The sequence below is a fragment of the Polaromonas vacuolata genome (genome assembly GCF_012584515.1).
Classification (GTDB): Bacteria; Pseudomonadota; Gammaproteobacteria; order Burkholderiales; family Burkholderiaceae_C; genus Polaromonas; species Polaromonas vacuolata.
Genome location: NZ_CP051461.1, coordinates 3793348 through 3837686 on the forward strand (window position 1 = coordinate 3793348; position 44339 = coordinate 3837686).

Annotated in this window: 39 protein-coding genes and 1 pseudogene (1 of these 40 running past the window's edge); 18 read left to right on the top strand and 22 right to left on the bottom strand. The window is 54.0% G+C overall.

The annotated features are described in order from the left end of the window. The 6 genes from HC248_RS17250 to HC248_RS17275 all read left to right on the top strand — a co-directional run. Window positions 1-426 carry the 3' portion of an SET domain-containing protein gene (locus HC248_RS17250; RefSeq protein ID WP_168923921.1) on the top strand. It extends 114 nt beyond the left edge of the window, so the window shows 426 of its 540 coding nt (coding positions 115-540); its start codon lies off the left edge, out of view; the stop codon is at window positions 424-426. 3 nt (window positions 427-429) lie between these two features. Further along, window positions 430-1308: a biotin--[acetyl-CoA-carboxylase] ligase gene (locus HC248_RS17255; RefSeq protein ID WP_168923560.1), complete on the top strand. Its 879-nt coding sequence runs from the start codon at window positions 430-432 to the stop codon at window positions 1306-1308. Further along, window positions 1302-1958, top strand: a complete 657-nt coding sequence (locus HC248_RS17260; protein ID WP_168923561.1) for an SPOR domain-containing protein — start codon at window positions 1302-1304, stop codon at window positions 1956-1958. The genes HC248_RS17255 and HC248_RS17260 overlap by 7 nt, the downstream gene beginning before the upstream one ends. 75 nt (window positions 1959-2033) lie before the next feature. Further along, the gene (locus HC248_RS17265) at window positions 2034-2510 is read left to right on the top strand and encodes an FKBP-type peptidyl-prolyl cis-trans isomerase (protein ID WP_168923562.1); all 477 of its coding nucleotides are present in this window, start codon (window positions 2034-2036) and stop codon (window positions 2508-2510) included. Between the two features lie 57 nt (window positions 2511-2567). Then, complete coding sequence (locus HC248_RS17270; protein WP_168923922.1) at window positions 2568-3758, top strand: MFS transporter; 1191 nt, start codon at window positions 2568-2570, stop codon at window positions 3756-3758. A gap of 70 nt (window positions 3759-3828) precedes the next feature. Then, window positions 3829-4902, top strand: a complete 1074-nt coding sequence (locus tag HC248_RS17275) for a pirin family protein (protein ID WP_168923923.1) — start codon at window positions 3829-3831, stop codon at window positions 4900-4902. 100 nt (window positions 4903-5002) lie between these two features. Here HC248_RS17275 and HC248_RS17280 read toward each other — a convergent pair whose 3' ends face one another. Next, window positions 5003-6211, bottom strand: a complete 1209-nt coding sequence (locus tag HC248_RS17280; protein ID WP_168923563.1) for an MFS transporter — start codon at window positions 6209-6211, stop codon at window positions 5003-5005. 304 nt (window positions 6212-6515) lie between these two features. Between HC248_RS17280 and HC248_RS18045 the strand changes: the two are divergent. After that, window positions 6516-6602, top strand: a pseudogene (locus HC248_RS18045) (transglutaminase family protein); the annotation flags it as partial. A 5-nt stretch (window positions 6603-6607) separates the two neighbouring features. Here HC248_RS18045 and HC248_RS17910 read toward each other — a convergent pair. Next, window positions 6608-6961: a hypothetical protein gene (locus HC248_RS17910; RefSeq protein ID WP_337778955.1), complete on the bottom strand. Its 354-nt coding sequence runs from the start codon at window positions 6959-6961 to the stop codon at window positions 6608-6610. Between the two features lie 250 nt (window positions 6962-7211). Between HC248_RS17910 and HC248_RS17290 the strand changes: the two genes are divergently transcribed. After that, window positions 7212-8009: a transglutaminase-like domain-containing protein gene (locus HC248_RS17290; RefSeq protein WP_168923565.1), complete on the top strand. Its 798-nt coding sequence runs from the start codon at window positions 7212-7214 to the stop codon at window positions 8007-8009. A 7-nt stretch (window positions 8010-8016) separates the two neighbouring features. On the opposite strand, the gene HC248_RS17295 is transcribed toward HC248_RS17290, so the two are convergent. The 3 genes from HC248_RS17295 to tkt form a co-directional block, all read right to left on the bottom strand. After that, entirely contained in the window at window positions 8017-9333 is a 1317-nt protein-coding gene (locus HC248_RS17295) for an Nramp family divalent metal transporter (RefSeq protein ID WP_168923566.1), read from the bottom strand. A gap of 141 nt (window positions 9334-9474) precedes the next feature. Then, the gene (gap, locus tag HC248_RS17300) at window positions 9475-10473 is read right to left on the bottom strand and encodes a type I glyceraldehyde-3-phosphate dehydrogenase (protein WP_168923567.1); all 999 of its coding nucleotides are present in this window, start codon (window positions 10471-10473) and stop codon (window positions 9475-9477) included. Window positions 10474-10536: 63 nt separating this feature from the next. Continuing rightward, window positions 10537-12597 carry a transketolase gene (tkt, locus tag HC248_RS17305; RefSeq protein WP_238342670.1) on the bottom strand — a complete coding sequence of 687 codons (2061 nt, stop codon included), beginning with the start codon at window positions 12595-12597 and terminating at the stop codon, window positions 10537-10539. Between the two features lie 236 nt (window positions 12598-12833). On the opposite strand from tkt, the gene HC248_RS17310 reads away from it, so the two are divergent. From HC248_RS17310 to HC248_RS17330, 5 genes are all read left to right on the top strand, one after another. Then, window positions 12834-13517 carry a nucleotidyltransferase family protein gene (locus HC248_RS17310; RefSeq protein WP_168923924.1) on the top strand — a complete coding sequence of 228 codons (684 nt, stop codon included), beginning with the start codon at window positions 12834-12836 and terminating at the stop codon, window positions 13515-13517. 18 nt (window positions 13518-13535) lie between these two features. Next, window positions 13536-14963 carry an aminopeptidase P N-terminal domain-containing protein gene (locus HC248_RS17315; protein ID WP_168923569.1) on the top strand — a complete coding sequence of 476 codons (1428 nt, stop codon included), beginning with the start codon at window positions 13536-13538 and terminating at the stop codon, window positions 14961-14963. A 170-nt stretch (window positions 14964-15133) separates the two neighbouring features. Next, on the top strand, window positions 15134-17452 hold the full coding sequence (locus tag HC248_RS17320; protein ID WP_168923570.1) for an NADP-dependent malic enzyme: 2319 nt from the start codon (window positions 15134-15136) through the stop codon (window positions 17450-17452). Window positions 17453-17748: 296 nt separating this feature from the next. Further along, a complete protein-coding gene (locus HC248_RS17325; protein WP_168923571.1) occupies window positions 17749-18144 on the top strand; it encodes a guanyl-specific ribonuclease in 396 nt (131 codons plus the stop codon). Between the two features lie 54 nt (window positions 18145-18198). Beyond that, window positions 18199-18645, top strand: a complete 447-nt coding sequence (locus HC248_RS17330) for a barstar family protein (protein WP_168923572.1) — start codon at window positions 18199-18201, stop codon at window positions 18643-18645. Between the two features lie 270 nt (window positions 18646-18915). Here HC248_RS17330 and rsmA read toward each other — a convergent pair whose 3' ends face one another. From rsmA to HC248_RS17345, 3 genes are read right to left on the bottom strand one after another with little or no spacing between them, the layout of a single operon-like run. Next, window positions 18916-19722: a 16S rRNA (adenine(1518)-N(6)/adenine(1519)-N(6))-dimethyltransferase RsmA gene (gene rsmA / locus HC248_RS17335; protein ID WP_168923573.1), complete on the bottom strand. Its 807-nt coding sequence runs from the start codon at window positions 19720-19722 to the stop codon at window positions 18916-18918. A 9-nt stretch (window positions 19723-19731) separates the two neighbouring features. Next, window positions 19732-21150: a peptidylprolyl isomerase gene (locus tag HC248_RS17340; RefSeq protein WP_168923574.1), complete on the bottom strand. Its 1419-nt coding sequence runs from the start codon at window positions 21148-21150 to the stop codon at window positions 19732-19734. After that, a complete protein-coding gene (locus HC248_RS17345) occupies window positions 21143-23623 on the bottom strand; it encodes an LPS-assembly protein LptD (RefSeq protein WP_202882398.1) in 2481 nt (826 codons plus the stop codon). Before HC248_RS17345 ends, HC248_RS17340 begins: the two co-directional genes overlap by 8 nt. A gap of 191 nt (window positions 23624-23814) precedes the next feature. Here HC248_RS17345 and HC248_RS17350 point away from each other — a divergent pair, with 191 nt between their 5' ends. From HC248_RS17350 to HC248_RS17360, 3 genes are all read left to right on the top strand, one after another. Beyond that, entirely contained in the window at window positions 23815-24954 is a 1140-nt protein-coding gene (locus HC248_RS17350; protein ID WP_168923575.1) for an aminoglycoside phosphotransferase family protein, read from the top strand. A gap of 91 nt (window positions 24955-25045) precedes the next feature. Further along, window positions 25046-25780 carry a 16S rRNA (uracil(1498)-N(3))-methyltransferase gene (locus tag HC248_RS17355; RefSeq protein ID WP_168923576.1) on the top strand — a complete coding sequence of 245 codons (735 nt, stop codon included), beginning with the start codon at window positions 25046-25048 and terminating at the stop codon, window positions 25778-25780. Between the two features lie 35 nt (window positions 25781-25815). Continuing rightward, window positions 25816-26994 (top strand): MFS transporter, encoded by a 1179-nt coding sequence (locus tag HC248_RS17360; RefSeq protein ID WP_168923577.1) that lies wholly within the window; start codon window positions 25816-25818, stop codon window positions 26992-26994. A gap of 62 nt (window positions 26995-27056) precedes the next feature. Here HC248_RS17360 and HC248_RS17365 read toward each other — a convergent pair whose 3' ends face one another. The 5 genes from HC248_RS17365 to metX form a co-directional block, all read right to left on the bottom strand. After that, on the bottom strand, window positions 27057-28532 hold the full coding sequence (locus HC248_RS17365; protein WP_168923578.1) for a M20 family metallopeptidase: 1476 nt from the start codon (window positions 28530-28532) through the stop codon (window positions 27057-27059). A 139-nt stretch (window positions 28533-28671) separates the two neighbouring features. Continuing rightward, entirely contained in the window at window positions 28672-29520 is an 849-nt protein-coding gene (gene asd / locus HC248_RS17370; protein ID WP_168923579.1) for an archaetidylserine decarboxylase, read from the bottom strand. A gap of 68 nt (window positions 29521-29588) precedes the next feature. Further along, on the bottom strand, window positions 29589-31433 hold the full coding sequence (locus HC248_RS17375) for a SulP family inorganic anion transporter (protein WP_168923580.1): 1845 nt from the start codon (window positions 31431-31433) through the stop codon (window positions 29589-29591). A 58-nt stretch (window positions 31434-31491) separates the two neighbouring features. After that, the gene (metW, locus tag HC248_RS17380; protein ID WP_168923581.1) at window positions 31492-32121 is read right to left on the bottom strand and encodes a methionine biosynthesis protein MetW; all 630 of its coding nucleotides are present in this window, start codon (window positions 32119-32121) and stop codon (window positions 31492-31494) included. Further along, window positions 32118-33281 (bottom strand): homoserine O-succinyltransferase MetX, encoded by a 1164-nt coding sequence (metX, locus tag HC248_RS17385; protein ID WP_272953627.1) that lies wholly within the window; start codon window positions 33279-33281, stop codon window positions 32118-32120. Before metX ends, metW begins: the two co-directional genes overlap by 4 nt. Window positions 33282-33742: 461 nt before the next feature. On the opposite strand from metX, the gene HC248_RS17390 reads away from it, so the two are divergent. After that, window positions 33743-34237 carry an RNA recognition motif domain-containing protein gene (locus HC248_RS17390; protein ID WP_168923582.1) on the top strand — a complete coding sequence of 165 codons (495 nt, stop codon included), beginning with the start codon at window positions 33743-33745 and terminating at the stop codon, window positions 34235-34237. 269 nt (window positions 34238-34506) lie between these two features. On the opposite strand, the gene HC248_RS17395 is transcribed toward HC248_RS17390, so the two are convergent. The 4 genes from HC248_RS17395 to HC248_RS17410 form a co-directional block, all read right to left on the bottom strand. Continuing rightward, complete coding sequence (locus HC248_RS17395; RefSeq protein WP_168923583.1) at window positions 34507-35286, bottom strand: SDR family oxidoreductase; 780 nt, start codon at window positions 35284-35286, stop codon at window positions 34507-34509. Between the two features lie 66 nt (window positions 35287-35352). Then, complete coding sequence (gene lptC, locus HC248_RS17400) at window positions 35353-36009, bottom strand: LPS export ABC transporter periplasmic protein LptC (protein ID WP_238342672.1); 657 nt, start codon at window positions 36007-36009, stop codon at window positions 35353-35355. After that, window positions 36006-36575 carry a KdsC family phosphatase gene (locus HC248_RS17405; RefSeq protein WP_168923584.1) on the bottom strand — a complete coding sequence of 190 codons (570 nt, stop codon included), beginning with the start codon at window positions 36573-36575 and terminating at the stop codon, window positions 36006-36008. Before HC248_RS17405 ends, lptC begins: the two co-directional genes overlap by 4 nt. Further along, window positions 36572-37570, bottom strand: a complete 999-nt coding sequence (locus tag HC248_RS17410; RefSeq protein WP_168923585.1) for a KpsF/GutQ family sugar-phosphate isomerase — start codon at window positions 37568-37570, stop codon at window positions 36572-36574. The genes HC248_RS17405 and HC248_RS17410 overlap by 4 nt, the downstream gene beginning before the upstream one ends. A 143-nt stretch (window positions 37571-37713) precedes the next feature. Here HC248_RS17410 and HC248_RS17415 point away from each other — a divergent pair, with 143 nt between their 5' ends. Next, complete coding sequence (locus HC248_RS17415) at window positions 37714-39720, top strand: monovalent cation:proton antiporter family protein (RefSeq protein ID WP_168923586.1); 2007 nt, start codon at window positions 37714-37716, stop codon at window positions 39718-39720. Window positions 39721-39738: 18 nt separating this feature from the next. Here the strand turns inward: HC248_RS17415 and mnmE are convergent, their stop codons facing one another. The 5 genes from mnmE to rpmH form a co-directional block, all read right to left on the bottom strand. Beyond that, on the bottom strand, window positions 39739-41175 hold the full coding sequence (gene mnmE / locus HC248_RS17420) for a tRNA uridine-5-carboxymethylaminomethyl(34) synthesis GTPase MnmE (protein WP_168923587.1): 1437 nt from the start codon (window positions 41173-41175) through the stop codon (window positions 39739-39741). An 88-nt stretch (window positions 41176-41263) separates the two neighbouring features. Beyond that, window positions 41264-42982: a membrane protein insertase YidC gene (gene yidC, locus HC248_RS17425; RefSeq protein ID WP_168923588.1), complete on the bottom strand. Its 1719-nt coding sequence runs from the start codon at window positions 42980-42982 to the stop codon at window positions 41264-41266. Further along, window positions 42979-43338, bottom strand: a complete 360-nt coding sequence (yidD, locus tag HC248_RS17430) for a membrane protein insertion efficiency factor YidD (protein WP_168923589.1) — start codon at window positions 43336-43338, stop codon at window positions 42979-42981. The genes yidC and yidD overlap by 4 nt, the downstream gene beginning before the upstream one ends. A gap of 14 nt (window positions 43339-43352) precedes the next feature. After that, a complete protein-coding gene (locus HC248_RS17435; protein WP_168923590.1) occupies window positions 43353-43763 on the bottom strand; it encodes a ribonuclease P protein component in 411 nt (136 codons plus the stop codon). Window positions 43764-43858: 95 nt separating this feature from the next. Further along, window positions 43859-43993, bottom strand: coding sequence for a 50S ribosomal protein L34 (gene rpmH / locus HC248_RS17440; protein WP_007862708.1), 135 nt, complete (start codon window positions 43991-43993; stop codon window positions 43859-43861). Window positions 43994-44339 lie beyond the last annotated feature (346 nt).

Here is a 44339-nt window from a genome sequence, read left to right on the forward strand (position 1 = left end):
GCCGAAGGCGAGCGCCTGATTGAGTATTTGGGCGAAGTCATCAGTTGGTCCGAAGCACTCGAGCGCCATCCGCATGACCCCAAAAATCCCAATCACACGTTTTACTTTCATGTCGATGAGCTCCATGTCATCGACGGTAAACAAGGCGGTAACTCCTCACGCTGGATTAACCACAGCTGCGATCCCAACTGCGAAGCCGATGAACAAAAAGGCCGCATTTTCATCAAAGCCTTGCGCAATATCAGCGCCGGTGACGAGCTTTTCTACGACTACGGTTTGGTCATAGATGCCCGCTACACGCCAAAACTGTTGGCCGACTACCCCTGCTGGTGCGGCGCACAAAACTGCCGCGGTACATTGCTCGCCCCCAAGAGCAAGCGCAGAACGCTGGCCACACCAAAATCCAACGGCATAGCCAAGGCCTAGCCCATGATACAAGAGCTACTAAAGCCGATTCGCTGGCCCGCCGAAAGCATTTGGCAAGCGGTCTACCCCAGCTTGCCGGACTTCACCGTCGAAGTGCTGCCGCAAATAGATTCCACCAATAGCGAATTGATGCGGCGTTTTCGCGGCGGGCCTGGCCTTGCACCACGGCCAGAAGCGACGCTGCTTGTGGCCGAGCAGCAAAGCGCTGGCCGCGGCCGACTCGGGCGCAGCTGGCAAAGCCGGCGCGGCGATACCCTGACTTTCTCGCTAGGACTGCTTTTGCAACCGGTGAGTTGGTCTGGCTTGTCCTTAGCCGTTGGCGTCAGTCTGGCCGACAGCTTAGAGCCTTTGCAAGGCCTGCAGCCGCCGCGCATACAGCTGAAGTGGCCGAATGATTTGTGGCTAAACGCGGGCGCGACCAAGCCGCCAAGCAAACTTGCCGGCATCTTGATAGAGACCACTAGCGTGGAGAACTTGCGCTATGTCGTGATCGGCGTGGGCATCAATATTCGGGCCTTAGAACTGGTGCCTGCCGACGCCCAGCCGGGTCAGCCATCAGCCTTAAAGCCGGGCGCGCTACAAAGCGTGTTTCCAGAGCTCGATGCGCCCCAGACTTTGCTGCGCGTGCTCGCGCCGCTGGTTCAAGCGGTGCAGGCTTTTGAGCAATTTGGTTTTGCGCCGTTTCAATCACGCTTTGCGCGGCGTGATGCGCTCAATGGTCTTGCGGTACAACTGTTTGAAGGTCAGCAAATCACTGAGGGCACGGCTCACGGCGTGACCGACAGCGGCGCGCTGCTGCTGCACAGCGCCACGGGCATGCGCGAGATCAGCAGCGCCGAGGTCAGCATAAGACCGCTGAGTACCCCGGGCCAGCCATGCTAAGGCCTTTGCTACTCCTGCTGGTGTTGGCCAATTTGGTTTTTTATGCGTGGCGCTCAGGCTCTCTAGCAGATATCAGCTTTGCGCCTGTGGTTGAATCCGAACCGCAACGGCTAAGCCAACAAATCGATCCCGACACTTTGCACATTCTCCTGCCCGCCGAAGCAGCGCAACTACTGCAGAACGTCGCTCATTCAAACGCCAGCCAGTGCTTAGAAGCGGGCGTGTTTAGCGAGGCCGAAGCCGGCGTCCTGCGCGCCAGTCTGAACGCCGGCGTGGCGCCTGAACGCTGGCTTATTGAGCCCAGCACAGAGCCAGCGCGCTGGATCATCTACATGGGCAAATACGACAGCGCGCAAACCGTGGCAAAGAAAAGAACCGAGCTGCGTCGGCTCAACATTAAAGCGGAATCCGTGAGTAATGCGCAGTTAGAACCCGGCCTCTCACTGGGCAGCTTTGACTCCCAAGCCAGTGCCGAGGCCGATCTACAGCGCATCTCCAAACGCGGCGTCAATACCGCTAAAGTAATACTGGCTCAGCCTGAACGCAGCGGTCAAAAACTGAAACTCGCTGCGGTAGACGCCCAGCTACAAGCCCAACTAGATACACTCAAACTCCCACTGGCCGGCAAAACGCTAAAGGCTTGCCGTTAGGCCAGCCAGCACGCCAACAGCCTTGCTAAGATCAAAGATTCGCGCTTGAGAGCGCCGCACCCGGAAACACACCGCATGAAAATTGAAAAAAACACCGCCGTTACCTTGCAGTTTAGAGTCGCCGACAGCAACGGCAAACTGATAGAAGAAAGCGACGGCCCTATGGTTTACCTGCACGGCGGCTACGGCAATACATTGCCAAAAATTGAAGAAGCCCTGGACGGTCAAATCGCAGGTTACGCAGTCACCCTGCAACTCAAAGCCGAAGACGCCTTTGGCCTGCGCGACGAAGGTCTGCTGCGCAGCCTGCCAAAAACCCAGTTTCCACCCGGCGTCAAAGTCGGTGGTCAGCTAGAAGGTCACAGTGAAGACGGCCGCATGCAGGTGTTTCATGTCATGAAGATCAAGGGCGACACCGTGCTGCTAGACGGCAATCACCCGCTGGCTGGCAAAGAATTGCGCTTTATCCTCAAGGTTACCGATGTGCGCTTGGCCTCTGAGGAAGAAATCTCCCACCAGCATGTGCACGGCGTGCACGGCCATCATCACTAAAACTCGGCCACACCCTTGAGCACCACGCCAGCCCGCCACAGCCAAGCCGTCTGGCCCATGCTGTTAGCGCTGGCGACTGCGTTTGCGCTAAGCCAAGCTTGGCGCACGGTCGCGGCCATCATGGCCACACCACTGGCCGCTGAATTCAAATTAAGCGCCCACTCACTTGGTCTGTTTGCTGGCACTTTTCACTTTGCGTTTGGTGCTATGCAACTGTTTATGGGTATAGGCATAGATCTGCATGGTGTGCGGCGCACCGTGCTGCTGGCTTTTCCGATCGCCATAGCCGGCTCATTGCTCTCAGCCCTTGCTAGCAGCTATAGCGCGCTAATCTGGGGCCAAGTTTTGATTGGGATTGGCTGCGCGCCAGCCTTTTTGGTCTGCACGGTTTTCATCGCCCGACACTTCCCAGCCGGCCGTTTCGCAGCCATCTCTGGCATCACGCTGGGTCTGGGCGGCACCGGCATGCTGCTGACGGGCACGCCGCTGGCGTGGCTGGTGCAGGTCAGCTCTTGGCGACTCGGCTTTGTGCTGCTGGCGCTGCTGGCAACCCTGTCTTGGCTACTGATTTGGTGGCTGGTGCATGAGCCTGAAGACGACAATCCAGCAATGCGTCAGCCTGCACGGGAAACACTAGGTCAGGCTTTGCGCGGCTTTGGCGCTTTATTCTTAATTCCTCACACGTGGGGGATTGTGATGTTGGCGAGCGTGAGCTACGCCGCTTTCATTACCTTGCGCGGCCTCTGGCTGGGGCCAATGCTAATTGAGCGGCTTGACTTTTCACTGGTGCAAAGCGGTCATGTAGCGTTGGTGATGTCGCTCGCGTCACTGCTTGGCTCACCGCTGTTTGGCTGGTTAGACCCCGGCGCAGGCCGACGTCGGCGTTGGATACTGGGCTTTAGTTTGCTAGTTTCCATACTCTTTGCGCTAATCGCTGTGACGCAAAATCTACTCGTCGGTATATTGGTGCCGGTTGTCATTGGCTTACTCTCCGGTTTTATCGTGCTGCAATACGCCGATGTGCGCAGCGCCTATTCGTCAGCCATTACCGGCCGCGCTATGGCCATGCTCACCATGGCCATGTTTTTAGGCGTAGCGGTCATGCAGTGGCTCACGGGCGCGATTGCCTCGCTAGCCATCAGCCAAAACGTCGAACCCTATATCGCTGTACTGGCCAGCATTGCCGCATTACTCGCCGTAGGTGCTCTGGGCTTTGCGCTGCTACCCAAGCCCATAGACAAAACTTGAAAAACCGCGGCTTTGGCGTCAGGTAAGAATGATCTTGAACCAACAACCCAGCCAAACAGAAAGCCCCGCCATGCTAGATAGCCAGACCAACCCAGTCATTTCACGCCAGTCACTGGGCCCCACTTGGCCAACCATGGACCCATTTTTGTTTTGCGCCTACCACGACGATGCCTATCCAGCCGGCAATGCCGAGATGGGCCCAGATGCCTCGCTAGCCGGCCGCAATATCGGCCAAGACTTTAGTCGCAAAGACGGCTGGAGCATGTACCACGGCCAAAAAGTAGCCGGCTTTCCGCCGCACCCGCACCGCGGGTTTGAGACCGTCACACTGGTGCGCAAGGGCTTGATAGACCACAGCGATTCGCTGGGCGCTATTGCACGCTTTGGTCAGGGCGATGTGCAGTGGCTAACGGCCGGCAGCGGCATCGTGCATGCGGAGATGTTTCCCCTGCTGGAGACAACCCAGCCAAACCCACTCGAGCTGTTTCAAGTCTGGCTCAATCTGCCCGCGAAAAACAAAATGGCCAAGCCGCACTTCACCATGCTCTGGTCGCAGCAAATCCCGCGCTTGATTGCCAAGGACGCACACGGGCGAGTCACCGAAGTAGTCGTCGTAGCCGGCAAACTGCAAGCGGTAGGCAATCCAACAGCAGCAGAAAAAAGTGTGCATCCGCTGCCACCACCGCCTGATTCGTGGGCCGCAGAAGTTGACTCAGACTTGGCTATCTGGACCCTCAAAATGGCGCCCGGCGCCAGTTGGACACTGCCCGCTGCAAGTGCTAAAGACACAGTGCGTAATCTATATTTCTTCAAAGGTCAGAGCGTTAGCCTAAACGGACAACCAGAGCGAGAGCACGCGGCAATCGAGCTGCAGGCTGACCAAGACGTGATGCTAGAGAACACAGGATCCGACGAAGCCGAATTTTTACTCCTGCAAGGCCAGCCAATCGCCGAGCCAGTAGTGCAACACGGCCCATTTGTGATGAACACGCAGGCCGAGATAGTGCAGACCTTGAGTGACTACCGCCGCACACAGTTTGGTGGCTGGGCGTTTGACCCCTATGCGCCAGTGCATGGTCGCGAAGCAACACGCTTTGCGCGGCATCCGGATGGGCGCGAGGAAAAACCCAGTGCGCAAGAATAAAGCGCAGTCTTTTTCATAGGGTTGGCGAAAAGTTGCGCACGCCTTGAAGGCTTGCTTAGGCTCTGATTATTGGCATGAAGGCAAGAAATCTTTCGCCGCATTACTTGCCACGCGCTAACCCCACTGGCCAAAGCCGCACAGCCAAGCCACCCAACGCAGCCAGCATTGCCAGCACACATACTCCGCGCCAGCCGGCTTGAGCCAGCACCACACTGCCTAGCCAAGCGCCGCCAGACATACCGCTAAACATGCCGACGAACAGCACGGCGTTAAGCCGACTGCGTGCGGCAGGGTCTATGCCGTAAATAATGCTTTGATGCGCAATCAAAGCGGCTTGAATACCTAAATCAAACAGCACAGCGCCGAGCGCAATTAGCCACAACTGGCTACCGCCAACGGCCATCGCCGCAAAAGCAATCGCCACCAGTACTGCGCCTAGGCGCGTCACCAATTCTGGCCCCTTGCGGTCCGCTAAACGCCCAGCCAACGGCGCGGCCAAAGCACCAGCAGCACCGGCCAAACCAAAAGCGCCAGCAGCGCTGCTGCCCAGATGAAACGGCGCGCTGTGCAACATCACTGCTAGAGTTGACCAAAAAGCACTAAAAGACAAGCTGAGTAAACCTTGGGCCACGGTCGCGCGGCGCAGCGTCGGATGCAGCCGCCAGAGATGTAGCAAAGAGGCCAGCAAAGCGCCGTAACCAAGACTGGTAGTAGGCGCAAAAGCCGGCAAACGCCGCCACAGTACCAAGCCCAACAGCGCAATACTGACTGCCGCCGCCACAAACATGCTGCGCCAGCCTAGGTGCTCGGCCCAGAGACCGCTGATCACGCGGGACAGCAGTATGCCCAGCAGCAAGCCAGTCATCACCGTGCCCACCATCTTGCCGCGCTCTGCCGGCGCAGCAAGTGATGCGGCCGCCGGCACTATGTCTTGTGCCAGCGTTGCCGCTAAACCAATGGCCAGACTGGCCAATAGCAACACCAGCAAAGATTGCGCCGTAGCCGCCAGTAGCAGCGCCGCACACAGCGCCACGGCCTTGCCCAAAATAATACGGCGCCTGTCATAACGGTCACCCAGAGGGGCAAAAAATAATATGCCTAGCGCGTAACCCAGCGTGGTCAACGTAGGCACCAAGCCAATCGCCGATGGCGAGACATTGAACTGCGCGCCCAGCTCGCCCAACATAGGCTGGCTGTAATAAAGACAGGCGGCGGACAAGCCAGCGCCAATAGCTAACAGCAGTAGCAGCGCGAAAGGAATACCGGCGGCCTGAGCCGAGCGGTCAGGCGCTGTGGCGCTGGAATGCATTGAAAACCTTTAAACAAAATCGCAGCTTATAGTAGCTAGGCCCACAGCGCTGACACGCCTTTAAGCGAGCCCGTGAGCGACGGGCTATTCGCCGCATCGGTGAAACGCCAGCTAAAAGCGACTAAAGCAACTAAAGCAACACAAGCCGCTAAATTCTCTGAAGCCACGCAAGCACAAACGCTGGTTTTGTTTTCTTCTTCTTTTTATTTGTTTGACCCAAACCTCGAAACCACAAAGCCAGATGAAGTTGATCGCCCACTGCACCTTAATGCTCAGCGCTGCCGCAGACTGCCCAGTCGTCGTCATGCTCAGACCGCGCGGCGGAAACGCCCAGTGGTTAATTAGCGAGCACCTCGAACTGCTGCCCTGGGTACCGTCAACAGAATACATAGACAGTTATGGCAATCTGTGCCAACGCTTAGTCGTGCCGCAAGGGCAAATGCGCATCAGCACCAAAGTATTGATGCAAACCGATGCACAAATCGCGGTGGACTTCAGCGCCATGCGTATGCCAATCGACCAGTTGCCCGACGATATGCCTAGCGCGTAACCCAGCGTGGTCAACGTAGGCACCAAGCCAATCGCCGATGGCGAGACATTGAACTGCGCGCCCAACTCGCCCAACATAGGTTGACTGTAATAAAGACAGGCGGCGGACAAGCCAGCGCCAATAGCTAACAGCAGTAGCAGCGCGAAAGGAATACCGGCGGCCTGAGCCGAGCGGTCAGGCGCTGTGGCGCTGGAATGCATTGAAAACCTTTGAACAAAAACGCAGCTTATAGTAGCTAGGCCCACAGCGCTGACACGCCTTTAAGCGAGCCCGTGAGCGACGGGCTATTCGCCGCATCGGTGAAACGCCAGCTAAAAGCGGCTAATGCAACTGAAGCGAATGAAGCAACACAAGCCGCTAAATTCTCTGAAGCCACGCAACCACAAACGCTGGTTTTGTTTTCTTCTTCTTTTTATTTGTTTGACCCAAACCTCGAAACCACAAAGCCAGATGAAGTTGATCGCCCACTGCACCTTAATGCTCAGCGCTGCCGCAGACTGCCCTGTCGTCGTCATGCTCAGACCGCGCGGCGGAAACGCCCAATGGTTAATTAGCGAGCACCTCGAACTGCTGCCCTGGGTACCGTCAACAGAATACATAGACAGTTATGGCAATCTGTGCCAACGCTTAGTCGTGCCGCAAGGGCAAATGCGCATCAGCACCAAAGTGTTGATGCAAACCGATGCGCAAATCGCGGTGGACTTCAGCGCCATGCGCATGCCAATCGACCAGTTGCCAGACGAAGTGCTGCTTTATTTGCTGCAAAGCCGCCACTGCCCCTCAGACAAAATGGCCGAGCGAGCGCAATCCATAGTCGGTTTGGCGCAGCCGGGTTACGCCCAAGTAGACAGCATCTGCACTTGGATACACCACAACTTAGCCTACTGCTACGGCGTGAGTGGCGGCAGCACTGATGCGCTAGACACCTTGGCCCAAGGCGCTGGCGTATGCCGGGACTTTGCCCATGTGGGAATCGCACTATGCCGCAGTTTGGGCATTGCAGCGCGCCTAGTAGTGGGCTATTTGCACGAATTGCAGCCTATGGATTTGCACGCGTGGTTTGAAGCTTTTATTGGCGGGCGCTGGTATACCTTTGACGCCACGCAGCCCAACCCACGCGGCGGCCGAATTGTTTTAGCCTATGGACGCGACGCAGCAGACGTCGCCTTTCTATCCGACTACGGTCCGCTACCGCTAACACTCACCGAGATGCAGGTGAGTGTGCAAAGCCAAGACGAAAACTTCTAAGGCGGGCTTAAAACACAAAGGTGTAAATCAGCCAAAAATTGGCCGCCGTGATCACACCAAACAAAGACCAAGCCGCCAACTTAGTCACAGGTCCATTCACAAACTTGCCCATCATGGCCTTGTTGCTGGTGAACTGAATCAAGGGCCACATCGCAAACGGCAGCTGAAAACTCAGCACCACTTGACTCAGCACCAGCATCTTGCTTATGCCGTTGTCACCGAACCAAAGCACACCAAAATAAGCCGGAATCAAGGCCAGCGCGCGCGTGATCACGCGGCGTTGCCAGCAGGGAATCTTCAGATCCAGAAAACCTTCCAGCACGATTTGACCGGCGATAGTGCCGGTAAAAGTCGAGCTCTGACCAGAGGCTAAAAGCGCGATCGCAAACAAGCTTGCGGCCAGCGCGCTGCCGACAATCGGTTCGATCAAGCGATGTGCGTCAGCGATGTCGCTGACTTCGCGGTAGCCGCTGCTATTAAAAGCACTAGCGGCCAAAATCATAATTGCCGCATTGACCATAAAAGCCAATGTCAGGCAGACCATGGTGTCTAGCGTTGCAAAGCGCAGCGCTTCGCGCCGGCCCGCATCGGTAGGATGAACTTGACGCGTCTGCACAATCGATGAGTGCAGATAAAGGTTGTGTGGCATCACAGTGGCGCCCACTACAGCAATCGCCAGATAAAGCGCACCCGGCTGCTGTAGCCGCTCAAGGCTAGGCACCAGACCCATCGCCACGCCTAACCAGTTAGGCTCAGACATAGCCAGCTGCACCACGAAGCAACCCGCAATTGTCACGATTAGGCCTAGCATGATGGCTTCTACACGGCGAAAACCTGCGCCCTGCAGACCGAGCACCAAGATTGTGTCAAATGCCGTGATGGCTATTCCAACGGGGATAGACACGCCAAATAAAAGATGTAGCGCCAACGCGCTGCCCAGTACTTCAGCAAGGTCGGTGGCAATAATGCTGATCTCCGCACCCAACCATAAAAAACGGTTCACGCGCGGCGAGTAATGATCGCGGCAAGCACGCGCCAAATCTTTTTGCACAATCAGACCAAGACGCACGCAGAGTGTTTGCAGCAGCATGGCCGCAATACTTGCCAGCAACACAACAAATAGCAGGCCGTAGCCGAACCGCGAACCGGCCTCGATATCAGTGGCCCAATTGCCCGGGTCCATATAACCCACCGAGACCAGCAAGCCAGGGCCGGCAAAACGCAGTAGCTTTTTGTGCAGCGGCAGACCGGGGTCAAGCTTGATACTACCCTTGACTTCAGAGGGACAAAACGGAGCTGTGGCGGTGCGGGGCAACTTATACATGGTGGCCAAGTGTAGTCGTGTGAAAGACTTGTAAAGACTCGTTTTGGCTATGCCCTCGATAGTCGACGCTAGAGATGAACTGAGAGCGTAAAGGCGAAAAAAAAACGCGCCCAGTGGACGCGTTTTACTAGCTAAAAAATATTACTTTGAAACGACGCGAACCATCTCAAGACACTTGTTGGAGTAACCCCATTCGTTGTCATACCAAGCGACGATTTTCACAAACGTGCTGTCCAGTGCAATGCTGGCATCGGCATCAAAAATCGAGGTCCGCGTGTCACCCCGGAAATCTGTTGCCACGACTTTGTCTTCGGTATAACCGAGCACACCTTTGAGCGCGCCCTGGCTTTGCGCTTTCATCTCGGCGCGGATTTCATCCATGCTGGCTTCGCTGTTTAGCTCGCAAGTCAAATCGACGACTGACACATCAGAAGTCGGCACACGGAAAGACATGCCCGTGAGTTTTTTGTTCAACGCAGGAATCACAATGCCGACCGCTTTAGCAGCGCCCGTTGACGATGGAATAATATTTTCCAAAATACCGCGACCGCCGCGCCAGTCTTTGTTGCTAGGGCCGTCAACAGTTTTTTGCGTCGCAGTTGCCGCATGCACCGTTGTCATCAGGCCGCGCTTAATGCCCCATTTGTCATTGAGCACCTTGGCCACTGGCGCTAAGCAGTTGGTGGTGCAGCTGGCGTTGGAGATGATGGCTTCACCTTTGTAGGTCTGGTCATTCACACCGAACACAAACATCGGCGTATCGTCTTTGGACGGTGCAGAAATAATGACTTTTTTCGCACCTGCTGTGAGGTGTTTTTCGGCACCGGCTTTGTCCAAAAATAAACCGGTTGATTCAATCACGACATCCGCGCCAACTTCATTCCATTTCAAGTTTGCAGGGTCACGCTCTTGCGTCAAACGGATTTTTTTACCGTTCACGATCAAGGTGTTGCCTTCTACAGAAACCTCACCTTTAAAACGGCCATGGACTGAATCGTATTGCAGCATGTAGGCCAGGTATTCGGGCTCGAGCAAGTCGTTGATACCAACGATTTCAATGTCTTCAAAGCTAGCAATAGCCGAGCGAAAAACATTGCGGCCTATGCGACCAAATCCATTGATGCCTACTTTGATTGTCATTTTTTTCTCTCCAGAAAAGTTACTACTCAAAAATACCTGGTGCGGTTTTATCCGCCCACTGGCTTACTTTTTCAACACCTTGCGCACCGTGTCGGCGACGTTTTCAGGTGTGAATCCAAAATGTTTAAACAGCACCGGTGCGGGCGCTGACTCGCCATAACTGTCTATACCGACAACAGCGGCGCAGCGGTATTTCCACCAGCCGTCAGTCACACCCATCTCGACGGCAATGCGCGGCAAACCTTCTGGCAACACCAGCGATTTATAGGCGGTTTTTTGTTTATCAAAGGTCGTGGTGCTGGGCATGGAAACCACACGTACGGCGATTTTGTAAGTGGCGAGCAACTCCTGCGCCTTGAGCGCGAGCTGCACTTCAGAGCCAGTCGCAATAATCACGGCTTGGGCTTTTTTAGTTAAACCCACCTCTTCTGGCTCGGCCAGAATGTAAGCGCCTTTGCTGATTTCACCGAGATTGGTTTTGGGCGCATACGGCAGGTTTTGGCGGCTTAGCAGCAAAGCCGTTGGCTTGTCCTTGTTCTGTAATGCAACCGCCCATGCGACTGCTGTTTCAGCCGTGTCGCCCGGACGCCAGACGTCGAGGTTGGGGATTAAACGCAGACTGGCCGCATGCTCGATTGACTGGTGCGTAGGGCCGTCTTCGCCCAAACCGATGGAGTCATGTGTGAACACATGAATCACGCGCAACTTCATGATCGCAGCCATGCGAATGGCGTTGCGGCTGTAGTCGCTAAAAGTCAAGAACGTGCCGCCGTAGGGAATATAGCCGCCATGCAGGGCCGCGCCATTCATGATGGCCGCCATGCCGAATTCACGCACGCCGTAATTAATGTGGCGACCGCCGATTTCTTTGCCATCAGCGCCGGCTGTGAGCACGACTTTGCCGTCGGCGTCAAAACGCAAGTTAGGCGTGGACTTGGTATTCGTCAGGTTTGAACCCGTCAAGTCAGCCGAGCCGCCGAGCAGCTCAGGCATGCCGGCGGTGAAGGCTTCGAGCGCGAGCTGCGAGGCTTTGCGCGACGCCACGGTTTCAGCTTTGGTGTGAGCCGCCACCACAGTGTCTACGGCTAGCTGAGAGAAGCTCTTAGGCAGCTCGCCCAGCATGCGGCGGGAAAGTTCTGCGGCGAGTTCTGGATAGGCCGTTTTATACGCCGCAAAGCGTGCATCCCAATCGGCTTCTAGCGCCAATCCTTTGACCTTGGCATCCCAAGCGGCGTAGCTTTCCTGCGGAATTTCAAACGGCGCGTGCGGCCAGTTAATGGCTTCGCGGGTGAGCTTGATTTCTTCGGCGCCGAGTGGCTCGCCGTGGGCTTTGGAAGTATTGGCGCGGTTCGGTGAGCCCTTACCAATATGCGTCTTGCAAATGATTAGGCTGGGCTTGTTATCTGTGCTTTGTTTTGCGCTGGCGATGGCGGCATCGACTTGGTCTGCATCGTGGCCGTCGACCGGGCCTATGACGTTCCAGCCGTAAGCGGCAAAACGCTGCGCAGTATTGTCTATAAACCAAGGCGCGACTTGGCCATCAATCGAGATGCCGTTGTCGTCATACAGCGCAATCAGTTTGCCGAGTCGCCATGCGCCTGCCAGTGCGGCGGCTTCGTGGCTAATGCCTTCCATTAAGCAGCCGTCACCCATAAAGACATAGGTGTTGTGCGCCACTACGTTATGGCCGTCACGGTTAAATTCCTGCGCCAGCAGCTTTTCAGCCAGCGCCATGCCGACGGCATTGGTCAAGCCTTGGCCAAGCGGGCCAGTGGTGGTTTCAACGCCTGGGGTGTAGCCAACTTCCGGGTGACCCGGAGTTTTGCTGTGCAGCTGGCGGAAGTTCTTGAGCTCTTTAATTGGCAGCGCATAGCCCGTCAGGTGCAGCACGGCATACAGCAACATAGAGCCGTGGCCGTTAGACAGCACGAAGCGGTCGCGGTCAAACCAATGGGGATTGTGTGGGCTGTGCTTGAGATGTCGGCCCCAGAGTGCCACTGCCATATCCGCCATGCCCATGGGCGCGCCGGGATGGCCGGAATTGGCTTGTTGCACCGCATCCATGGCAAGCGCCCGGATAGAAGCGGCCATGAGGGAGGCGCTGTGGTCTGCAGTAAGAGTCATTGGCTTGGTATCCATTAGGTAGACGCAAGGTCTGGGTGTGGGTAAATACAGCGGCGCCCGTTGGCACGGGGAAACCCGGATTTTACGGGATGAAGCATGACAAGCTGGCGAAGCGGACTTGAGTCAGTCTGTTTTCGCTATGGAATCAATAGCTGCCTAAGACGGTTTAAAGGGCATTACAGACAGGTTTCATTGACAAAAGGGCCATAATCCAAAGTTGTATGACGATAAAAGCAATGATTCTTGCCGCTGGTCGCGGCGAACGCATGCGGCCGCTGACCGATGTGTATCCCAAGCCGCTGCTGCAGGTACGCGGCAAGGCTTTGCTCGACTGGCAGGTTGAAGCACTGGCGCGGGGAGGCTTCGCGCAGCTGGTCATCAACACCGATTGGTTGGGCCATCAAATCGAGCAGCATTTTTCAGACCAGCCCGATATTGTTTTTTCGCACGAAGGCCAAGACTTTGGCGCTGCGCTAGAAACCGCTGGCGGAATAGCCCGCGCTCTGCCATTGCTAGGCGATATGTTTTGGGTTTTAGCCGGCGATGTTTTTATGCCGGGCTTTGAATTTTCTCAATCAGCGGTAGACCACTTTGCCGCCAGCGACAAGCTCGCCCACCTCTGGCTAGTACCCAATCCAGCGCACAACCTATCGGGTGACTTTGGCCTATCGGATACGGGGCTGGCGCTTAACCTGGATGCTGCATCCAGCGAGCCACGCCACACCTTCAGCACGGTGGCGCTTTATCGCCGCGCATTTTTTGACAGTCTGCCCGCCGGCAATCCACAAGGACAACGGGCGGCATTAGCACCACTGCTGCGCCTGGCCATGGCGCGCCAACAAGTTAGCGCCCAGCTATACCAAGGCGCTTGGACCGATGTCGGCACACCGGCGCGATTAGCCGAACTAAACCAAACATGATTTGAAAAGGGAAAACCTATGAGCCTTAACTCCGTTTACCAAAAACGCCGCGCATTAGTCGCCAAAGCCTTAAAGGCTGCCGGCGGCGGTGTCGCCTTGCTGCCAACCGCACCAGAGCACCCGCGTAACCGCGACAGCGACTTTCCCTATCGGCACGACAGCTACTTTTACTATCTGACCGGCTTTAGCGAGCCAGACAGCTGGCTGGTGATTGAAGCCAGCGGCAAGAGCACACTGTTTTGCCGACCGAAAGACACCGAACGTGAAATCTGGGATGGCTTGCGCTTGGGTCCAGACTCTGCACCAGCCGGCTTGGCACTAGATCAAGCCTTTGGCGTTGACAGCTTGGACGAGAAAATGCCAGCACTACTGGCCAATCAGCCGGCAGTCTGGTTTCCGTTTGCGACCCACAAAGGCTTGGAGACGCAAGTTGACGGCTGGCTAGACAAGGTCAGAGCGCGCGTGCGCTTGGGCGCCCAGTGTCCGCGAAGCCTGCACGACTTATGCCAACTGCTAGACGAGATGCGTTTGATTAAGGACGCGCATGAAATAGCCATCCTGCGGCGCGCAGGGAAGATTTCGGCAGGCGCCCATGTGCGGGCGATGCAAACTTCAGCCGCAATGCTGCGCGCCAACGTTAAAACCACCAAGGCATCAAAGTCAGCCAGCGCCGCCAAAGACAGTTTGCGCGAATACCATTTAGAAGCTGAATTACTGCACGAATTTCGTCGCCACGGCGCGCAGTTTCCGGCCTACACCAGCATTGTTGCGGCCGGAGCGAACGCCTGCATACTGCACTACCGAGCCGACACGGCCGAAGTCAAAAATGGTGACTTGTGCCTGATAGACGCCGGCTGCGAGCTCGATGGCTATGCCAGCGATATCACCCGCACATTCCCGGCAAATGGCAAATTCACACCGGCCCAACGCACGCTCTACGACATCGTTTTGGCCGCGCAGCAAGCGGCCATCAAGGTCAGCAAACCCGGCAAACGTTTTACCGATCCGCACGACGCCGCTACCCGTGTGCTGGCCCAAGGCATGCTGGACACCGGCCTGCTAGACGCCAAACAACACGGCACGGTTGACGATGTGATTGCCTCTGGCGCCTACCGCCAGTTTTACATGCACCGCACCGGCCACTGGATGGGCATGGATGTGCATGACTGCGGCGACTACACCGAGCCCAATGGGAAACCCAAATTAGAAAAAGACGGGCTTGGCCAAATGGTGATGAAAAAACCGCCACGCATTTTGCGCGCCGGTATGGTGCTGACGATTGAGCCCGGGATTTACGTGCGACCCGCCAAAGGCGTGCCGAAAGAATTCTGGAATATTGGCATACGTATAGAAGACGACGCCTTGATCACGGCCAAAGGCTGCGAGTTGCTTACACGTGGCGTGCCAGTAGACGCCGACGAAATCGAGGCGCTGATGCAAGCCTAAACGGCTAAAGCGTTGCGCTTTCAGCGATCCGCCTTCAAACCAAGACTCGATTCATCTCAGTATTGTCAGGGCTACCCAAACCCTGATACTGCTACCCATCGGCCTACAATCGCAGACCGAAGAAGCCATTCCACAAGCTTATAACCAGCTAATTCCGGAGACATTTTTTCATGCCTACAAATATTTCGACAGCGTCTGACAATAGCGACGAAAAACGCGCGGAACTGCGCCGTGCAGCGCTCGAATACCACGAATTTCCAAGCCCAGGAAAACTCTCCATCGCGGCAACCAAACAACTGGTGAATCAGCGCGACTTGGCATTGGCCTACTCGCCCGGCGTTGCCGCGCCCTGCGAAGAAATTGTTAAAGACCCAAACAACGCTTACCGCTACACCAGCCGCGGGAACTTGGTAGCCGTGATCACCAATGGCACTGCAGTGTTGGGTCTGGGCAATATCGGCCCATTGGCGTCCAAGCCGGTGATGGAAGGCAAGGCAGTACTGTTTAAAAAGTTCGCTGGCGTTGATGTGTTCGACCTAGAAATTGACGAGACCGACCCCGCCAAACTTGTCGACATCATTGCCTCTTTAGAGCCCACCTTTGGGGCTATCAATCTTGAAGACATCAGGGCCCCTGACTGCTTTTATGTCGAGCGCGAACTGCGCAAGCGCATGAAAATTCCCGTCTTTCACGACGACCAGCACGGTACGGCAATCACTGTAGCGGCGGCAATGCTCAACGCCTTAAAGGTAGTTGGTAAAAATCCCGGCGACGTCAAACTGGTCACATCTGGTGCCGGCGCTGCGGCATTGGCTTGCCTCAAACTGCTGTTAAAAGTCGGTATTAAGCGCGAAAACGTTTACGCCACTGACTTAGCTGGTGTGGTTTACGTGGGCCGCACCGAGCTGATGGACGAGGACAAGATTGAGTTCGCGCAAGAAACGTCAGCCCGCACGCTAGCTGAGATTATTGACGGCGCCGACATCTTCTTGGGCCTGTCCGCTGGCGGTGTTCTAAAGCCTGACATGGTGCGCAAGATGGCGGCCCGGCCAATTATTTTCGCCTTGGCCAACCCCAATCCCGAGATCAACCCTGACGAAGTCAAAGCCGTGCGCGACGATGCAGTGATTGCCACCGGTCGCTCGGATTACCCGAATCAGGTCAACAACGTCCTGTGTTTCCCCTATATTTTTCGCGGAGCGCTCGACGCTGGCGCATCGACCATCACACTAGAGATGGAAATCGCGGCCGTGCATGCGATTGCTAACTTAGCGCAAGCCGAGCAAAGCGAAGTCGTGGCCGCCGTTTATGTCGGCGAGAAAATGGCGTTTGGTCCCGAATATGTCATTCCTAAGCCGTTCGATCCGCGGCTGATGATTAAGATCGCACCAGCTGTGGCGCAAGCCGCCGCAGACAGCGGCGTAGCACTTCGTCCGATACAGGACATGGATGCTTACCGCGAACGCCTGCAAAGCTTTGTCTATGCCTCAGGCACCGTGATGAAGCCGATATTTGCCGCCGCCAAGGCAGCGACTCGCAAGCGCATTGCTTATGCCGAGGGTGAAGAAGAACGTGTGCTGCGTGCCTGCCAAATCGTGGTTGATGAGGGCCTAGCCCGGCCGACGCTGATTGGCCGTCCCGCCATCATCGCTAAGCGCATCGAAGAATTTGGTCTGCGTTTGAAAGAAGAGCTTGATTACGACATCGTCAATGTAGAGGACGATCTGCGCTACCGTGACTTCTGGCAAACCTATTACAACATGATGGAAAGACGCGGCGTCACAGTGCAAATCGCCAAGATAGAGATGCGTAGACGCCTGACGCTGATTGCCGGCATGCTGCTGCACAAAGGCGATGTAGACGGCTTGATCTGCGGCACTTGGGGCAATACTGCACATCATCTGGACTACTTGGACCAAGTCATCGGCAAGCGCGAAGGCGTCAATACCTATGCCTGCATGAACGCGTTGTTGCTGCCAGGTCGTCAAGTATTTTTGCTCGATACCCATGTCAACTTAGATCCAACCGCCGAACAGCTCGCCGAAATCACCATGATGGCGGCAGAAGAGATGTTGCGGTTTGGCATCAAGCCCAAAGCAGCGCTGTTGTCGCATTCGAACTTTGGTTCGTCCAATACGCCTAGCAGCATCAAAATGCGCCGTACGCTCGAATTGCTGCGCGAGAAAGCACCATGGCTAGAAGTCGATGGCGAAATGCACGGCGATCTAGCGCTTGACGCCGATGCTCGCCGGCTGATCATGCCCAACAGCACGCTGACTGGCGAGGCCAATCTGTTGGTCATGCCCAATATTGATGCGGCGAATATTTCTTACAACCTGCTCAAGACCGCCGCCGGCGGCAATATCGCTATTGGCCCTGTTCTTTTAGGCGCCAACAAACCGATGCACATTCTGACCGCCACCGCGACTGTACGCAGGATTGTCAATATGACAGCTTTGACAGTTGCGGACGCCAACGCGAGCCGATAAAAATCGGCGAAACAGCAAGCACTAACTTACGGACGCCTTTACGGGCACCGTAAGTGCTTAAATTTTCAGCAGACGCTTGCGTTTTTCACGCACATGCGTCAAACTACACGACTTGAAATTTGAGGGTTAACCCGGGAAACTTGGTAAGCATTTTGGCGTCGCCGTCATGCTAAAAAATAGAGCCTGACTTCAGTAAAGGCGTTTAAATGTTTAAAAGCGTGTGGCGCTCAAGAAGCTTAAAAAGCTCGAAATCAGAGAAAACCCAAAGCAAGCAATGGATTAAAGCTACGGCTGCAATGCGCTTGTTTTTCTCGGTCGCCGTGATCGGTGTGGCAGGTCTAGTAAGTTTGAGTTTTAGCGTAGTTCACGCCAGAACACTTTCAGATGCTCAGACCCAAAAGCTGGACATGGTTTCAGTTTCTCGCTTACCCGCACAAGCTCAGGACATGTTGACGCTTATTTATCAAGGCGGACCATTCAGGTACGACAAAGATGGAGTGGTTTTTGGTAACCGGGAACGAATTCTCCCTGCTAAAGACCGAGGATTTTATCGGGAATATACCGTCAGGACGCCAACAGAGCGCAGTCGGGGAGCCCGGCGCATAGTTTGCGGTGGCTTAAAACCTGCTGCGCCCGATGCGTGTTTTTACACCGATGACCACTACGCGAGTTTTCGCAAAATCGTTCAGTAATTTGAACTGTGGTTGTTTTTTTGTATGGTCAACTAAAGAGAAAGAGAAACGGAGATGGATACACCACTTCGTCGAGACAGCGAGACGCCAACCGGCACGACTGAAATCCCGCTTAAGGGAATCAGGCCAAATCTCGTTCAGTCTATACGTGCGTTTCGGGTACCGGAACTTCAAGATGCAGCCACTCAGTTGGAACAGCACTTTTTGTATGCCAACTTGGGTAACGCCCAGAGCAAACAAGATGTGTTGGACATGATTGCTGCTCAGTACACCTTTCCCGCGCACTACGGCAAGAACTTTGATGCTCTGTACGACTGCATGACGGACTTGGTACATAAATCAGGCCCACAGCCAGGTTTTGTCGTCGTGCTGGAACAAATTCCTGCGAATGCAAAATTTGACAAAGAAGCACGCGAACAGCTTTTAGACATTTTCAGAGATGCAGCGGACTACTGGGCGGATCGCAAGATACCGTTTAGATGTTTCTATTCTTTTCTGTAGCCCGCTCCCCAGACATAGGCCAAGGGGATCGGGCTAGTGAGGCCCAAAACGCAGAAGGTGCAGAAGTTATGCCGACCGATAAACTGGTCGATATCTCACCACTCGCATTACGCATGAGTAGTCCGTTTAACGCGGGATACTGGCTAACAGCGGCTTAAACCCGCCGTTATCCACCCACAAAAAAGCCCGCTTAGAGCAATCAAAGCAGGCTTTTTTTATGTCAGTAATGAACTAGGCTGTAGCCCAAAGTTTGGCACCAGCCAAATCACTTTAGGCAGGCTGTGTAATGGCTTTAGTCGTGGCTTGCTGCGCTAAATCAGCGGCGACCTGAAGCGCCAAAGCAATGTATTCATCAACGGCTACTTCCTCAGCGCGGCGCTGCACACTAAAGACACCGGTAAAAGCTTTCTCTTCCAGCCAGCGGCCTAGCGTGTGGCGCAGCAGTTTGCGGCGCTGACTAAAGGCTACGCGAACCAATTCACTGAACAGCGCAACATTGACCGCCGCAGGCTCTGCACGCGGCAGCATACGTACGATGGCACTGTTAACACGTGGTGGTGGATCAAAGCTTTCGGGCGGTACAAACAAAACGTTTTCCATGGCATAACGCCATTGCAGCATTACGCTAAGCCGGCCGTACTCGCCGCCCTTGGGTGTGGCGACCATACGGTCTATGACTTCTTTTTGCAGCATGAAGTGCTGGTCTTCAATCACATCAGCGGCGTCGAGCAGGTGGAACAAAATCGGGGTCGAGATGTTGTAAGGCAGATTGCCAACAACACGTATCTTGGTGCCGGCCGCCGTAGCCAATGCACGAAAATCTACTCTGAGCACATCGGACTCTATCACCGTCAAATTTTTGTGCCCGCGCAGCTGAACCGCAAGATCGCGGTCCAACTCAATGACGGTTAAGTGGCCAAGTCGCTCGGCCAGTGGCCGGGTCATGGCGGCTAGGCCAGGGCCGATCTCAACCATGGACTGACCAGGTTGCGGCGCAATCGCTTCAACAATTTCTTGAATTACGCTGCGGTCGGTTAAAAAGTGTTGTCCAAAACGCTTGCGGGGAATATGTTTCATGTTTTCGTATTACTTAGGCGAATCGCGGTACTCGACATAAGCCCTTCCGCGCACTTCTTGAGCCCACAGGGCGTAGGCTTCTTCCTGCTTTTTATCACGCAGCACATTGCGGGCCGTCTCGCGCAACTCACGCGCCGTGAGCTTGGCCTCACGCCTCTCAAGCACTTGGATCAAGTGGACACCAAAGCGAGACACCAGCGGCTCTGAAATCTGGTTCAGGGCCAAGCCATTCATGGCTTGCTCAAACTCAGGCACGAACATGCCGGGGCTGGCCCAGCCTAAATCGCCGCCGTCTTTTGCCGAGGCATCCTCACTATTGTCGCGCGCCAATTGCGCAAAGTCAGACTGACCGGAGAGCACACGGCGCTTGTAGTCAGCCAGCTTGGCCTGGGCCATCGCTTCGGTGAACTGGGGCGTCAAGCGCAACAAGATATGGCGCGCATGGGTTTGCGTGACATTCACAGCGGCAGCATTACCTTGTTTTTTCTCAATGAGCTTGAGCACATGAAAGCCAGCGCCGCTTCGGATCGGACCGGCGATGCCACCCACCGCCAAACGTTGTGTGGCGTCTACAAACAAGCTGGGATAGCGGTCCGCACTCCGCAGGCCTATCTGACCGCCATTGTTAGCGGTTTGAGCATCAGAATACTGGCCGACCAGCGCTGCAAAATTGGCACCAGCACGCGCGCTATCGGCAGCGCTCTGGGCCTTGGCTTGAAAGGCTGCGACTTGCGTAGGAGTGGCGTTCTCAGGAACAGACACGAGAATTTGTGCGAGATTTATCTCAAGACTTCCACTCAATGCTTGGTCGCGCAGGTATTGGTCAATATCTTGATCAGCAATCACAGCGCGCGAGTCGACCTCGCGTTGACGCAGCCGGCTAACCAGCACCTCGTCACGCAACTCATTACGAAACTGGCTGTAGGCAATTCCATCGACCTCAAGCCGGCGACGCAACTCGTCAACGCTGATCTGGTTTTGCCGAGCCACTGACTCTACGGCGTTCTCGACCGCGTTCTCATCGACTTTCAAGCCCGACAAGCGTGCCAACTGAAGTTGCGCTTTGTCACTGATTAAGCGTTCCAGCACTTGCGGCAGTAATTCGCTGCGCGGCGGTATAGGCGCTCCTTGTTGGCTTAACTGCTGCTCGGCGCGCAGCAGCTTGATGCGCACCTCGGTATTGGTAATCGGTTCTGAGTTGACAACTGCAACAATGAAGTCAGCACTGCGCTGAACATTGGCCGCAGGCCCAGACACCACTGGAGAGCTGCCGAACTGCTGCGACAGCTTGAGTCCTTGAGCCTGGACCGCCACGCCTGCAAGGCTCAGACCAGCCAAGATCAGCGCCGAAACCAGCACGCTACGATTGGCCAAAGCGCTGGTAGAGGAAAGACGAGGTAAAAGGGATGAAAAATAAAATTTAGTCATAGTTGGTAAAGCGGCTTGGAGCGGCGACCTTATCGCGCAATAGCTGGTAACGGGGAATATTGGTTTTCAATGCTTCCAACGGATTAGAGCCGATGCGGGAAAAGCCAACCAGTTCGAGTTGAAAAAGGATTCGGCTATTCGATGTAGCCAGGCTGCTTTGTGATCGCTGGAATACGACTCGGCCTATCCAGCAGCAACCGTCATACTCTACACCCAAGACCAAATCGACAAACTTTTTGTCTGGCACGCTGTAGTTCATACGGCCCACACTGTAGTAACGGCCTTCGCCTTGGCCACGGCCAGCACCCAGGTCTTTTCCCTTGTCGCCCCACAAGTCATTGATGGGCCACTGCCAACCCACATCGACCAAATTACTTTGGGCCGCCAGATTATTTTGATCAACCTGGCGCCTTAGTGCGGCACTGACCACGCGGTAATCGCCTGGCGAGTAACGCAAACCAAAGGTCGAGCGCTCAGACTTTTTGGTTTTGGGGTTGTACTGCACCGTGCTGTCAAAAGTCCATTGCGGCGTCCAGTTGATAGTGGTGCCAACCAACAAATCGCTGATGCGGTCGGTGATCGGTAAAAAGCCAGGCAAAGTCACCAGTTGGTCTTCAAAGCGCAGGCGCTGAGCTACGCCAAAGCGGGCCGTCTCTGCACCCGTATCCGGATCTAACAGCCTTGTAGTTGCACCCAAAGTCAGCAAGTTCGCGTCCGAAATGCGGTCATTGCCAGAAAATGCATTCTCGGTAAACACCGTCGCAAAATTAAAGTCGTTCGCACCCGAGTCATAGTTGGGCAACACACTCTGATTGCGAAACGGCGTGCGCACATAAAACGCGCGTGGCTCCAGAGTCTGAGTAAAACTGCGGCCAAAGAAATTAGCGGGACGCTCAAATTGCAAACCGCTGTCTAAGCTAAAGGTCGGCAGCACGCGTGACTCCGAGCTGTTTCCAGTGGTTGGGAAAGGCGAGTCGTAGCGGTAGCTGGTGGCATGCAGCTGCAGCTTAGGCGTGATGAAAGCACCTGGCGAAATCCAAGGCCGGCTGACCTGCGCAGAAAGCAGGCCGCGCTCACCATTAGGCTGGCCATTGGGCGGAGAAAACAGTGATCGGTCGATTGAAAAGTGTGAATACTGGGCAGTGGTAGACCAGTCAAAACCACTCATGCCAGCAATCGGCACATTCACACGGGTGTAAGTAGCAGTAGCTTGCGGCAACAAGTCATACGGCGGCGTGATGGGTGAAGCCAGATCTTGCAGCGTTTGCCATTTGAGGACACGTATGCTGGTCGATAAAAAGCCTTTGCCCCAACTCAAGCTCGCATCATTGGCCAGTAAACGTCGGGTTAATGTATCCCCGTTACGAGTGAAATCGCGCCAATATTCGTTATCACTGACACGGTTTAAATTCAGGTTTAAACCAAAATTACCGACGCCGGGTATGTCGCTGCGCAGTGTCTGTGCATGCTGCAGCGAGTATGACCAGCGATTAGTACCGCGCAGCTTGTCGCTGGGCAAATAGTTGCCCGCAATCTTGCCGTTGAAGTCATGTTCAAGATAGCGATATTCACCGCCTAAGTCGATGCCGCGCTTACTTAAAACGGTTGGCGAGAAGGTCGCGTCGCGGTTCGGTGCGATGTTGAAATAATAAGGCTGGGTTATTTGTAAGCCACTGATGCTGTCCACGCCGATAGTGGGCGGTAACAGGCCAGATTTACGCTTGTCACTGAGTGGAAAGCTGACCGTCGGAAAAGCCAGAATGGGCACATCTTTAAAACGCAGCACTGCGCCTGTGGCCTCGCCGGTTTCGGCTTCCATGTCAAACTTAAAACTGTCAGCGGTCAATATCCAAGCCGGCTTCCAAGACGCCTCATCGGTGCGCTCACAGGTGGTGTAGGTCGCTTGGATGGCGACCAAGCGCTGGTCATCAATAAAGTTAATTCTGTCGGCACGACCATTGCCAGCATTGCTCAAAAAGCGATACGTGGTGTTACTAAAAAACCCCTCGAAAGTATCGAGCTTGATCTGCAACTCTGAGCCGTAGTACTGGTTGCCAGCATTGCTAACATGCACATTGCCTAAAGTTTTGACGCTGTCATCGGGCTGGAAATACTCAATACGGTCAGCCCGCACAGCGGTTGGGCCGCGGCGTAATTCGGCGTTGCCCTCAATCACGGTCTCCAAGTCTGCTCGACCAGAAATATTGTCGCCAAAGACAAATGTCGGCACTTCGTTACCAGGGCCTTGCGGTGGCTTTTCGGCCAGCATGGGACTACTTTTAAGTCCCGTTTGTGAGACGGAAGCAGGCACGACAAGCAAGTCGGCCACTGGCAGCTCCTGTATTCGTCCTTGCGACCAAGAGGCGGGCGCGTAGCCCAGCCCCAGCATAGCCACGGACGTTAGCGCAGCAAGACGCAGGACGGCGCAGGACACCGGGGAGAAAGTAAAAGGCTGGGGGGATGCGGTTCGCATCTTAAATATTGGGTGAGACCGTTGGTTAAAACAAAGCTGATTATCCATGACGCCTACTGACTCTTAATCCCCTTTGAATGACAAGCAGTTCTGAGCCCACAGAGGCTCACAACGAGATACTTTTCAGCCTACCGTGGATTAATCCAGCGGCTCCAATAAGTACCCCTTCAAGAGCCACGATACTACTGGCTATGAACGCTACCAACGACGACCCTTTCGCCAGCCCCATCATTTGGACCGACAGCGCCCGCGCCAGTGCTTTTTCTAATTGGCTACAAGGCCTGCAAGTAAAGCATGGACTCGTACCCAACAGCTTGCGGCCAGCTTCAGCCGATGCCAGTTTCAGGCGCTACTTCAGAATCGACAGCAGTAACCAGCGCAGCTTCATCATCATGGATGCACCGCCAGCGCAGGAAGACAGTCAGTCATTTGTCAAAGTCGCGCAGCTCATGCGTGACGCCAAATTGAATGTGCCTGAAGTGCTGGATTGGGAGCAGTCCCTAGGCTTTATGTTGCTCAGCGATCTGGGCGATAAGACCATGATGGATGGGATGCAAACGCCGCCCGAACTTCTCTGCACACAACCCGCTAGCTTGGCCATGCCAGCGGCACCCTCGCCCGCCCAATACGCACTTTACATGCAGGCCGTCGATGCGCTAATTGTTTGGCAATTGGCTTCCAAGCCCGGCGTTTTGCCCGAGTACGACGACGCTTTGCTATCGCGCGAGCTGGCGCTTTTCCCCGACTGGTATGTTGCCAAACACCGTGGTTTTGTCATGGATGCGGAACAAACCGAGACTCTCAAGCTAGCGTTTGAGCAGATCAAGACTAACTGTCTGACGTCTCTAGGCGGCGCCAGAGTTTATGTACACCGCGACTTCATGCCGCGCAACCTAATGCCCGCACCAGCTGGTCTGGTTATAGAACTAGGCTTGGGCGTATTAGACTTTCAAGATGCGGTTTACGGCCCGATTAGCTACGACATCGCCAGCTTGATGCGGGACGCATTTTTAAGCTGGGAAGAAGATGTCGTGCTCGACATCACCGTGCGTTACTGGCAAAAAGCACGCAAAGCTGGCTTGCCGGTGGGCGACGATTTTGGTGAGTTTTTTCGTGCAGTGGAATGGATGGGCTTGCAGCGCCACCTCAAAATTCTGGGTATTTTTGCGCGCCTGACGCTGCGGGATGGCAAACCCAAATACCTAGCCGATACGCCGCGCTTTATGCGTTATGCGCGCGCCACCTGCGCGCGTTATCGCCAACTTGGCCCATTCATGGTGCTGCTCGACGCTATCGAGGGCAACGAAACCCGCATAGGCTACACCTTTTAATGACTCAAACATTTGCCACTTCTAGCCATCGTGCGCGCGCAGCGATGGGTGTTTCGGACTGTTCCCCCTCAACCCCGGCTGCGACACAAATATGAGCGCGCGCTTTTTTGTGGATTTGCCGCTTCTACCAGGCAGCAGCATCAGCCTGCCTGAGTACGCCGCCCGTCATGTGCAGGTACTGCGTCTGCAGCCCGGCGGCATGATCACGCTTTTCAACAGCATGGGGCCAGAAGAGGGTGAGTTTTTAGCCACTGTCGATCGCATGGGTCGCAGTGATGTTGACGTCACGATAGGCCAATGGACGGCTACACAACGCGAAGCACCCCGTGCAGTCCACCTAATCATGGGCATGCCGGCCAACGATCGCATGGATTGGCTGGTCGAGAAAGCCACTGAACTTGGCGTTGCCAGTATTCAGCCCTTGATAACCGAGCGCAGCGTACTTCGCCTGAGTGGCGAGCGCGCCAGCAAAAAACTCTTACATTGGCGCGGCGTTGCGGCTGCAGCTTGCGAGCAATCTGGCCGCAACCGCGTGCCGGTCATTCATGCCGTCGCTAGCCTGAGCGACTGGCTCAAGCAAAATCCTGATCAGGGCGACTCTCAGCGCCTGCTGCTGTCTCTGCAAACCGGTACCCAGCCGCTGGTGCAACAAGTCGCCGGCAGCGCTGCTGTGCGCTTTTTAAGCGGTCCTGAAGGCGGCCTAGGACCGAGCGAAGAAACGGCCGCTATGCGCAGTGGGTTTTTACCCGTCACGCTAGGGCCACGCGTGCTGCGCGCAGAAACCGCTCCGCTAGCCTGTCTGGCGTTGCTTGGCCTAATGTCTTAGACCCAAAATCTATTTGCCCTAACTGTGAAAACGCCATGAACCGCAACCTTTGGCTTTTAGCCATTTGTCAGGGCTTGTTCCTGACCAATAACGTGACCTTTATCGCAATCAATGGTTTGGTTGGTTTAAACCTTGCACCATTGGGTTGGATGGCGACTTTGCCGGTCATGGGTTATGTGGTGGGCGGCGCGCTGTCGACCGGATTGGTGGCGAAAACGCAGGCCCGCTATGGCCGCAAGATGTCGTTTCAATTGGGGCTGCTGGTGGCTGTCGCCTCGGCGCTGCTGTGCTGCTATGCGGCTTACAGCCGTGATTTCTGGTTGTTAGTAGCCGCCACCGTAGTGGCGGGTTACTACAACGCCAATGCCCAGCTCTACCGCTTTGCGGCAGCCGAGTTGGCTCTGCCGGCTTTTCGTGACAAAGCCATTTCGCTAGTCATGGCTGGCGGCTTGATTGGCGCGGTAGCTGGGCCTAACTTAGCGTCGGCCACACGCAGTCTGACGGCAGTACCGTTTGCCGGTGCTTATCTGGCCTTGGCGGGTGTGGCACTCCTTGCCATGCTGCTGCTGGCCTACATAGACTTTGCGCCGGCCCCGGTCAAAAACGCAAGCAGCGCAATCGACACTGGCCGACCGTTAAGCGTGATCATGCGCCAGCCGGTATTCATAGTCGCCGCCGGTGCCGGTGCACTCAGCTACGGCGTGATGAATCTACTCATGGCGGCCACGCCGATTGCTATGCAAATGTGCAGCCTGCCGTTCTCCGACGTAGCGCTAGTGCTGGAGTGGCATGTCATCGGCATGTTTGCGCCCGGCTTTTTCACCGGTCATTTGATTAAACGCTTTGGCACGCTCAGCATCATGTCTGTAGGCTTGGTACTCAATGTGTTGTGTGTGGCGATAGCGCTATCAGGCGTTGAGTTTCAACAGTTTTTGTTGGCGCTATTTCTGCTAGGTTTGGGTTGGAATTTTCTCTTTACTGGTGCGACTTCGTTAGCCTTGACGGCTTATCAGCCCGAAGAAAAAGACAAAGCTCAAGGAGCACTGAACTTTTGCGTTTTCGCGGTGCTCGCCATTTCGTCTCTCGCCTCTGGTGTGCTGGTCACCAATCAAGGCTGGACTTGGCTGAATTTAGGCTCTTTGCTACCGCTAGGCTTATGCGCGGCAGGCCTAATTTGGCTGGCGCTAAAACAGCGCAAGCCAGTGAATGCCTAAACACGCAGCGCTGCCGTATCCGCTGCGCACCTAGACCTGGCCGATGATTCGCTAGAGTCGGCTCAGCCGGGCACGCTGGCCATCACATGGGCCACGGCCGCAGTTAGCTTTTTGGCATAGGGCACGTGCAAAAATTCGTTTGGACCGTGCGCATTGCTTTTAGGGCCCAACACGCCGCACACCATCATTTGTGCGTTTGGAAAACCCTTGCTTAACATGCTCATCAGCGGAATCGTACCGCCCTGACCAATCGTGCCGCAGGGCGCGCCAAAAAAGCTTTGCGAGGCGTCGTTGAGCGCGTTTTCAAACCATGGCACGGTGGCCGGTGCGTTCCAGCCAGTAGCACCGCCATGGCTCTGAAACGTCACCTTGGCTTGATAGGGTGCGTTGTCTTCTAGCAGCGCCTTGAGCTCTTGTACCGCAGCACCAGCGTCTATCAGCGGTGGGAAACGCAGCGATAACTTAAAGGCGGTGTAAGGCCGCACCACATTGCCAGCATCTTGCAAGGTCGGAAAACCTTCTGCGCCGGTCACGCTAAGCGTCGGACGCCAGGTGCGATTGAGCAGCGCTTCGACTGGGTCGGTAGTAGTGGGCAGCGTCAGCATGGTGGAGCCTTCGCAGTCGTAATGCGCCCACGGGAATCGCTTGTAAATTTCATCGCCCAAAATAGCTGCCGTTGCCTCAGCCTGCAACCTGCGGTCAGCCGGAATTTCGCAGTGAAAGCTTTGCGGCAGCAGTGTGCCGGTCTTGCTGTCTTCGAGCCGGTCCAACACATGGCGCAACACGCGAAAGCTAGAAGGCACCAAACCACTGGCGTCGCCAGAATGTATGCCTTCGGTCAATACTTCTACTTTGAGCACGCCGGCAGCATTGCCGCGCAAGCTGGTGGTTAGCCAAAGCTGGTCATAGTTGCCAGCCCCTGAATCTAAGCAAACCACCAAGGCGACTTCACCCAGCCGGTCTTTCAAGGCGGTCACATAGGGCAGCAAATCGTAAGAGCCGCTTTCCTCGCAGGTTTCAATCAAGCCAACGATGCGCGGATGCGGCACGTTCTGGGCTTTGAGGGCCTGCACTGCGGCAATGCTGGCGTAGGCGGCATAACCATCGTCCGCACCGCCGCGGCCGTAGAGTTTACCGTCCAAATACTTAGGCGTCCACGGGCCAAGGTCGTTGCGCCAACCGGTGAATTCTGGCTGCTTATCGAGGTGACCATACATCAACACGGTTAGAGTAGAGTGGGCACGGGTCGCAGGGATTTCAAAAAACAGCACTGGCGTGCGGCCTTCTAAGCGCACGATTTCTAACGTCAGGCCTTGGATTTTTTGCGCCTCGATCCAACTCGCCGCATTGCGCATCACGGTGTCAATGAAGCCGTGCGCCGCCCAATCACTGTCGAAGGTGGGGGATTTGGCGGGAATCGCAATGTAGTTGCTGATCTGCTCGACGATGTCCTTATCCCACTGGGCGTCGATTTGGGTCTGGGCGCGAGTGGCATCAAGAATATTGGCCGGTATTTCGCGGTGCAGGGGTGCGTTCATGGGAGACTCCGTCAAATAAATATTGACCTACTCTACTCCAGCATGAAGTCTGCTGCCCATGCGGGACTTACGGGCCCGATTTAACGCTGCGCTCTGCGTCATTCAGCCACGCTTCACACGACTGTTTATTGAATATAAATTATTGGTTATTCGCCATGGACTCACCCAAGCGCACCGCGCGTTCAGGTGCCCATGCCGGATTAAAGTCCATTGCTCGCTTGGGGAACAACATGACGACTGTCGAGCCAAGCAAAAAGCGCCCCATCTCATCGCCCTGTTTAAGGTCTACGGCGGTCTTGCCTTCATAGCGCCATTCGCGCGGCGCAGGCAGTCGCGGCGGATTGACCACGCCGTGCCAGACCGTGGCCATGCTGCCGACGATAGTCGCGCCCACCAAGACCAACACAAATGGACCGTGGGCAGACTCAAATACGCAAACCACGCGCTCGTTGCGCGCAAACAAACCAGGCACGCCACGGGCGGTCACCGGATTGACGGAGAACAAGTCGCCGGGAACGTAAATCATGCGTGTCAGTCGTCCATCACACGGCATATGTATGCGGTGATAGTCACGCGGACTGAGGTAAATGGTGGCGAAGCTGCCGTCTTGAAAATGATCGGCTAGCGCCACGTCACCGCCAACCAGCGCCGTCGTGCTGTAGTGGTGACCTTTGGCTTGAAACAACTGGTCGTGCAAGATGTCGCCAAACTGGCTGACCGCACCGTCAACTGGACAGATCAAGTCAGCCTTAGCCAGCGGCCTGGCGCCGGGCTTGAGGGCGCGGGTGAAAAAGGCGTTGAAACTTAAATAGCTGGTGATGTCCGAGTCAAGCGCCTCGTCCATATTGACGCGGTACTTAGCCACGAAACGGCGAATAATTTCGGTGGTTATCCAACCGCGTTCATGCCCAGCAACAAAGCCGGCAAAAGCTGTCAGTGCGTGCTTGGGGACAAGATATTGAAACAGGACAGCAAGACGATGGTGCACAGGCTTTACCGCAGTATGTAAACCGTGGATTCTATCGAAACTGGCCTGACTAAACGCAGGCTAGTTAATCAAGTTGCGGTTGCGGTTGAATCAGACGATGGCTTTGGCGCCAAGGGCGGTAGGCTCTTGCATTCCCAGAAAATACGCGCCGTGCAAGTTTTGCAAATTAAAGGGTCGAGCTTGGGGAAAATTGTCGCAATCGCGATGCGTTTATCGGAGAACTGATGTTCCGGACCAAGCACGCGGGTAAAGCCTGTTGTCTTCCACATTTCAATCACCTCAGGCCGTGGCCGGTGAAAGTACAAGTCGCCGCCCATGGCGCGACGTGCTGACAACTCAGCCTCCCAAAGTTCAGCACCCGCCAGATCGATAAAGTTCATACTTTTACCCATCACCAGCAAATGTTTTTGCGGGTGCAACTGATGGCGCAGCGCGTACAAAGTATCGGCCACATGTTGGCTGGCACCGAAGTACACCTCGCCCTCCATACGCAGCAGCTTTAGCTGTGGGCATTCTGGTAATCGCTCGGTGTTGGGGTTTCCCAGAACGACGAATTGACGCTCAGGACTCCAGCCATCAAAACCCATGCTGCGCATAGCCGGCTTAGAGGTGCGGTACAAAAACGACATCAAAGACAGCAAAGTGCCCAGCAAAATCGCCATTTCGAGACGAATCGAAACCGTCGCCATCAAGGTCGTCAACGCCACCGCAAATTCAGTGCGGCTTAGCTGAAACAGTTGTCGCCAGCGTTTCAAATCAAGTAAGCCAACAGCTACCAGTAGCAATAAAGCAGCTAATGCCGCCATGGGAATTTGCGCTAGCAATGAAGCACTTAACGCGACCAATGCCAGCAGTAACAAAGCCGATGAAACCGCAGCAAGAGGACTGCGAGCGCCGGCTTGCAAATTAGGTACCGAGCGGTTCATTGAGCCGCACGAGACATAGCAAGAAAAGAAACCGCCCACTATGTTGGACAAGCCTTGACCGCAAAATTCACGATTCGGATCTATGCGTTGGCCAGAGCGCGCAGCCACCGCCTTGGCAATCGAGATCGATTGACCCAGGGCAACAATCGTCAACGCAAAAGCCAAACCCAAGAGTTCGGGAACTGCCGACCAGCTGATGCGGGGAATTTCAAAGCGCGGCCAGGGTGTAGTCATCTGGCCAACCGTGCGCAGCGCCGTATCAGGTGTCGGCAAAACCGATCCCGGCCACTTCAGCCACAGCCAAGCCAAAAGAGTAGACGCCACCAAGCCAATCAACATATACGGCCAGCTGGGTTTGAGGCTGTGCACACTCCAGGCCACAAGCGCTGTAATAGCGGCCACCGCTAAGGCCGTTGGCTGCACCTGACTGAGTTGCGAGAACACATGACTCAAAACTGAAGCCGCACCATGCACACTGGCGGGCGCCAGTCCGAGCAAATCTGGCAAGGCATAAACCGCAATCAAAATTGCCGCACCAGAGGTAAAGCCAAACAATGCAGCCGGCGAAATAAAGTTGGCCAGCGAGCCCAATCTCAGCGCACCGATGAGCCACTGCATGATGCCCACCATCACCGTCACCACCAACGCCAACTGAATATAGGCTGGGCTAAAAGCCAGCGCCAGCGGTGAGAGCATGGCAAACATGGCCAAAGAGTTGGCATTGGTAGGGCCAGACATCACATGCCGACTCGATCCAAACAAAGCCGCGATGATGCAAGGCACAACGGCGGTGAACAGGCCGTATTGAGGCGGCAGACCAGCCAGCGTAGCAAAAGCGATACCTTGCGGTAAGACCAGTACTGCGCCAAGCAGACCGGCCAGGGCATCGGCGCGTAACGAAGACGGCGTGATTTCACGAACCCAAGCGCCGAACAATCGCGCCGACATATTCAGACTTGCACGGCGAAGTGAGGTGATAACTTGCATGCTCTAGAGCATAGCCGTCATAGCCAAGGCTTTAGGCATCAAGTTATCGCTTGTGCACTCAGAGAGGTAGCTGGCCTTGAAACTTAAACACCGCGCGCGTGGCCCGTAAATTCGGCCAAAAGCGAACCTCTCGGCCATCTTGCAAGCCAAAGCTATCGAGAATGTGCAACTGGTTTTGCAACGCCAGCGCTTCAAAGTCGCGCAGCGTGCCGACACGAATATTCGGCGTGTCATACCACTGGTAAGGCAAAATTTTGGTGACTGGCATACGGCCGCGCAGCACGGCTAAACGATTCGGCCAATGCGCAAAATTTGGGAACGCCACGATGCCCATGCGGCCAACACGCGCCGTCTCTCTGAGCATGATCTCGGCATTGCGCAGATGCTGCAGCGTGTCTATTTGCAGCACCACATCAAATGAGTTGTCGGCAAACAGTGCCAAGCCTTCATCTAAATTGAGTTGCATGACGTTAACGCCACGCGCCACGCAGGCTTGTACGTTGGCATCGCTAATTTCTACGCCATAGCCCGAGCAGCCGCGCTGATTGATCAGGTAGGCCAGCAATTCACCGGTACCACAACCGAGGTCAAGCACGCGCGAACCTTGTGGCACCAAGCGGGCAATTGAGAGCAAGTCAGCAGACGGCAACGGCAACGGCAACGGCGTAGCTTCAAACTGAGAATTCATAGCAGCACCTTGCTTTCGAAATAAGACCTGACAACACCTAGGTAACGCGTATCGTCGAGCAAAAATGCATCGTGGCCATGCGGCGCGTCTATCTCTGCATAGCTCACGTCGAGCTGGTTGTCTATCAAGGCCTTGACAATTTCACGGCTGCGCGCCGGCGCAAAACGCCAGTCAGTGGTAAAACTCACCAGTAAAAAACCGGCCTTGGCGACCGAGAGTGCCCGGCTCAAGTCGCCACCAAAGGCCGCGGCAGGGTCAAAATAATCGAGTGCTCGGGTGATCAGTAAATAGGTATTAGCGTCAAAGTATTCGGCAAACTTGTCGCCTTGATGGCGAAGATAGCTCTCAATTTGAAATTCGATTTCTTGCGTTGAAAACCGGTAACCGCTGGCATGCTCAGATGAAATTTCGCGCAACTGACGGCCGAACTTTTCGTTCATCACATCATTGCTCAAATAAGTAATGTGACCAATCATGCGGGCGATACGTAGGCCACGCTTAGGCAGCACGTTGTGACGGCCGTAATGGCCGGCATGGAAGTCGGGATCGGTGACGATGGCGCGGCGTGCGACTTCATTAAAGGCGATGTTCTCAGCCGTCAGGTTGGGCGCGCTAGCGACAACTACCGCGTGCCGCACGCGATCGGGATACTGCAGCGTCCAACTCAGTGCTTGCATGCCGCCCAGACTTCCGCCCATCACCGCAGCAAGCGTCTCTATTCCCAGCGCATCAAGCAGCAAGGCCTGGACATTTACCCAATCCTGAACGGTCACGACCGGGAAATCCGCACCATAAATTTGCTGCGTATCAGGATTGGCCTGCATAGGGCCAGTCGATCCAAAGCAAGAACCTAAGATATTGACGCCAATAACGAAAAAACGATTCGTATCGACCGGCTTACCCGGACCAATCATGGTGTCCCACCAGCCTTCGGATTTCTTCACCGGCTGGCCAGCAGCGTCAAGGTAAACGCCGGCCACATGATGGGAGGCATTGAGCGCGTGACAAATTAAAACCACGTTAGATTTATCGGCATTGAGCTCGCCGTAAGTCTCGTAGCTAATGTCGTAGGCGCGTATTGATTTACCGCTTTGCAGCAGTAATTCATTCGCAAAATGCATGGACTGGGGGGTGGGCGTTAATAGCAAATCGGAGGGCACGTTAAAAATTCGCAATCCGCAGGCCAGCAATACCGACCCGCAAAAAATAAAACCCGGCGTCGCCTAAAGCAAATCCGGGTTGGGGAGATTCATCTTTAGCGGTACTTTTAAAGCGCCCGCAAGGTCAGGAAATCGGCGCTAAACCAGTATAGCAAGACACGTTTGAAACGCCTAAAACTAGCCAACTACTTTAGATCAATTTTGCTGGCGACTGGCACTGCTTGTAGTGAGAAAAGAGTGACGCAACACTTACCATTTAAAAAAATATGACTGCCGTTTAGGTGTTAGCGATAGTTGCTTGTAAATAAGCTATCTGAAGCATAATGCAATGACATATATGCGTAGCATGTATGCAAGTTAGGTGATCGGTCAGTTTCGCGTGCTACAGCGGTACGTTCAATGATTTGTTGTGCTATCGGGACCCCATCGCTTTTGTCATTGTGTTTTAGAGGAGTCCCTTCATGGGCAACAAACTTTACGTCGGCAATCTGCCGTACTCAGTTCGCGACGAAGATTTGCAACAGTCTTTCGGCCAGTTCGGTGCTGTCACCAGCGCTAAAGTCATGATGGAACGCGACACCGGTCGCTCCAAAGGCTTTGGCTTTGTTGAGATGGGCAATGATGCTGAAGCACAAGCTGCTATCAATGGCATGAACGGTCAGCCTTTGGGCGGCCGTAGCGTCGTTGTGAATGAAGCCCGTCCAATGGAAGCGCGTCCTCCACGCACTGGCGGCTTTGGCGGTGGTGGTGGCGGTGATCGCTCCGGCGGTGGTGGATACGGCGGCGGCGGCGGTGATCGTTCCGGCGGTGGCGGCTACGGCGGTGGTGGTGATCGTTCTGGCGGCGGTGGTCGCTCCGGCGGCGGCGGTGGTGACGGTGGTTTCCGCAGTCCTTACGGCGGTGGCGGCGGTGGTCGCTCCGGTGGTGGTGGCGGCGGTGGACGCGGCGGCTATTAATCCTCGCTTTAAAACTCAGATTTAACTCAGTTTTAATTCGCAAATCTAGCCTACTGACTTGAAAAATCCAGTAGCAAAAAAGGCTTCAGAATCAAGGTTTTGAAGCCTTTTTACATTCTTGCGCTAAATTTATCTGGGCAAATATTTAATGCATTGCTAAAAAGTGCGCAACAAATAATTCAGCCGCACGCAGCATTTGGCGCCCAACAATAAAGTCACTGCTCCAATAGCAGACCAATCGCAAGCATCACAGCATGGTGCCGGAAGCCTTATCCAACATCCTGCCGACTTTTACGCGCGCGGCCGGTCAGCAATCTGTCAAATACAGCATTCGGTAAAACGCGCAGTAACTTAGCAACCAGACCCATTTGCCAAGGAATAACGCGGTAACTGCTGCCCGCTAATATGGCCGCATAAGCCTGTTCTGCAAAATCCTTCACCGGCATTAAAAATGGCATGGCATATTTGTTTTTGCGCGTCAAAGGCGTGTCAATATAACCAGGACAAATCGTCACGACTTTTACCCCGGCGACCCTTAGCTCACCTCGCAGGCTCTCGCAATAAGCGATCACGCCAGCCTTGCTGGCACAGTAAGCTGCGTGGCCTGGTAGACCGCGAATGCCAGCCACACTGGCAATACCCACAAGTGTGCCGCTACCCCGTTGTGCCATCGGCGCGATGAAAGGCTGAAAAGTTGCAGCCAAACCGGTATTGTTGGTGGCAAAGGTTTGTTGCATAACGTGAATGTCCCCGCGCATGGCGCTATCCATGCCTATGCTGATACCCGCGCTGGCGACGACTATATCTGGTAGACCTTGGCGCAGCAGGCATTGCTGACCCGCAGCAACAATGCTGTCCACGTCTGACACGTCAGCGTTATAGATTTGAAAACTGTCCGCAGCTATTGCATTAACCGCAGCCCAAGACTCTATGACGTCGGTGTGATGGCGCGTGACCAAAGCGAGTTGCCAACCGGCTTGAAAAAAGCGTAACGCCAGCGCCTGACCTATGCCGCTAGAGGCGCCTGTGATGAAGACTAATCCAGACATAAGAAAATGCCTTTTCGAAAAAACAGTGACGCTAAAAATAAAGCCTTGACCACTCGCCAGACAGACTTACTTTGCCTGCGCTGCGCGAGGCAGCAAAAACCCTTTGACTCGGCCTTTTAAATCGGCGACTCCCGTCAAATTATCATAGGCAAAAGTATCTCCGGTGAACTCGTCACCGCCACGTGTCAACACCACAGGTTTGTGCGATTGCACTCGCTCGTCGTTAGCGAAAATATACAAGAACTCACCTTGAAACTGCAGCCTCGGGCTGGCCACGCCAGCATCGTTAACGCTGGCGGCACGCACGATGAGCGCGTTACCAATGAGCTGCACTTCGGAGCCGTCGCCATTGCTAATGGCTTGGTTAGAAGTAGACGTTGTCAGCCGTCCTAACAAGTCGGTGCTGCGAATACGTGCTTGGTCAATTTCAAGCGTATCGGTGTCGGGAAAGTGCTGCGCTTGCACGCCGTAAATTTCGCTTTTAAGCGTGCCCGCTTCATCAAAATTTTTGATGGTGAAACGCTCCATAAAGTAATCTGCCTCGTGCGAGACTACTTTAGATACGGACTCACCGCTAAAAGTGGGCGTGTTGCGCACCAGCCAATAAGTACCCAGCGCGAGCACGCCCATCATCATCAAAGGCAGGTAAATTGAGCCATGGTCCCAAAGCTTGAGCCAGCGCCGCCAAACTTGGCTTGCAGGTGATAAGTTAAGGCCGCTCACGCTGCGTAAACCTGCAATAAAGACGCATAGTGGCCACTGGCCACTAGAAGCAGATCACAAAACTCACGCGCCGCACCATGGCCACCGGCCAGCGCACTGACATGGTCGGCAATCGCTTTGACCTCGGCATGTGCGTTGGCTGGCGCAAAGCTGAGGGCAGCGCGCCGCATCACCGGCAAATCTGGCCAGTCATCTCCGATGGCCGCAGCATCAGACCAATCTAGTCCCAGCGCACGCAGCGATTTAAGCGCTGCAGGCGCTTTGTCTTCGGTACCGAAATGCGCATGCACAACGCCTAGGGCGAGCAGCCTTGCGCGTAAAGCGGCACTGTCACGTCCGGTGATAACCACCGGCGTTATACCGGCTTTTTGCAGCAGCTTGATGCCATGACCATCTAGGGTATTGAAACGCTTTAGCGATTCACCTTGTTCAGACATATACAGGCCGCCATCGGTCAACACACCGTCAATATCAAAAAAAGCCACCTTCACGCTCTGGGCTTTGAGCAAAAGCGTTGGCGCAAACATTAGCACTGGCTGCAATGGTTGGATAAGTTTGGCGCTCATATGACTTTTGCCCGCATCAAATCGTTGGTGTTGAGCGCGCCACAAAGTCGATCCTCATCATCGAGTACCAATATGCTGGTGATGCGGTATTGCTCCATCAAGGCCACAGCATCAACGGCGAGCGCGTTGACCTTAATGGTGCGCGGTTTTGCATGCATGACTTGACCCGCCTTACAGTTACGCAAGTCCACGCCTTGTTCGACTAAGCGACGTAAATCACCATCGGTAAAAACGCCGAGCACGCGGTGCTCGGCATCGACTATCGCCGAAGCACCCAAGCCCTTGACACTCATTTCACGCATCAATTCGCTAAAACTAGCTTCTAGACCAACCTTGGGTATAGCGTCACCGCTGCGCATTACATCGCTGACATGCGTGAGCAGTTTGCGCCCGAGTGCGCCGCCCGGATGGGAGCGTGCAAAATCTTCTTCTTTGAATCCGCGCGCATCTAGCAAGGCAACCGCTAGCGCATCGCCTAGCGCAAGCTGGGCAGTGGTACTGGCAGTGGGAGCGAGATTAAGTGGACAAGCTTCTTGCTCTACGCTGCTATCAAGAATGACTTGCGCATGGTTGGCCAACGCAGACTGTGCGCCACCAGTTATCGCAATCATGGGTACGCCCTGACGGCGCAACACGGGCAAGATCGCGCTGAGCTCAGCGCTCTCACCGCTGTTAGAAATAGCCAGTACAACATCTTGCGCTTGAATCATGCCCAAATCACCGTGACTGGCCTCAGCCGGATGTACGAACATTGCCGGTGTTCCGGTAGACGCCAGTGTGGCGGCAATCTTGCGGCCTATGTGGCCGCTTTTTCCCATTCCCATCACCACCACCCGGCCGCGGCAATCGAGCATTATTTTGACCGCTTGCGCAAAAGACGGGCCAACGCGAGGCATTAAATCGAGCAAAGCGTTAGCTTCGATCTCAAAGGTTTTACGGGCTAGCCGTTGTGCTTGGTCGGCATCAAAAAAAGGGAGGGAAGCATCAGAACTCATGCCTGCATTCTATCGAGGCTGGTTTATGCCCTGGAACTTGTCCAGCATTAATCAGCCAGCCCATCGACTGGAATAAAAAATTCGTTCCATGAGAGCTATTTTTGAATCATTTTGAAGACTGTGCCTCAGCTACTATCAGTTGTATGAGCGCTCTTGAACTGACCTTGTTGTATTTGCTAGCCGCTGTGCTGGGAGTCGTGGCTTGCCGCTCACTCAAACTACCCCCTATGCTGGGCTATTTAGCAGTAGGCGTCATCATTGGTCCGCATGCGTTGGCACTGGGAAAAAATTCTGAAGGTATTCGGCACCTGGGTGAATTCGGGGTGGTTTTTTTAATGTTTGTGATTGGGCTGGAATTTAATCTGCCCAAATTACGCACCATGCGCCGACACGTTTTTGGTCTAGGCTTGCTGCAAGTGGTGACAACCCTAGCGTTAGGCACTGCAGGCTCGTTGCTGCTGGCGTGGATATTACCCAACTTTTGGAGTATGGAATGGCGCACCGCATTAGCACTGTCAGGCGCAATGGTCATGAGCAGTACAGCCATCGTAGTCAAACTGTTATCTGAACGACTAGAACTTGAATCCGAGCATGGCAAGCGCATTATTAGCGTGCTGTTGTTCCAAGATTTGGCCGTGGTACCACTGCTGGTTTTAATACCCGCATTTGGCTCAACACCAGACAAGCTGTTTATGGCGCTTGGCATAGCCGCGCTAAAAGCGACGTTGCTACTGGGTTTACTGCTAAGCGGTGGCAAATGGGTGATGCGTTGGTGGCTTACTCAAGTCGCTAGGCGTAAAAGTGAAGAGTTGTTTGTGCTCAATCTTTTACTCGTTACTCTGTCTTTGGCATGGCTGACTGAAATGGCGGGTTTGAGTTTGGCGTTAGGCGCTTTTGTTGCCGGCATGCTGATTTCAGAAACTCAGTTCAAGCATCAGGTAGAAACTGACATCCGGCCTTTTCACGACGTTTTACTCGGGCTTTTTTTCATCAGCATAGGCATGATGTTGGATTGGCATTTGGTACTGGCACGCTGGCCTTTGGTGCTGTTACTCGCGACATTACCGATTCTTTTTAAGCTGGTACTTGTCACTGGTCTAGCGCGCGCATTGGGCGCGACAACCGGCGTCTCGCTGCGCACTGGTTTGTTTTTAGCGCAAGCGGGCGAATTCGGTTTTGTATTGTTGACGCTAGCTGGTGAGAACCAACTGGTGCCGCCAGACTTGATAAACCCAATACTTGCAAGCATGGTTTTATCCATGTTGGCGACTCCCTTCATGGTCATGTATAGCAACCGCATTGTGATGAAACTGGTCTCTAGCGAGTGGATGCAGCAATCGCTGCAAATGACGTCGATTGCCCGCAAATCGATTAACGTTAACAAACATGTGATTATTTGCGGTTACGGCCGATGTGGCCAAAATCTAGGCCATATGCTGGACCGGGAAAACATTCCTTATATTGCTTTGGATCTTGACCCCGATAGAGTGCAGCAGGCAGCCGCAGCTGGTAACTCGGTTGTGTTTGGTGATGCGGTAAGGTTGCAAGCACTGATGGCCGCGGGACTGGTCAGGGCCAGTGCTGTGGTGGTGACTTATCTAAACACAGCGAGTGCGCTCAAAGTGTTGGCCAATATCCGTGAACATGCGCCCACGGTACCCGTCATCGTGCGCACAGTTGACGACACAGATTTAGAAAAACTCAAAGCTGCTGGCGCGACAGAGGTGGTCCCAGAAGCCATAGAAGGTAGCCTGATGTTGGCTAGTCATGCATTAGCGCTGGTTGGTGTGTCTATGCGGCGCGTCATACGCGTGGTGCAAGATCAGCGCGATGAACGTTATAAATTACTCAGAGGCTACTTTCGCGGTGCTGATGATGACACTGCTAATGAAATCAATGAGGAACGTTTGTTCACGCTCACCATACCGTCTGACATTGAGGTTGTGGGCTGCGTATTAGGAGAAATGGCGCTGGAAACGCTTGATGTTCAAGTCGTCAATCTACGCCGCAGCAACGGCCAAATAGTGCCGGCCACAATGGAATCCAAGCTAGAAAGTGGTGACACCTTAGTACTCTCAGGCAAGCCAGAGGCACTGGCGATTGCCGAAGAACGGCTGCTAAACAAACTGGTCGGCAGCGCAGCAGGATAAAACTCAAATTTAAATTTTTTATTTTCCAATACAAAATTTAGAAAAAATCTCGCCTAATAAATCGTCTGGCGTGAACTGCCCGGTGATATCACCCAAATGCTGTTGTGCTTGACGTAAGTCCTCAGCGAGCAAGTCTAATGCAGGCATGACAGCGTGTAATTGCGCCGCCCCTTTGGCCAATTGTTCATGTACCTTGGCCAGAGCTTGCAGATGTCGTTCACGCGCCATGAAAACGCCTTCCGTCGCCGGTTGCCATCCAACCACACGCAGCAAGCTGGCGCGTAAATCGTCTAAGCCAGCACCAGTTTTAGCCGAAATCAGCACACCCGTACGCGCTAGTGATAGTTGTTCTGGCAAAGCACTATCGGCTTTATTCCAGACGTCAATTACCGGTGTTTTAGCCGGTAAGTTTTTGCGCAGTAAATTCATAATCTCAGCATCCGCAGCAATGTAGTTAAGCGCGTCTTGGGGCTGGTTTGGATTGTCATAGCGCATTAAATCGTGCAAAAAAAGCACTGCATCAGCGCTGTGAATTTCAGCCCAAGCGCGTTCAATTCCAATTTTTTCAACTTCATCTTGCGCTTCGCGCAAGCCGGCGGTATCCACCACGTGCAGCGGTACGCCATCTATCGCAATGAGTTGGGTAACCTTGTCGCGTGTAGTGCCTGCGACCGGTGTAACGATGGCCAATTCAGCACCGGCCAGTGCGTTAAGAAGTGAGCTTTTTCCGGCGTTAGGTTGACCAGCAATCACCACCTTAATACCGTCTCTTAATATGGCGCCCTGACTGGCACGTTGCATTACCTGATCGAGGGATTCTTGCAACCGGAGCAACTGACCACTGGCGTCGGCTTTCTGTAAAAAATCAATGTCTTCTTCTGGAAAATCAAGGGTCGCTTCAACCAACATACGCAGGTGAATCAGGCGCTCTAACAATGTATTGACGGCCAGTGAAAACTCGCCAGATAACGATCGGGCAGCTGATCGTGCGGCGCTCTCAGTGCTGGCATCAATCAAGTCGGCAATAGCTTCAGCTTGCGCCAAATCTATCTTGTCATTAAGAAAAGCTCGCTCGGTAAATTCTCCTGGCCTAGCCAGTCGTAGCCTTGATAAAACAGCCTTCTGGTTATGCGTGTTAATGGCCGATGCAGCCTCAAGGCAACGTGCCAGCAGTAGTTGCAGCACCACTTGACCACCGTGTGCCTGCAGTTCTAATACATCTTCGCCCGTGTAAGAAAACGGCGCAGGAAAAAAAATCGCCAAACCTTGGTCAATGATGGCGCCAGCCGCGTCTCGAAACGGCAGATAGCTCGCTTGCCGCGGCTGTAACTCACGCCCGCAAACTGCGCGCACCAAACCCACCAAGTCTTTGCCCGAAATTCGAACAATCCCAACCGCGCCTCGACCAGGTGCAGTTGCGATAGCAGCGATAGGATCTTGGTGTTTGACCAGCATAAAAAGCGCTCAATTCAATAAAAGAAAAAATGAAAAAAGGCCGCGAAGCATTATTGCCAGCGGCCTTTTTTAAGAACGAAGCCTCAGCTTACTTGAACTTAGGCAAGTTAAATTGTGGCGGCACACCCATACGCGTATTGATCATCCACTGCTGCGCAATCGAGAGTATGTTGTTGGTTATCCAATACAAAACCAGACCGGCGGGGAAAGTAAAGAACATCACACTAAAAGCCAGCGGCATGATCCACATTAGCTTGGCTTGCATAGGATCCGGCGGTGCAGGGTTGAGCGCTGTTTGCAGCAAAGTCGTCAATGTCATCACCACCGGCAATATGAATAGCGGATCTTTTGCTGACAAATCGGTAATCCACAAAATCCACGGCGCATTACGCATTTCAACACTGGAGAGCAGCACCCAGTAAAGGGCAATAAACACCGGTATCTGAATCATGATGGGAAAGCAACCGCCCATAGGATTGACTTTTTCATCCTTGTACATTTTCATCATGGCTTGCTGCATTTCTTGCGGCTTGTCCTTAAGACGTTCGCGCATCTCCATGATTTTTGGATTGATGGCTTTCATTTTTGCCATGCTGGAGTAAGCCTTGGCGTTGAGCCAGTAAAACGCAATCTTCAGCAAAAGAACCAGCGCCATGATGGACCAGCCCCAGTTTTGTATGACTGTGTGCAATTTATCCAACAGCCAATAAAGTGGCTTAGCCAAAATCGTCAACCAACCGTAGTCTTTGACCAGCTCTAAACCAGGACTGATGGTTTCGAGAATTTTTTCTTGTTGCGGGCCGGCAAAAAACTTCACATCTATCTGCTTGCTTTGCCCTGGTGCGATTGATTCAAACGGTGTGATCATTCCAACCGCATAAAGATTGTTATCAACCTTGCGTGTGAACAAGTCGCGTTGTATGCCATCACCTAAAATCCAAGCGGACGCAAAGTAGTGCTGAACCATGGCCACGTAACCGTTAGTGGCTACCTTTTCAACGTCGACTTTATTGCTTTCAATATTTTTGAAATCAACTTTTTGGTATTTCTTAGCTTCGGTATAAACCGCAGGACCAGTGAAAGTTGAATAAAAAGAAGATCCGCCTGGAGGCGCATTGCCATCGCGGACTAATTGAAGATAAAGCTGTGGTGAAACTGGCGTGGTGCCGACGTTGAGCACTTCATGGCGCACAGTAACTTGGTAAACGCCACGTTTAAACGTATAGGTTTTAATCAGTTTTACGCCGCCGACTTCTTGCGACTCAAAGCGAAGCTCTAATTGATTTTGACCAGACTGCAATGTGCGCTCGCCGGGAACCGCTGTCATCATGGTTTGGTGGGTTGGAAAAGCACTACCGGCCGTACCAGCGATCAAGCCCGTTTGAGCTAAGTAAACACGCTCAGGACTTTGGTCAAAAAGAACAAAGCCGTCAGCATTTTCTGCAGCGTTTCTAAACTTCTTAAAAGAAGAGTGCACCAGTGTGCCGCCTTCAGTATCAAAGGTCAGTTCTAGTAAATCAGTGTTGATCACCACTTGTTCTCTGACCGCAGGCATAGCCGCAGCAGGTGCGCCACCAGGGACTGCAGCCACACCTATGGACGCAGCTGCAGGCGTAGCAGATGCAGAAGGGACTGAAGAAACAGCACCGGTCTTAGCAACAGGTGTCGAATCTGGCGCAGTGACAGCAGAGGTTGCACCCGGAAAGAAGGTTGGCTTTTGACCATTGAAAACCTGCCATTGATCCCACAGTAAAACCATAGAAAAACCAAAGATAACCCATAAGATGGTTCGGCGAATGTCGTTCATTTCGGGTTCTTTTTAGATGATGTTGATGTCACGGGTATGACCAATCGTGTAAATAAGGATTTTTGAGCTGCTGCGCTACTGGCCTTATGCTTTTTCAAAGGCACTGGATCAAATCCACCATCACACCAAGGATGACAGCGACCAAGACGTTTGAGCGTCATGTAACTACCTATCGCTGCGCCATGAATCTCTAATGCTTGCAGACTATAAGTGGAACAACTGGGCTCAAACCTACAGTTGTTACCCAAGCTAGCGCTAAGAAAAAGCCGATAAGCTTTCACCAAAATAATTAGCAGTGTGCGAGGAAAATTGAATAGAAAAATGACGACCGGCTTGGCCGCTAATTTGGTCAACATGTCTGTCAGCAACATTAGCGAGCAGTAGCGCCGTCGCGCATCAATGTTTCCAATTCGTTGCGCACAGCAAGTTTGAGGTGTTCAGAACTTGCACTGAGAAATTCTTTACGTGAAAACTCACGCCGCAAGCGCACCAAAAAGGCGGCTTCAGGGTATTCATCACAGAAAACTGAACTCACAATGTAAATTTGTCTCTTGATAGCGTTACGCGTAACCGCCCGTTTGGCCCAACGCTTAGGCACCATAGCGCCTAACCAAATATCTTGAACTGGGAACAAAGAACATGTCACCTGTGCAGCACCGGATAAATCTTTTGGTTTTTTAACGGTCAGCGCGTTGCGATGCAAAGCAAAGTGTTCTGTCCTCGCGACCACAGAACCAGCAAGAACTGCTTGGAACTGAGGGCGAGTTAGAAGTCGCTGCATAAGACTTTGTAAACCGCAGCATAATTTTTAACCGAAAGCAAAGTCTAAAGACTCAATGCCTTGGCTTTCAAAAAATGTTGCAGTCTTAACTGTAATTAAACAGCCAAGCGTTTACGGCCTTTTGCACGGCGTGCAGCAATCACGGCACGACCGCCACGAGTTTTCATACGGGTAAGAAAACCGTGCGTACGTGCGCGCTTGACTTTGGAAGGTTGATATGTGCGTTTCATGATAAATCCTACTAGCTTAGAGCTACAAAACTTTCCCGGAGATTCGAATGATCTTGGTGGCCGCACAATACGGCCAACTTTGGCAAGTCCGCAGGACATGCAGCGCGCTTGAGTCTTGCCTTCATCGAGGACAAAGCCAAGACATAAAGCGTAGATCAAACGGCATTAATCCGCTACGAATCAGGAAACCGACGATTATCACAGATTTATCAGTGCATTCTCGATACTGCTAAGCACTTAGCTAGCTTTCTTAGCGTAAAGCCTTCAACAAGTCAGCCATGCACAGCTTGAATAAACACTGAAATGACTGTGGAAAGCCTGTGATCAAGTTAACCCTGATCACTTG

What these genes read in the sequence shown, in the direction of transcription:
- HC248_RS17255 (WP_168923560.1), top strand. Translation starts at nt 430, where the DNA reads ATGATACAAGAGCTACTAAAGCCGATTCGCTGGCCCGCCGAAAGCATT.
- HC248_RS17260 (WP_168923561.1), top strand. Translation starts at nt 1,302, where the DNA reads ATGCTAAGGCCTTTGCTACTCCTGCTGGTGTTGGCCAATTTGGTTTTT.
- HC248_RS17265 (WP_168923562.1), top strand. Translation starts at nt 2,034, where the DNA reads ATGAAAATTGAAAAAAACACCGCCGTTACCTTGCAGTTTAGAGTCGCC.
- HC248_RS17270 (WP_168923922.1), top strand. Translation starts at nt 2,568, where the DNA reads ATGCTGTTAGCGCTGGCGACTGCGTTTGCGCTAAGCCAAGCTTGGCGC.
- HC248_RS17275 (WP_168923923.1), top strand. Translation starts at nt 3,829, where the DNA reads ATGCTAGATAGCCAGACCAACCCAGTCATTTCACGCCAGTCACTGGGC.
- HC248_RS17280 (WP_168923563.1), bottom strand. Translation starts at nt 6,211, where the DNA reads ATGCATTCCAGCGCCACAGCGCCTGACCGCTCGGCTCAGGCCGCCGGT.
- HC248_RS17910 (WP_337778955.1), bottom strand. Translation starts at nt 6,961, where the DNA reads ATGCATTCCAGCGCCACAGCGCCTGACCGCTCGGCTCAGGCCGCCGGT.
- HC248_RS17290 (WP_168923565.1), top strand. Translation starts at nt 7,212, where the DNA reads ATGAAGTTGATCGCCCACTGCACCTTAATGCTCAGCGCTGCCGCAGAC.
- HC248_RS17295 (WP_168923566.1), bottom strand. Translation starts at nt 9,333, where the DNA reads ATGTATAAGTTGCCCCGCACCGCCACAGCTCCGTTTTGTCCCTCTGAA.
- gap (WP_168923567.1), bottom strand. Translation starts at nt 10,473, where the DNA reads ATGACAATCAAAGTAGGCATCAATGGATTTGGTCGCATAGGCCGCAAT.
- tkt (WP_238342670.1), bottom strand. Translation starts at nt 12,597, where the DNA reads ATGACTCTTACTGCAGACCACAGCGCCTCCCTCATGGCCGCTTCTATC.
- HC248_RS17310 (WP_168923924.1), top strand. Translation starts at nt 12,834, where the DNA reads ATGATTCTTGCCGCTGGTCGCGGCGAACGCATGCGGCCGCTGACCGAT.
- HC248_RS17315 (WP_168923569.1), top strand. Translation starts at nt 13,536, where the DNA reads ATGAGCCTTAACTCCGTTTACCAAAAACGCCGCGCATTAGTCGCCAAA.
- HC248_RS17320 (WP_168923570.1), top strand. Translation starts at nt 15,134, where the DNA reads ATGCCTACAAATATTTCGACAGCGTCTGACAATAGCGACGAAAAACGC.
- HC248_RS17325 (WP_168923571.1), top strand. Translation starts at nt 17,749, where the DNA reads ATGCGCTTGTTTTTCTCGGTCGCCGTGATCGGTGTGGCAGGTCTAGTA.
- HC248_RS17330 (WP_168923572.1), top strand. Translation starts at nt 18,199, where the DNA reads ATGGATACACCACTTCGTCGAGACAGCGAGACGCCAACCGGCACGACT.
- rsmA (WP_168923573.1), bottom strand. Translation starts at nt 19,722, where the DNA reads ATGAAACATATTCCCCGCAAGCGTTTTGGACAACACTTTTTAACCGAC.
- HC248_RS17340 (WP_168923574.1), bottom strand. Translation starts at nt 21,150, where the DNA reads ATGACTAAATTTTATTTTTCATCCCTTTTACCTCGTCTTTCCTCTACC.
- HC248_RS17345 (WP_202882398.1), bottom strand. Translation starts at nt 23,623, where the DNA reads ATGCGAACCGCATCCCCCCAGCCTTTTACTTTCTCCCCGGTGTCCTGC.
- HC248_RS17350 (WP_168923575.1), top strand. Translation starts at nt 23,815, where the DNA reads ATGAACGCTACCAACGACGACCCTTTCGCCAGCCCCATCATTTGGACC.
- HC248_RS17355 (WP_168923576.1), top strand. Translation starts at nt 25,046, where the DNA reads ATGAGCGCGCGCTTTTTTGTGGATTTGCCGCTTCTACCAGGCAGCAGC.
- HC248_RS17360 (WP_168923577.1), top strand. Translation starts at nt 25,816, where the DNA reads ATGAACCGCAACCTTTGGCTTTTAGCCATTTGTCAGGGCTTGTTCCTG.
- HC248_RS17365 (WP_168923578.1), bottom strand. Translation starts at nt 28,532, where the DNA reads ATGAACGCACCCCTGCACCGCGAAATACCGGCCAATATTCTTGATGCC.
- HC248_RS17375 (WP_168923580.1), bottom strand. Translation starts at nt 31,433, where the DNA reads ATGCAAGTTATCACCTCACTTCGCCGTGCAAGTCTGAATATGTCGGCG.
- metW (WP_168923581.1), bottom strand. Translation starts at nt 32,121, where the DNA reads ATGAATTCTCAGTTTGAAGCTACGCCGTTGCCGTTGCCGTTGCCGTCT.
- HC248_RS17390 (WP_168923582.1), top strand. Translation starts at nt 33,743, where the DNA reads ATGGGCAACAAACTTTACGTCGGCAATCTGCCGTACTCAGTTCGCGAC.
- HC248_RS17395 (WP_168923583.1), bottom strand. Translation starts at nt 35,286, where the DNA reads ATGTCTGGATTAGTCTTCATCACAGGCGCCTCTAGCGGCATAGGTCAG.
- HC248_RS17405 (WP_168923584.1), bottom strand. Translation starts at nt 36,575, where the DNA reads ATGAGCGCCAAACTTATCCAACCATTGCAGCCAGTGCTAATGTTTGCG.
- HC248_RS17410 (WP_168923585.1), bottom strand. Translation starts at nt 37,570, where the DNA reads ATGAGTTCTGATGCTTCCCTCCCTTTTTTTGATGCCGACCAAGCACAA.
- HC248_RS17415 (WP_168923586.1), top strand. Translation starts at nt 37,714, where the DNA reads ATGAGCGCTCTTGAACTGACCTTGTTGTATTTGCTAGCCGCTGTGCTG.
- mnmE (WP_168923587.1), bottom strand. Translation starts at nt 41,175, where the DNA reads ATGCTGGTCAAACACCAAGATCCTATCGCTGCTATCGCAACTGCACCT.
- yidC (WP_168923588.1), bottom strand. Translation starts at nt 42,982, where the DNA reads ATGAACGACATTCGCCGAACCATCTTATGGGTTATCTTTGGTTTTTCT.
- yidD (WP_168923589.1), bottom strand. Translation starts at nt 43,338, where the DNA reads ATGTTGACCAAATTAGCGGCCAAGCCGGTCGTCATTTTTCTATTCAAT.
- HC248_RS17435 (WP_168923590.1), bottom strand. Translation starts at nt 43,763, where the DNA reads ATGCAGCGACTTCTAACTCGCCCTCAGTTCCAAGCAGTTCTTGCTGGT.
- rpmH (WP_007862708.1), bottom strand. Translation starts at nt 43,993, where the DNA reads ATGAAACGCACATATCAACCTTCCAAAGTCAAGCGCGCACGTACGCAC.